The sequence below is a fragment of the Actinotalea solisilvae genome (assembly GCF_016464425.1).
Lineage (GTDB): Bacteria > Actinomycetota > Actinomycetes > Actinomycetales > Cellulomonadaceae > Actinotalea > Actinotalea solisilvae.
The window spans coordinates 1-55,146 of record NZ_JADDKQ010000022.1 but is presented as its reverse complement, the minus strand read 5'-3'; the positions used below and the strand labels follow the sequence as shown (position 1 = coordinate 55,146).

The following is a 55,146-nucleotide window of genomic DNA, read 5'->3' as shown; positions in this document are numbered from 1 at the left end:
CGGCTTCGCGGGCGTCGTGACGCTCGAGGACCTGGCCGAGGAGCTCGTGGGCGAGATCACCGACGAGCACGACCCGGCCGTGCCGACCTACGTCCCGGTCGAGGACGACGGCACCTGGGTCATGGCCGGCGACGTGCACATCGACGAGGTCGAGCGCGCGATCGGCCACGACCTGCCGCGCGGGGACCACGAGACGATCGCGGGCCTCGTCATCGCCGAGCACGGCGCGCTGCCCGACGTCGGCACGAGCGTGCTCGTCGAGCTGCCGCCCGACCCGGGCGACCTCGCCCACGCCGACGAGCCCGAGACCGTGTGGATGCGCGTCGAGGTGCTGTCGATCGACCGGCACGTGCCGGCGACGGTCCGCGTGACGGTGCCCGCCGAGGAGGCGCCCGGCATCGCCGACGCGGACGCCGACGCCGACGGCGAGGGGAGCGCCCGATGAGCAACCCCCTGGTCTTCACGCTGGTCACGGCCGGTCTCATCGCACTCAGCGCGTTCTTCGTCGCGGTCGAGTTCGCGCTCCTCGCGGCCAAGCGGCACCGCCTCGAGGACGCCGCCGCGACGAGCCGGTCCGCGCGCGCCGCGCTGCGCAGCTCGGGCGAGCTCACCGTCCTGCTCGCCGGGTCCCAGCTCGGCATCACGGCGTGCACGCTCGCGCTCGGCGCGCTCACCAAGCCCGCGCTGCACCACTGGCTGACCCCGCTGCTCGAGCAGTGGGGCGTCGCGACCGTCGTCGCCGACGTCGCGGGCTTCGTGCTCGCGCTGGTCATCGTCACGTTCCTGCACCTCGTGGTGGGCGAGATGGCGCCCAAGTCGTGGGCCATCGCGCACCCCGAGACGTCCGCGACCGTGCTGGCCCTGCCGATGCGCGCGTTCATGCTGGTCACGCGGCCGCTGCTCGTGGCGCTCAACGGGATGGCGAACTGGTGCCTGCGCCGGGTCGGCGTCGAGCCGACCGACGAGCTCGCGTCCGGGCAGAACCCGGACGACCTGCGCCACCTCGTCGAGCACTCGGCGAACGTCGGCGCGCTCGACGCGTCGTTCTCGACGCAGATCGCGGGCGCGCTCGAGCTCGAGACGCTCGTCGTGCGCGACCTCGTCCGCACGGGCTCGCGCCCGACGGCGGTCCCGGCCGACGCCGACGTCGAGCAGGTGCGCGAGGCGACGCGGCGCACCGGTCACCTGCGCGTGCTCGTCGGGCCGGCCGACGCCCTGCAGGGCGTGGTCCACGTGCGCGACACGCTCACCGAGCCCGACGACCGCCCCGCGGCCGACCTCATGCGCCCGGTGTTCGTGCTCGAGGCGGACACTCCGGTCCACAGCGCGCTCACGTCGATGCGCGAGTCCCGCAACCACCTCGCGGTCGTCCAGGACGACGGCGCCTTCGCGGGCGTCGTCACGCTCGCGGACGTCCTCGCCCGCCTGTTCCCCGGCGCGCCCGGTCACGACGCCGCCCGCACGTCGGTGGGGACGCCGGGCTGAGCGCTACGGCGCGGACGGTGCCACCGGGTCGGGCTCGTTCCCCGTAATGGCCACGTCCGCGCCGAACCGCTCCGCGAGCTCGCGCTGGATCGCCACGTGCCGCTCGAGGAACGCGCGCTCGTCGAGGCGCTTGCGGCGCAGCCAGCCGGTGACCTCGTCGTTGCACTTGCTGGCGTTGCACGGCCCGCACGCGGGCGCGATGTTGCCGAGGGTGTAGCGGCCCCCGCGCGAGATCGGCAGCACGCAGTCGCGCTGGAGCGCGCGGTCGGCCGCGCCGCAGTACGCGCAGCCGCCCCACGCCGCGACGAGCGCCGCCCACTGCTCGGGGCGCAGGTCGTGCTCGACCGCCGCCATGCGCCGCTGCCGGCGGCGCGCCACGCGTGCTCGGCGGGTGCGTGCGACGGCCATGCGCCCACCGTAGGCGCCGTCGTCCCTAGGCTGGCCGCATGGCCGACACGTGCGTGGCGCGCGTCCCGGTCTTCGCGGCCCTCTCGCCTCGGGACCAGGAGCGCGTGGCGGCGCTCGCGCGGCCCGTGCGCCTCGCCGCGGGCCGCAGCGCCTACGCGTCCGACGACGCGCCTGCCCAGCTCATGGTCGTCCACACGGGCCGGCTGCGGCTCGCGCGGCTCGCGCCCGACGGCGCCGAGCAGCTCCTGCGGGTGCTCGGCCCCGGCGAGTTCACGGGCGAGGTCGCCGTCTTCTCCGGCGAGCGACGGGACGACCGCGCCACAGCGGTCGACGACTGCACCCTGTGCGTCTTCCGCCACGACGACCTCGCGCGGCTCGTGCGCGAGCACCCCGAGCTGGGCCTGCGGCTGCTCGCGGCGGTGAGCCGGCGGCTCGCGGCCACGGAGGACCGGCTGCACGCCGTGACGTCGAGGGACGTCGGGTCGCGCCTGGCCGACTACCTGCTCGGCCTCCCCAGCGCGTGGGCCGACGGCGTCGCGACCGTGCGCCTGCCGCTCGCCAAGAAGGACGTCGCGTCCCTGCTGGACACCTCGCCCGAGAGCCTCAGCCGCGCGCTCGCGTCGCTCGCCGCGCGCGGCCTCGTCGCCGTCGGGGCGGGCCGCGCCGTCGCGATCACCGACCCTGACGGGCTGCAACGGCTGGCCGACGGAGCCTGACCCGCCTCGGCCGCGTCCGCGGCACCCGCGCGACGACGACGCCGCGCACGGCCGCGTCGGGCACGAAGGGGTCGTCCCACACGCGCGAGTCGTCGGAGACCGCCGGGTCGTCGCCCGCGACGAACACGTGGCCGGGCGGGACGTGCCAGGTCGTCCGGCCCGCGCCGCGCGGGGGTGGGCCGCCGTCGAGCGGCCGGCCGCCGACCGCCAGGCGCCCGGCCTCGAGCTCGACGACGTCGCCCGGCACGCCGACGAGCCGCTTCACCAGGCGCGTCCCCGCGTGCTCGAGCACGACGACATCGCCCCGGTGGGCGTGCGTCGCGCGGCGGCCCGAGCGTGCGGCCCGGGCCACCACGAGGAGGTCGCCGTGCCGGAGCGTCGGCGCCATCGACGCGCCGACGACGCGGGCGAGACGGAGCACGGTCGCGTCCTCAGTGCGCGTGCGCGTGTGCGTGCTCGCGCGCGGACCCGTCGTCGTGGTGGCCGTGGTCCTCCCCCTCGGCGTGCTGGACGAACGCGACGTACGCGGCCACCGCGCGCCGGCCGGCGTCGACGTCGGCGGCGTCGTGGTCGCGCGCCGCCCGGGCCGCGCCGAAGAGCGCGTGCACGGGCGCGCGCCGCTCGGGCGGCAGGAGCGCGAGGAGGTCGTCGTCGGACCCGGACTCCAGCGCGGCGTCGGCGGCCGCGACGACCGGGTCGACGTGCGCGCCGGCGGGCTGAATCCCCGTGAAACCGACGCCCTCGCCCTGCCGGTGCAGGCGTACGAGGGTCTCGAGGAAGAGCCGGTCGGCGACGACGGCGGCGTCGGGCCCGAGCACGCGGACGCGCAGGGCGCGGTCGAAGACGTCGCGCAGCTCGGCCTCGCCCCCGGCGGGGATCCAGGCGAGCGCGGGCGTGACGTCGCCCGTCTCGAGGGCGCGGCGTCCGGCGGTGACCGCCGGACCGTCGGCCGTGTCGCAGTGGGCGCGGACCGGGACGGGCCGCAGCGCGGCGGCGACGGTGGTGAGGAGGCGGGTGAGGAGCATCGGAGCGTCCTTCCTGTGCGGGTGCCTCCGACGCTAGGCAGCGCGCGCGGCGACGTCCTTGACGCAGGTCAAGAGCACGACGGCGCGAGGAGGCGGCTCCCGGCGGTGGACCCGAGGTCCTTCGGCCCTGACCCGTCCGGCGAGGTGCGACCTAGCGTGGCGAGCACCTGAAGGGAGCGATCGATGCGTCGGCGAACCGTGCTCGGAGTGCTGCTGCTGGCCCTCGTCACCGTGCTGGGGGTGGTCGCGCAGCCCGCTGTCGCGGCACCCGGCTGGGCGAGCCGCTCGCCCGCGGGGCTGACGATCATGCCCCACGCCCGGCTCGTCGACGGCGGCGCCGCGGTGTCGGTGTCCCTGCGGATCCGGTGCGTGCCGAACGGCACGGACGGCATCCAGTGGGAGGGCTTCGTCAACGTGGAGCAGGGCGACGTGTTCGGCTGGAAGGAGCTCGGGCTCCGGTGCGACGGCCGCTGGCACACGCAGCACGTCGTCGTGCCGGTGAGCGCCGAGCCCGGCACCGAGACCTACGTCGCCGGCCCGGCGACCGTCACGGCCATGCTCGACGACGAGAACACCCTCACCCAGTGGGCCATGGAGGTCCGCACGGTGACCGTGCGCGACGGCTGGGGCTGCCCGCACCGCTGAGCGCCCTCGCGGTTCTGGAACGAATCCGGCGCTCCCACCGCCGGATCCGTGCCAGAACTCGCTCAGGTGGTCGCGCGGTGCACGAGGTCCACGAGCTCCGCGACGTCGGCGTCGCCGTCGAGCGCTGCGGTGAGGCCCTCCGCCTCGGCGCGCAGGTCCGCGTCGCTCACGCGCTCCGACCACGGGCCGCCGACGAGCCGGTCGGTGAGCAGCGCGACGACGAAGTCCTGGCGCAGGCGGGGCGACGCCTCGCGCGGCGACGACGCGGTGTCCGACGCCGCCAGGGTTCCCGTGCGCTCGACCGCCCGGCCGGACTCGTCGAGGTAGCGGACCGTCGCGGTGACGAACGGCTCGCGGGCCTTGGCGTCGCGCAGGGCGACCTCGTAGAGCGCGGTCGTCGTGTGACCCGCGAAGACCTCGCCGGCGTCGACGGCGTCGTTGCGGAAGTCCTCGTCGGCGATCGCCCGGTTCTCGTAGCCGATCAGCCGGTACCCCGAGACCTGGGCGGGGTCGAACTCGACCTGGGCGCGGGCGTCCGTCGCGGCGACGACGAGCGAGCCGGTCAGGCCCGACGCGAACACGCGCTCGGCCTCCGCCGCCGTGTCGATGTAGACGTGCCAGCCGTCGCCCTGGTCGGCGAGCTGCTCGAGCAGGTAGTCGTTGTAGGTGGTGATGCCGACGCCGACCGACACGAGGTTGATCCCGGACTTCGCCTCGGTGCTGATCCGTTGGAGGATCCCCTCGGGGTCGGTCTCGCCGACGTTCGCGACGCCGTCGCTGATGAGGACGACGCGCGTCATCCGACCCTCGGTGCGCATCTGGAGCGCGAGGTCGTAGCCGAGCGCGAGCCCGGCGGCGGCGTTGGTGGAGTCCTGCGGGTAGAGCGCCTCGATCGCGTCGAGGACGGTGCCGCGCTCGGACACCGACGTCGGCTCGAGCGCCACGGACGCCTCGGTGGAGTAGCAGACCATCGCGACCCGGTCCGAGGCGCGTAGCGAGCCGACGAGCGTCCGCAGCGCGGTCTTGGTCGTCTCGATCTTGCCGTCGTCGCCCATCGAGCCGGAGCAGTCGACGACGAGCGCGATGTCGGCGTCCGGCCGCGACTCGGTCGAGGTCGGCGCGCTCGCGATGCCCACGCGCACCAGGCGGTGCTCGGGCTCGAACGGGAGGGCGGCGGCGTCGATCGTCACGCCGAGCCCGTCCTCGGGGGCGGGGTAGTCCTGTGCGAAGTAGTTGACGAACTCCTCGGTGCGGACCTCGCTCGGGTCGACGCCGTACCCCTGCGTCATGGCGTCGCGGAAGCGCGTGTAGGAGCCGGTGTCGATGTCGAGCGCGAAGGTCGACAGCGGGTCCCCGGCGGGGTCCGTCATCCCGGACCGGGCGGCGCCCGACGACGGCTCGGGCTCGGGGTAGGTCTCCTCGGCCGTGCTCGGCCCGGGCGCGACGTAGCCGCCGTCCTCCGTGGCGCCGTCGGCCGTGCCGCTGCCGCTGGCCGCGCACCCGGCGAGCGTGATCGCGGCGACGAGCGCCGCGGCCGTGAGACCGGTCGTCCTGACCTGCTGAGTCCTCATCGCAACCCCATCCGTGTCGTCGCTGACGTTGCGGGGACGCTAGGACGGCGAGGTGCCCGCGCGGGGCCGGAAAGCCGGTTCGTGATCAAGACGATGAGCTGTTGTGACCGATGTGGCCGCCCTGTTGTCACTCCGTGGCCTGCCCGTGACCTGCGGTTCCACCGATCGGGTGAGGCATGCTGGGGCCTCGAGGAGGTGCCGCGTGGGGCGTGCGACGGAGGAGATCAACCGGGCGATGCTGCGCGTGCGCGACGCGATCGACGGCGGCTACCGCGACGAGCTGGACCTGGCGACGCTCGCCGCCGTCGCGCACGTGACGCCCGACCACCTCGTGCGCTCGTTCCGCCGCGTGTTCGGCGAGACGCCGCACCGCTACCTCCAGCGCCGGCGCGTGGAGCGCGCGATGTTCCTGCTGCGGTCGACGTCGTGGCCGGTCACCCGCATCTGCCTGGAGGTGGGGTTCACGAGCCTCGGCACGTTCGGCCGGACGTTCACCGCCGTCGTCGGCGAGTCCCCGACGGTGTACCGGGGCCGGGGTGACCTGCCCGCGGTGCCGGGCTGCGTGACGCTCGCGTGGATGCGACCGGCGGTGTTCCGCGACCCGGAGCAGACCATGCCGGTTTCGGAGAGGCGCACGGATCCGGCGCCCGCCTAGCGTCGAGCCATGACCCTCACCGCGAACAACCTCTCGTCCATCTACGTGCTCGACCAGGACCAGGCGCTCGACTTCTACGTCGGCGTGCTCGGCCTCGAGGTCTCGGCCGACATGATGTTCGGTTCCATGCGCTGGCTGACCGTGCGCGTCCCGGGCGACCGCAAGGAGATCCTCCTGGAGAAGCCCGGCCCGCCGGCCCACGACCCTGCCACCGCGGACGAGGTCCGCGCTCTGGTCACCAAGGGCGCCGGGGGTGGTTGGCTCGCCTTCACGACCGACGACGTCGACGGCGTCCACGAGCGTCTCGTGTCCGCCGGGGTGCAGATCACGCAGCCGCCGACGGACATGGGCTACGGCCGCGACATGGGCCTGCGCGACCCGTTCGGCAACAACATCAGGATCGGCACGCTGCGCGGCTGACGAGGTGCGCGCTGCGGCGTCGGACTGCGGTGGTGCTGGGGGCGGGTGACGGGAATCGAACCCGCGCTATCAGCTTGGGAAGCTGAGAGCGTCGGATCGTCAGCCCTGCTACGAGGACGAACCTGCAGGCCAGGGGCTTCGAATGCTTCCGGAAGCGGAATAGAGGTGCACGCTGCTGATCGTGCTAGTGGCACGTTGTGGCACGCCACTAGCGCTGACCCCGCGCGTTTCACGGGTTAAGACCACCCGGAGAGGCACTCATCGCCGAGGCGTCGTTTCGACCGCCGCGCCAACGTGATGCCGGGACGATCCGTGCCGCAATCTTGCGATTGCCCGCCAAGCTCGCATCCCGGCGAGCCGTGCTGCTTGACGCTCCAGGAGGTCACCACAGCGCCGCGCGACTGGGCGCATCGGCGCAGCACAGGCGCCGAGAGCTCGGCCGCTGCACCGTGGATGGGAGGGCTGGCCCTATTCGGGTCAGCCCTCCCTCTGTTAGTTCTTGATGAATTTATTCGCGAAGATGTAGAGGACGGGCTCCCCGATGCCGATCAGGGAGAGGCCTATGGCCGCTCCGCCGATGGTCCAGAAGTAGCCGCCCGCGAGAAGAATCACGACCGCGAGAATGAGCGGCACGACGCGCGCGGCCGCTGCGACCCGCACTTCGTTGGAGGCGCCCTTCCACTCGACTTCGAACGGCTGTCGGGTCTGCGGGTCCTGGTCCGGTCCGCCGTACTCCTCGTGGATTCCAGGAGCGACGCTGGCGTTCGTTGCGACGTGCATGTGAGTGGTCCTTTCAGGTGATTGGGGTCATGGCAGTGCCTCTCAAATAGGGAAAGCCGGACAAGGGCGAAGCCACGTGCGCCGGCGCTAAGTTGGCCCGAGGGCCGGCGGTGCGCGCGCGCTCCGGGCTGTGTCACGTCGTGGGCGCGACGCCCGCATCGAGGTGGTCATGGAGCCGAGAGTAGTCCAGGTGACATGCCCCTGTCAGCATCGGTGACACACCGTGTCGGTGTTGGTATAGTCTCGGTAGCACCGGGTGTCCGGGTGAGCGTTCAAGCTGGCTGGTCGAGGTGACTCGGCGGCACCGGACGCCACGTGCCGATGAGCTTCGGGTACCCAACTGAGCACGGAAGGAGAGACATGGCTGAGCGCTCGCCACTAGCGCTTGCTTCGCGTCACGGCGGCGACGGCGCGGCCGAGGCGCCGCGGCGTCTGGTCGTTGAGCTGAACCGCAGGGCAGCCACTGACCTGGCATGGCTGGTGGAGTCTGAAGAAGTCAATAAGACGACGGTGGTCAACAGGGCGCTGCAGGTCTACCGACTCCTCGTTGAGGCCCAAAGGAACGGCGGATCGGTCACGCTCCTTGACCCAGCGCACGGCGAAGCGACCCTGCGGATCATCACTTAGTCGCGTGCGTCATCACTTAGTCGCGTGCGGCAACTCGGGCGCGGCTTGTCGGCGCCTCGGCGCCTCGGTCAGGCGGTTCGTGTCTCGCCTCAGTGCGTCGTCGGCAGTGTGTTGGCAGTGCGACGCCGCCCTCGAGCTGGCGTGCCCCGCTCGCTCCATCAGTTCCGGAAGAGCCCACTCCCGCGCGGCAGCGGACTGTGCGTCAAGACGCACAGTCCGCTCTCGGCCGCCCGCTCGTGCGAGCGGTAGTGGCGCGCCGATCCACTGCTCCTGCGGCTGCATGTACAAAGCCCGCGCGCTGTAGGCCAGGACCTCGCGGGGAGGCGATGCATTCGCCGCCGGTAGTCGCCAACCCCCCTTGCTCGCCGCGGCGGAGGTCGTGCCACAGCCCGCGAGCCATCCGGGACGTCTTGTGGGCGAGCGCCCGATCGGCCTCCGTCTTGGTCCGAAACGTCCCGAGCGACCGCCCGTCGTCCGGCTTCGTGCAGCGGCCCGCCAGGGACCCGAGGAGGGCCGGCGGATTGCGCCGCTGACGCGGCGATGGGGGTGTGTCGAGCGGGTCTTCGCGGGCGTCCTGAAGAGGTAGGACGTAGACGCCACAAGCGCCTGACCTCCTACGACGGAGCGGGTGACGGGAATCGAACCCGCGCTATCAGCTTGGGAAGCTGAAGTTCTGCCACTGAACTACACCCGCGAGCGCCCGGCTGCCGGGCGCGCGGACCGATCATACCCGGCGCCGCGGGCCGCACCCGCCGGGTCCGCGCTGCCCGCTGTGAACAGATTTTGTCCACAGGGTTGGGCACAGATTCCCGCGTGAGCGCGCCTAGCTGTGGACAGCGCTGTGCACGGAGGGCGTGCCGAAACTCGGCCGCCGGAGTCCCTTGTGAGCGCTCGCAGGACGGGTCTACAACTGCTCCAACGGCAGTGCGGGACCGGCGCCGGACCAGGGAGACCTGGACCGGACGGGTGTCGCACCGCCGGCCGACCGGAGAACGACGGACCGTCCCGCCTGGGTGACCTGGCGGGCTGTGGATGGCGACGCAGGCGTCCGACGGGCCCGGGAGGCAGGTCGTCACCGACCGACGTGCGGCTCGCCGCACGGACGGTCGGCCGCATCGCCGCAGCGGAGGTCGTGCCCCCCGGTCCGCCGGGGTCGCGGCTGACGGTCACGCAGGGCCCCTCGGACGCTTACTCCGGGGGGCCTTCGCGTTGTCCGGGCGAGACGGCCCTGCCCGCGCCGCCCCGCGGTGCGCCGTCGTCAGGCGACGAGGTCCTGGTACTCCGGGTGCCGGCGGATGTACGCGGCGACGAAGGGGCACTGCGGGTCCACGCTCGCGCCGCGCGACCGGACGTCGTCGAGCGCCCAGCGCACGAGCGTCGAGCCGATGCCGTGGCCCTCGGCGTCCGGGTCGACCTCGGTGTGCGTGAACGTCACGCGGTCGCCGTGCTCGCGCACGTAGGACGCGCCGACCTCCTCGCCGCGCAGCGTCGCGACGTACCGTGAACCGTCACGTCGTACCTGCACCGGCACCTCCACCTCGCCGTCGCTCGGAAGGTCGGGGGCGGCGCCGGTGTTCTCCATGGCGTCACCGTACGACGAGCCCCGGCGCCCGGCGCGGCGGCGGCGGCCGGCCCGCGAGCACCCGAAGGAGCGCACGTGACGAACCTCGAGCAGGCGCCCAGCGAGCTCGTCTGCACGTCGGCCACGACGGGCGTCGAGGTGCTCACCCCGCGCGACGTCCCGCTCGGCGGCGTCCGCTCCATGACCGTGCGCCGCACCCTCCCCCAGCGCGCGCGCTCCTTCGTCGGGGCCTTCTGCTTCGCCGACCACTACGGGCCTGACGACGTCGCCCTCACCGGCGGCATGGACGTCCCGCCCCACCCGCACACCGGGCTCCAGACCGTGAGCTGGCTGTTCAGCGGCGAGATCGAGCACCGCGACAGCCTCGGCACGCACGCGATGGTCCGCCCGGGCGAGATGAACCTCATGACCGCCGGCCGCGGCATCGCGCACTCGGAGACCTCGACGGCCGCGACGACCGTGCTCCACGGCGTCCAGCTGTGGACCCTGCTCCCCGCGCACGCCCGCGCCACCGCCCCGGCCTTCGACCACTACGTGCCGCCCGTCGTCGCGCCCGACGGCGCCCCGGGCGCCGAGCTGCGCGTCTTCCTCGGCACCCTCGCGGGCACGACGTCGCCCGTGCGCACCTTCTCGCCGCTCGTCGGGGCGGAGGTGCGCGTCCCGGCCGGCGGCGAGCTCGAGCTCGACCTCGACCCGGCCTTCGAGCACGGGCTGCTCGTGGACACGGGCACGCTCGAGGTGGCCGGGCGCGTCGTCGTGCCCGCCGAGCTCGCGTACCTGCCCTCGGCGGGTGAGGACGGACCGTCGCGCGTGCGTCTGCGCGCGCAGCCCGGCGAGGACCTGCGCCTCCTGCTGCTCGGCGGCGAGCCGCTCGGCGAGCGCGTCGTCATGTGGTGGAACTTCATCGGCACGGACCACGACGAGGTCGCCGCGGCGCGTGCGCAGTGGCAGGCCGAGATCGCAGGCGCCCCGGACGAGCGGTTCGGCGTCGTGCCGGGGTACCCGGGCGCCGCGCTGCCCGCGCCCGTGCTGCCGGGGACGCGCCTGCTGCCGCGAGGGTGACGGCGGCCGACGGCGCCTGAACGGCCGGGCCCGGCGCCGACCCCCACCCGCTAGCGTGTGGCCGTGCTGCTCAGCGACCGCGACATCCGCACCGAGCTCGACTCCGGCCGGATCCTGCTCGACCCGTACGAGCCCTCGATGCTCCAGCCGTCGAGCATCGACGTGCGGCTCGACAAGTTCTTCCGCCTGTTCGACAACCACAAGTACCCGTTCATCGACCCGGCGCAGGACCAGCCCGACCTCACGCGCCTGGTCGAGGTCGAGCGCGACGAGCCGTTCATCCTGCACCCCGGCGAGTTCGTGCTCGGGTCCACCTACGAGGCCGTCACGCTGCCCGACGACGTCGCCGCGCGCCTCGAGGGCAAGTCCTCGCTCGGCCGCCTCGGCCTGCTCACGCACTCGACGGCCGGTTTCATCGACCCCGGCTTCACGGGGCACGTGACGCTCGAGCTGTCCAACGTCGCGACGCTGCCGATCAAGCTCTGGCCCGGCATGAAGATCGGCCAGATGTGCTTCTTCCGGCTGTCGTCGGCCGCGGAGCAGCCCTACGGCTCGAGCGCGTACGGCTCGCGCTACCAGGGCCAGCGCGGCCCGACGGCCTCGCGCTCCTTCCAGAACTTCCATCGCACGCAGGTCTGAGCCCGTCCGGGCCGGGCAACACGCAGGACCCACGCCCGCAACAGACGCGACCTAGAGTGCCCCGCATGCCGTTCCCCGCCCTGGACCCGACCGCCGCCGACGTCGTCGCCCATCACCTGCTGGTGCTGCCGGGCGACGTCGGGCCGGACGAGGTCGAGGCGCTGGTCGTGAGCCGGTTCCCGCGCGCGGCCTGGGAGCGCGAGCCGAGCGCGGCGCCGCCCCGGCCCACGGGCGGGGCGCGCGGCCTGCGGGTCACGACGGCGCCGCCCGGGGCGCTGCGGCTCTCGCGCCACTCGGTGCTCGAGGGGCCGTACACGGTGGACAAGGTCGCGGCCGCGGCGCTCGGGCTGCCCGCCGCGGCCGGGGTCGCGTACGTCGTCGTAGCGCCAGTCGAGCGCGGCGACCGGCCGTTCCCGTACGGCGGCGACCGGGACGGGATGCGACGCGCGTTCCCCGAGGGCCTCCCGGTGCGCGACGAGGAGCGCACGGTCGCGTGGCTGCTGGCCGCCGCCCGGCGCCTGGGCGGGGCGGTGCGGACGAGCGCGCGGGGCGGGAGCCCGTCCGCCCTGCTGGTGCCCGACCCGGCGGCCGCCGTCGACCTCACGGTCTGGACCGACATCTGGCTCGAGCCCGAGGCCGCGCTCACGGTGATGCGCCAGGCGCTGCCGCGCGCCTACCTCAACCTCCCGACGCCGCAGTGGGCGGGACCGCGCCGGCACGCCGAGCCCGTGCCCGGCACCGACCGGCTCACGCCCGAGATGCGGCGCGGCCTGCACGCCGCGGCCGACGACCACGACATCAGCGCGCTCACCGACCCGCCGCCCATGACCGGCTACGGCGCGCTCGCCGACCTCGACCTCGACGGCATGATCGCGCTCGAGGTGGCGGGCGAGACGCGCGTGCCGCCCGTGATCGCGCAGGTCCCGTGGGCCGCCCAGGGCGCCGTCGCGTACCGCGTCCGCTGGGAGCCGACCGACCTCGCCGACCGCGAGCAGGAGCGCCCGTCGCTCCAGCACAAGGTCGCGCGCGGGCGGGCGACGCCGCTGGTCATCGCCCTGACCCGCGCGGTCCACAAGGCGGTCGGCGGGGAGATCACCGACCAGATGGACTTCATCGTCGACCCGGCGGACCTCTAGCCGCGCCGTCCCCCGGCGGCCTCACCTGCCGCCGTCGAGCACCACGAGCTGCTGCGTCGCGCGGGTCATCGCCACGTAGCGGTCGACCGCGCGCTCGATCGCACCCTCGCCCGCGGCGCCGTCATCCCAGGTCGCCGGGTCCGCGAGCACGACCAGGTCGAACTCGAGGCCCTTCGTCGTCTCGGGCGCGAGCGACCGCACGCGCTCGGTCGCGACGAACGTCGGGTCGCCGACGACGCACGCCGTGCCGCCGTGCTCGGCGAGCCACCGCCCGAGGACCGCGTCGAGCTCGGACGCGGGCGCGTGGAGCACGGGTGCGCCGCCGCGCCGCACCGACGTCGGCACGTTCGCGTCGGGCAGCGCCGCGCGGATGACCGGCTCGGCGGCGGCCATGACCTCCTCGGGCGTGCGGTAGTTGATGCTCAGCGAGGCGAGGCGCACGTCGCGCAGACCGACCCGCTCGAGGCGCTCCGCCCACGACTCGGTGAACCCGTGGCGCGCCTGCGCCCGGTCGCCGACCACGGTGAGGCTCCGCGACGGGCACCGCGCGAGCAGCATCTGCCACTCCGCGTCCGTGAGCTCCTGCGCCTCGTCGACGACGACGTGCGCGAAGGGTCCTGCGAGCACGTCCGGGTCCGCCGTGGGCAGGGCTCCAGGGTCGACGAGGGCGCGACGCAGGTCCTCGCCGCGCAGCATGGACATGACCAGCAGCTCGGAGTCGTCGGCCGCGACCAGGTCGGCGACGACGTCGGCCATGCGCGCGCGCTCGACGGCGGCCGTCGCCTCGGCGCGGCGGCGACGTCGCGATGCCTCCGGGTCGCCCAGCCGGCGCCGGGCGGCGTCGAGCAGCGGGAGGTCCGCCCGCGTCCACGCGTGCGGGTCGGAGCGCTGGAGCGCGCGCACCTCGTCCCGCGTGAGCCACGGCGCGCACAGCCGGAGGTAGGCGGGCACGGTCCACAGGTCGCCGACGACGTCGGTCGCCTCGAGCAGCGGCCAGGCGCGGGCCACGGCGCGCGCGAGGTCGCGGCGCAGCGCCCGGCGCAGCTGCTCGGCCGGGACCTCCTCGTCGTCGGAGGCGTCGACGAGCAGGTCGAGCAGCGCCTCGAGGATGACGTCCTGCGCCTCGTTGTGAGGCGTGCCCGGGTCCGGCGCGGCGAAGGCCTCGGCCCACGCGGCGCTCGTGACCTCGACGTCTCCCCACGGCGTTGTCAGCGCGAGCGGCGCCGTCGGCGGGTTCTCGTGGAAGCGGACGGCCGGCTCGAGCGCACCGACCATCGCGAGGTCGGACTTCAGGCGGGCGACCTCGGGATCGGCCTCGGGCGGCGCCGCCGCGCCCTCGGGCACGAGGTCGGCCAGGGTGCACGTGCGCACGCCCTCCTCGCCCAGGCCGGGCAGCACGTCGGCGACGTACGCCAGGTAGGGCCGGCTCGGCCCGACGACGAGCACGCCGCCGCGCCGGTGCCCGACCCGCGGGTCCGCGTGCAGGAGGTATGCCGCGCGGTGCAGCGCGACGACAGTCTTGCCGGTGCCCGGGCCGCCGTCGACCACGAGCGTCCCGTGCGAGCCGGCCCGGATGATCGCGTCCTGGTCGGCCTGGATGGTGCCGAGCACGTCGCGCATGCGGCCCGACCGGTGCGCGGCGAGGCTCGCGACGAACGCCGACTGGTCGTCGAGGGCGACGCGCCCGTCCAGGCCCTCCGGCGTGAACACCTCGTCCCAGTAGTCGCTCACGCGGCCTGCGGTCCAGCGGTACCGCCGTCGGCTGCGCAGGCCCCTGGGGTCCGCGTGGGTCGCGCCGAAGAACGGCTCGGCCGCGGGCGTGCGCCAGTCGACGAGGAGCCGCGCCCCGTCCGCGTCGGTCAGGCCGACGCGGCCCACGTACACGGGCTCGCCGTCGGCAGGGACCATGCGGCCCAGGCAGAGGTCGAGGCCGAAGCGGCGCAGCATCCGCAGTCGCGCGCTCAGGCGGTGCACCCCCTGGTCGCGCTCGAGCGCCGCGGTGCCCGAGCGGCCCGGCTCGCGGCGGCGCGCGTCGAGGCGGTCGGCGAGCTCGGCGACCTGCTGGTCCAGGCTCGCGGCGATCGCGGCGAAGTGCCGCTCGTCCAGCTCGACGAGCGCGGGGTCGCGCTTGGCTGCGAGGTGGTCCGGGAGGTCGAAGGCGCTGGTGGCGAGGGGGTTCACGGCGTCCGCCCGTCTGCGTGAGGTGGCTGAGGGCGGCGATTCTTCGCCGTGAGGGGGGCCTTGCCGCAAGCCCCCGGGTGCTCTATACGTTGAGAGTGGCGAGAGGTCGCCGACCCGCCGCCGGCGCCCCGCTCAGGGCTGGGGCGGCCGGACCGCGTCGAGCAGCAGGCGCGCGACGTCGAGCACCTCGGGCTTGGCGGCCGCAGCGCCGCCCTCGCCCGGCGCGGCCTCCGACGCCGCGGCGACGCCGTCGGTGAGCATGATCGTGCAGAAGGGGCACGCGGTGGCGATCGCGGACGCGCCCGTCGCGAGCGCCTCGGCCGCGCGGTCGGTGCCGATGCGGGTCCCGGTCGTCTCCTCCATCCACACGCGCGCGCCGCCGCCGCCGCAGCAGAAGGACCGCTCGCGCGTGCGCGGCATCTCGGCCAGCCGCACCCCGGGCAGCGCGCCGAGCAGCTCGCGCGGCGGCGTGTAGATGTCGTTGTGCCGGCCGAGGAAGCAGGGGTCGTGGTAGGTCACGACGTCTTCGGTGCTCCCCGCCGCAGCCGCCGCACCTGCCGCATCCTCCGTACCGGCGTCGCCGTCGGCGGGTCGCGCGACCGGCGTCAGGCGACCCTCGCCCACGAGCCGGTCGAGCAGCTCGGTGTGATGGACGACGTCGTACCGGCCGCCGACCTGCGGGTACTCGCGCGCGATCGTGTTGAAGCAGTGCGCGCACGTCACGACGATGCGCTGCGCCTTCGCCTCGGTGAGCGCCGCGACGTTCGCCTGCGCGAGCATCTGGAAGAGGAACTCGTTGCCCGCGCGGCGCGCCGGGTCACCCGTGCAGGACTCGCCGTCGCCCAGCACGGCGAAGCTCACGCCCGCGAGGTCGAGCAGCTCGGCGACCGCGCGCGTGGTCTTCTTCGCCCGGTCCTCGTACGCGCCGGCGCAGCCGACCCAGAACAGGTAGTCGACCTCGGACGCGTCCTCGACGTCGCGCCCGACGACCGGCACCGCGAACGGCAGGCCCTTCGCCCAGTCGAGCCGCTGGCGCGCGGGCAGGCCCCACGGGTTCGACTGCCGCTCGAGCTTGGTGAACATCGGGCCGAGCTCGTCGGGGAACGCCGACTCCATGAGCACCTGGTTGCGCCGCAGGTCGACGACGTGGTCGACGTGCTCGATGTCGACCGGGCACTGCTGCACGCACGCGCCGCACATCGTGCAGTCCCACAGCGCCTGCGGGTCGACGACGTCGCCCACGAGGGAGAGGACGTCGAGGTCGGCGTGGGCGTCGGGGGCGGGCGTCGGCGCGGCGCCCAGTGCCCACGGCACGGGCACGTGGCCTGTGGTCGCGGTGTGCCCGGCGGGCTCGGTCGACGCGTTGGCGGCGACCTGGAGCCACGGCGCCGTCGCGTAGGCGTGGTCGCGCAGCGCCGTGACGACGAGCTTGGGCGAGAGCGGTTTGCCCGTGTTCCACGCGGGGCACTGCTCCTGGCAGCGCCCGCACTCGGTGCACGTCGAGAAGTCGAGCAGGCCCTTCCACGTGAAGTCCTCGATGCGCCCGACGCCGAGCCGCGCGTCCTCGGGCAGCTCGTCGACCTTGTCGAAGTCGACCGCCTCGCCGCCGACGCGCACCGGCGGCAGCGGGCCGAGCGCGGGCCGACCGTCGACCTCGCGCCGCGCCCACACGTTGACCACCGCGAGGAACCGGTGCCACGAGACACCCATCGCCGGCCGACGCCCGACGACGACCATCCACAGCATCGAGGTGAGGATCTTCAGCAGCGCGACGACGACGATGGCGGTGCCGAGCGTGGCGGGGTCCAGCCCGGTGAACCACTGCCCGAACCACGCGGTCAGCGGGAAGTGGATGGTGGGCGGGACGATCGTGACCAACGCGAGCTCGGCCTCGGACGGCAGCGGCTCGTACGCGAACCAGCCGAACGTCGCCTGCTGCACCGCCAGCGCGTACTCGAGCCCGCGCAGCAGCAGCACGCACACGACGACGGCGCCGATGATCGCCTCGACGAAGTACGCCTGGCCGACGTTCGAGCCGAAGAACCGCGACGCGCGGCGCCCGGGCGGCGCCTCGTCGCCCACGGGCGTCGCGACCGCCGCGGACGGCCGGCCCGCGGCGGACCGCCCGCGTCGCGGGTGCTCGCGCTGCCGCACGACGACGAGCACCACGATGCCGAGCAGGCCGAGCCAGGCGAACACCTCGACGAGCCACTCGAACGGCAGGAGGTGCCCGACGACCGGCAGCACGAACGTCGGGTCGACGATCTGGCCGTACGCCGAGACCAGCGTGAGGAAGAGCACCGGGAAGCTGACCATGACGGCCCAGTGCGCGACGCGGACGAACGGGCGGTGCTGGAACCGCCCGTGGCCGAGCACCTCGCGCACCACGAGCCAGGTCCGGCGGCCCGGGTGGTCGGTGCGCCCGGCGGCGGGCCCGCCGCGGCGGACCGTCCGGACGATCGCGCGCAGGCCGAGCGTGAAGACCCACACCCCGACGACCGTCGCGACGAGGGCGAGCAGCAGCGCGACGATCTGGAGCGGGCTCACGGCGCCACGCTAGCCGCTCGGCCGACGCCCGCCCGGGACCGCCGCCGGGTCCCCGCGGGGCGTCCGTCAGGTGCGCAGCAGCAGCCCGCGCACGTAGGCGGCCTGACCCGCGTGCTGGAGGTCGTCCTCGATGACGCTCACCAGCCGGACGGCGAGCGTCACGGGCGGGTCCCACGACGCGTCGACGACGCGCGCGAGGTCGTCGGCCCCGACCCCGGCGACCAGCGCCACCGTCCGCGCGTGGACGGCGTCGTGGTAGCCGAGCAGGAGGTCGGCGGGCGCGCGCACCGCGAGGACGTCCTCGGGGCGCGCGCCGTAGCCCGTCGCGTCGCGCGGCAGGGGCAGGTCGAGGCGCTCGGCCCAGCCCTCGTCGGACCACACCTGGGTGCCGCCGAAGGCGTCCGCGACGTGGTCGTCCTGCACGCGCGTGAGGTGCCACACGAGCCAGGCGACGGTGTTGGCGCCGGGCGCGGGCGGCCGGGCGAGGTCGTCGGTCGAGAGGTCCGCCACCGCGGCGTGCACCGCGTCCCGGACGCGCCCGAACGCGTCCGTGAGCACCTCGGCCGTGGTCACCGTCGTCGTCGTCATGCCGTCGTCCCTCCGTCGTCGGTCACCCGTCGACGCTAGGCCGGGTCCTGGCGCCCCGCGCGCCGGCCGAGGTCCTCGGTCCGCCGTTCGTTTGCCAAGCGTTTGCCCAGCGCGGGGGGACGCCTGAGGCGGCCGGTAGACTGGGCCGCGTCCCGGGGTGCACCGCGCCCCGGGGGCAGGCGGGGCTCCCCGTCACCATCGACCGACACGACCGGCCCCGGCGGGCCTGCCCTCGCGCACCCGCTGCGGGCCTCCTGAACGACCGACCGACCACCCGCCCTGACAGGACGGAGCCGGACGTGCTGCTGCTGCTCGCGGTCCACCTGCTCGTGGCCCTCGGCGCGCCCGCACTGGCCCGGGTGCTCGGCCGACGGGTCTTCCTCGTGCTCGCCCTCGCGCCCGCGTCGGCCGCCGTGTGGGCGCTGAGCCACACGCGGGCCGTCATGGCCGGCGACGGCCCGGTCGAGGTGGTCGAGTGGGTGCCCCAGCTCGGCATGGAGCTGGCGTTCCGGCTCGACACGCTCTCGTGGCTCATGGTGCTGCTGGTCGGCGGGGTCGGCGCGCTCGTGCTCGTCTACTGCTCGGCCTACTTCTCCTCGTCGGCCTCGGGGCTGGGCCGCTTCGGCGCGGTGCTCGTCGCCTTCGCCGGCTCGATGCTCGGCGTCGTCACCACCGACGACATGTTGCTCCTCTACGTGTTCTGGGAGCTCACGACCGTCTTCTCGTACCTGCTCATCGGCCACTACGCGGACCGCAAGGCGTCGCGCCGCGCCGCGATGCAGGCGATCATCGTCACGACCGCGGGCGGCCTCGCGATGCTGGTGGGGATGGTCCTCGTCGGCGAGACCGCAGGGACGTACCGGATCTCCGAGGTCCTCGCCTCCCCGCCCGCCGGCACCGCGGTGACGGTCGCCGTCGTGCTGCTGCTGCTCGGCGCCGTGAGCAAGTCCGCGCTGGTCCCCCTGCACTTCTGGCTGCCGTCGGCGATGGCGGCGCCGACGCCGGTCTCCGCCTACCTCCACGCCGCCGCGATGGTGAAGGCCGGCGTGTACCTCGTCGCGCGCTTCGCCCCCGGCTTCGCCGAGCTCACCGCGTGGCAGGTCGTCGTCCTCGGCCTCGGCAGCTGGACGCTCGTGCACGGCGGCTACCGCGCGCTGCGGCAGTACGACCTCAAGCTCGTGCTCGCCTTCGGCACGGTGAGCCAGCTCGGCCTGCTGATCATGCTCGTCGGGTCGGGGTCCCGGGCCGCTGCTCTCGCCGGCATCGCGATGCTCGGCGCCCACGCGATGTTCAAGGCCTCGCTGTTCCTCACGGTCGGCGTCGTCGACGCCGCGACGGGGACGCGCGACCTGCGCCGCCTCTCGGGCGTCGGCCGCGAGCTGCCGATCACCGCCGCGACCGGCGCGCTCGCGACGGCGTCGATGATCGGCCTCCCGCCGTTCGCCGGCTACGTCGCCAAGGAGGCGGCGCTCGAGGCGCTGCTGCACGACGTCGGCACGGTGCCGGGCGCCCTCGTCGTCGCGGCCATGGTGCTCGGCTCGGCGCTCACGGTCGCCTACGGCCTGCGGTTCTGGTGGGGCGCGTTCGCGCGCAAGCGGCCCGACCGGCCGTCGACGCCGGTGCGCGAGGCGCCCGCCGTCGTGCCCGCGGGCGGCGAGCCGGCGCCGGCCGGCGCGCTCGCCGTCGAGGATCCCGTCACGGTGAGCCGGCCCTCGCTCGTCCTCGTCGTCCCCGCGGCCGTGCTCGCGATGCTCGGTCTCGCGGCGGCGCTCGTCCCGTCCTTCGGCGAGGAGCTGCTCAGCCCGTACGCGGACACGCTCCCCGGCGACCCGGGCCACCTCGTCCTGTGGGCCGGCCCCACGCCCGCGCTCGGGCTGACGGTGGTCATCCTCGCGCTCGGCGGCGCCCTCTTCCTCCGGCGCGCGGCGGTCGAGCGTGCCCAGGCGCGCGTGTCGGTCCCGCTCGAGGCGGACACCGTCTACCGGCGCACCATGCGGCGCCTGGACGACCTCGCCGCCGACGTCACCGCCGTCACGCAGCGAGGCTCGCTGCCCCTGTACCTCGGTACGATCCTCGTCGTCTTCGTCGTGCTCGGCACCGGCGCGCTGCTCACGGGCCCGGTGCTCGACGACCCGGCCGTGCGTGCGTGGGACACGCCCGTCCAGCTCGTCGCGGGCGCCCTCACCGCGGTCTCGGCCGTCCTCGCCGCTCGCGCCCGGCGCCGGCTCAAGGCGGTCGTCCTCGCGGGCGTCAGCGGGTACGGCGTCGGCGCGCTCTTCGTGCTCCACGGCGCGCCGGACCTCGCGCTCACCCAGGTGCTCGTTGAGACCATCACGCTCGTCGTCTTCGTCCTCGTGCTGCGGCGCCTGCCCGCGTACTTCTCCGTGCGCCCGCTCGCGGCGAGCCGCTGGGTCCGGCTCGCGATCGGCGCGGCCGTCGGACTCACCGTGGGGGCCCTCGCCCTCGTCGTCCCCAACGCGCGCGTGCACGTGCCCGTCTCGGTCGACTACCCCGAGGAGGCCTACGTCTACGGCGGCGGCAAGAACATCGTCAACGTCACGCTCGTCGACATCCGCGCGTGGGACACCATGGGCGAGATCTCGGTGCTGCTCGTGGCGGCGACCGGCGTCGCGTCGCTCATCTTCCTCAGCCGGCGCAGCGGCGACGTGCTGCGCACGCGCGACGTCGAGGGCGACCGCCTCGTCTGGGACCGGGGCGGCGACCCCATGGCCGCGCTGCGCCGACGCGGGTTCGCGCACGCGGAGGCCTCGGCGCGCGTGGACGACGACGCCGACGCCGAGGCCGCGGACGGCGGTACGACGGCCCGGCGCCGGCGCGGCCCCGTGGCTCCCGCGCTCGGGGACAACCGTCAGCGCGAGTGGCTGCGCGGCGGCCGCACCCTCGCGCCGCAGCGCCGCTCGGTGATCCTCGAGATCACCACGCGCATGCTCTTCCACTCGATGATCGTCTTCGCGGTCTTCCTGCTGTTCTCGGGCCACAACGCGCCGGGCGGCGGCTTCGCCGCGGGCCTCGTCGTGGGCATCGCGCTCATCGTGCGCTACCTCGCCGGCGGCCGGTACGAGCTCGGCGAGGCCGCCCCCGTCCACCCCGGCCTGCTGCTCGGCTCGGGCCTCTTCCTCTCGGCGGGCGTCGGGCTCGTCGCGATCCTCGCGGGCGGCTCCGTGCTGCAGAGCGTGATCATCGAGTTCACGCTCCCCGTGCTGGGCGCGGTCAAGCTCGTCACGTCCCTCTTCTTCGACGTCGGCGTCTTCCTCGTCGTCATCGGCCTCGTGCTCGACATCCTGCGCAGCCTCGGCGCCGAGATCGACCGGCAGAGCGAGGAGGCCGGCACGGCCGACGTGAGCGACGAGCTCCCCGTCGCGCCGCAGACCCACGGCCTCGCGGCCGAGACCACGACGCTGGCCACCCAGCACGTCCCGACCGGCGGAGGTGGCGCGTGATCGACACCAGTCCCAGCCTCGCGCTCGTCGCGACGATCGTCGTGCTCGTCACGGTCGGCGTGTACCTGCTCCTCGAGCGCAGCCTGTCGCGCGTGCTGCTCGGCGTCATCGTGCTCGGGAACGCGGTGAACCTGCTCTTCCTCGTCGCGGGCGGCCGCGCGGGCGGCGCCCCGATCATCGGCCTGACGCCCGAGGACCGGATGACCGACCCGCTGCCCGAGGCGATGGTGCTCACCGCGATCGTCATCACGCTCGGCATGACGGCGTTCCTGCTCGCGATGGCGTACCGGTCGTGGCAGCTCAACCGCCACGACGAGGTGCAGGACGACCTCGAGGACCGCCGCACGGCGCGCCGCGCCGCCGCCGACCAGGCCGCGTTCGAGGACGCCGACGCCGAGGTCACGACGACCCTCGACGAGGACGCGGCGCTGGTCCGCGACGAGACGGGGCCGGTCGACCAGGGTGCGCTGCACCAGACGCTCGACGAGGCGGCCGCGGCCCGCGGCTCGCACGGCTCGCCGGGGGGTGGGGCGCGGTGAACACGACCGACCTCACCTGGGTGGTCCCGCTGCCCGTCGTCGTGCCGCTGTTCGCGGCCGGCCTGGCGCTCGCGCTGTGGCGCCACGGGCGCGCGCAGGGCGTCATCAGCGTCGTCGCGCTGAGCGCCGTGCTCGTCTCCTCGGTCGTCCTGCTCGGCGCCGTCGACGACGGACCGCTCGTGCTCGACGTCGGCGGCTGGGCGGCGCCCGTGGGGATCGACCTCGTCGCGGACCGGCTCTCGGCGCTCATGCTCACGGTCTCCTCGGCCGTGACCCTCTGCGTCCTGCTCTACTCGCTCGCGCAGGGCGTCGAGGACGGGGACGCCGAGACCCCGATCGCGATCTTCCACCCCACCTACCTGGTGCTCACCGCGGGCGTCGCGAACGCCTTCCTCTCGGGCGACCTCTTCAACCTCTACGTCGGCTTCGAGATCCTGCTGGCGGCGTCGTACGTGCTGATCACGCTCGGCGGCACGGGCGAGCGCATCCGCGCGGGCACCATCTACGTCGTCGTGTCGCTGGCGTCGTCCGTGATCTTCCTGCTCGCGATCGCGCTCGTGTACGCGGCCACGGGCACGGTCAACCTCGCGCAGCTCGCCGAGCGCCTGCCCGAGGTCGACCCGGCGGTCCAGCTCGCGCTCCAGCTGCTGCTCCTGCTCGCCTTCGGCATCAAGGCCGCCGTGTTCCCGCTGTCGGCGTGGCTGCCCGACTCCTACCCGACGGCGCCCGCGCCCGTGACCGCGGTGTTCGCGGGCCTGCTCACCAAGGTCGGCGTGTACGCGGTGATCCGCACGCAGACCCTGCTCTTCCCCGACGGGCGCGCCGACACCCTGCTGCTGTGGGTCGCGCTCGCGACGATGGTGGTCGGCATCCTCGGCGCCGTCGCGCAGAACGACATCAAGCGACTCGTCTCGTTCACGCTGGTCAGCCACATCGGCTACATGATCTTCGGGATCGCGCTGTCGACCGACCAGGGCCTGGCGTCGGCGATCTTCTACGTCGCGCACCACATCACGGTGCAGACGACGCTCTTCCTCGTCGTGGGCCTCGTCGAGCGGCGCGGCGGCTCGACCTCGCTCGACGACCTCGGCGGGCTCGCGAAGATCGCGCCCCTGCTCGCCGTCCTCTTCTTCGTGCCCGCCATGAACCTCGCGGGCATCCCGCCGTTCTCCGGCTTCCTCGGCAAGGCGGGGCTGCTCCAGGCCGGCGTCGACGTCGGCACCCCGCTCGCGTACGCGCTCGTGGGGGCCGCGGCGCTGACGTCGCTGCTCACGCTCTACGCGATCGTCAAGGCGTGGAACAAGGCGTTCTGGCAGACGGCGCCCGTGACGCCGCCCGCGACGCGCCTGCCCGCCGGCATGGTCGGCCCGGCCGCGGCGCTCGTCGTCGTGGGCGTGGGCCTCACCGTGGTCGCCGGGCCGCTGTTCGCGTACACCGAGCGGGCCGCCGCGACCCTGCGGGACCCGGCGCAGTACGTCCAGGCGGTCCTGCCCGACGGCGCGCGCGGCGAGGGCCAGTCCGCCGACGTCGCCGAGGAGGCCGGGGCCGGTGCCGAGGCCGAGGACGCGACCGAGGGGGACGACCGGTGAGCCTGCACCCGCGCCGGCGCAGCACCGGCGTGCCGTTCGTCGCCGTGGCGTGGCTCACGGCCGTGTGGGTGCTCCTGTGGGGCGACCTCAGCTGGGCCAACGTGCTGTCCGGCGCCCTCGTCGCCGTCGTCGCGCTGCGCCTGCTCCGGATGCCGCGCGTCGAGTTCCACGGGCACGTGCACGTGCCGGCGCTGCTCTACCTCGTGCACCGCTTCGTGGTCGACCTCGTGGTCGCGAGCGCGCAGGTCGCGTGGCTCGCGCTCGACCCGCGGCGCACCCCGCGCAGCGCGGTCATCGCGGTCCAGCTCCGCAGCCACTCGGACCTGTACCTGACCCTCACGGCGCAGCTGTGCTCGCTGGTGCCCGGGTCCGTCGTCGTCGAGGCGCACCGCATCTCGGGGATGCTCTACGTGCACGTGCTCGACGTCGACTCGGTGGGCGGCGTCGACGGCGCGCGGCAGCACGTGCTCGACACCGAGTCCCGGGTGCTGCGCGCCCTCGCGTCCGACGAGGAGCTCGACCAGGTCGACCTGCCGCGCCGGCCGCAGCCCCGGGCCGTCCAGGCCGCCACCACGGGAGGTGAGCGATGACCGTCGTCGTCCTCGTGTGCGGCGCGCTGCTCGGCGCCGCCGCGGTGCTCGCGCTCGTCCGCGCCGAGAAGGGCCCGAGCATGCTCGACCGCGCCATCGCGCTCGACATCCTCACGGGGGCCCTCGTCGGCGCCATCGCCCTCGAGGCCGCGTGGTCGCGACGCATCGACACGGTGCCGATCCTCGTCGTGCTCGCGCTCGTGGGCTTCGTGGCGTCCGTGACCGTCGCGCGGTTCGCCGCCGTCGAGCCCGAGGGCGAGGGCCGCATCCTCACGCGCGACGAGCTCGCGGCGCTCGAGAACGAGCGGATCGAGGCCGACGACGCCCAGCGCCGATCGGTCGACGAGGAGCACCACGGCGGGCTCGCGCACGGGGAGGTCTCGTGAGCGCCTCCACGTGGACGACCGTGCTCGACGTGCTCGCGGCGCTGTGCCTGCTCGGCGGCTCGCTGCTCGCCTTCTCGGCCGGCGTCGGCCTCCTGCGGTTCCCGGACCTGCTCGCGCGCATGCACACGGCCGCCAAGCCGCAGGTGCTCGGCCTCGTCCTGCTCATGCTGGGTCTCGGGCTGCGGCTGCGCGACGGGCACGTGCTCTGGATGCTCGTGCTCGTGGTGCTGTTCCAGATGCTCACGTCACCCGTCGCGGCGCACATGGTCTCGCGCGCCGGCTACCGGACGGGCAAGGTCCGCAACGAGCTGCTCGTCGTCGACGAGCTGACGCGGGACATGGAGGCCGCCGACCGCGCCGAGCGCGAGTGAGTCGCGGCGCGACGGCGGCCGTGGCCGTGCGTGCGGGGGTCTACTTGATGAGCTTGGCGGTGCCGCGGGCGGCGAACACGCGCGCGAGCGCGACGATGGCGCCCGTGATCGCGGCGGCCGCGAGCACCTCGCCGAAGCGGGCGTCGCCCGGGTCCTCCGCCTTCGGCGGCTTGTGACCGAGGACCTTGCTCCACCCACGGTCGATGACCTGGTTGGCGAGCCACGCCGCGCCCAGGGCGATCGCCAGCCCCGCGCCCTTGGCGACGAGGGTCTCCTTCTCGGACTCGCGCACGCTTCCTCCTGTGATGATCGATCCTGCGGCCACGCTAGTGCCGCGGCGGCGCGACCGCGACGTGCGGCGGTGCGCCGGCGCGGGCGTCAGACGGCGGTGTGGGCGACGTCGCCGTCACCCTGCTCCGCGCGCCTCTCGCGGGCGCGGTCGAGCCGGGCCATGACCGGCGTCGCCGCGACGCCGTGGACCACGATCGAGCCGAGGACGACGAGGCCGACGACGGCCCAGAGGCGCTCGGCGTCCGGGAAGTCGCCGTGCTCCAGCGCGTACGCCACGTAGAAGAGCGACCCGACGCCCCGGACGCCGAAGAAGGCGATGACGCCCCGCTCGCGCCGCCCGGTCCGGCCGCGGGCCAGCCCGACGAGCCCGGTCAGGGGCCGGACCACGAGCAGGAACACCAGGGCGAACGCGACCTCGACCCAGCCGACGTCGTCGAAGAGGCCGCGCGCGACCGCCCCGCCGAGCAGCACGACGACGGCGACGGTGAGCAGGCGCTCGACCTGCTCGACGAACGAGTGCAGCACGCCGTGGTACTCGTCGTGCCGCTCGACGGCGCGCAGCGCGACGGCGCACACGAACACCGCGACGAAGCCGTAGCCCTCCGCGAGCTCCACGGCTCCGTAGGCGAGGAAGGTCGCCGCGAGCGCGACGAAGCCCTGGGCGTGCTCGCTGAGGTGCCGACGGCGCGCGAAGCCGGAGAAGAAGAGCCGACCGAGCGCCCAGCCCACGGCCGCGCCCACGAGCACGCCGACGGCGATCCGCCACAGGACGTCCACCAGCACCCAGCCGCCCAGCCAGCCGCCGAGCGCCGGGCCGGCGACGCTGATCGCGATAGCGGCGTAGGTGAAGGGGAAGGCGAGCCCGTCGTTGAGGCCGGCCTCCGCCGTGAGGGCGAAGCGCGCCTCGTCGTCGTCCTGGCCCGGCTCCGCGGTCGGCTCGCTGACCTGCACCTCGGACGCCAGCACCGGGTCGGTCGGGGCGACCGCGGCCGCGAGCAGGACCGCCGAGGCGACCCCGAGCCCGAGCATCGACCAGCCGAGCAGGCCGACCGCGAGGATCGAGAGCGGCATCGTGATGCCGAGCAGCCGCCACGTGGTGCCCCAGCGCCGCCAGCCCAGGGGCCGGTTGATCGCCAGCCCCGCACCCATGAGCGAGACGACGACGCACACCTCGGTGAGATGGAGCGCGACGGGGTGGTGCGCGACAGGGTCCGGGTCCGGCAGGGCGGGCAGCAGCGTGAACGCGAGGATGCTGAAGCCGAGGAACACGGCCGGCATCGAGACCGGCGCGCGGTGGAGTGCGCGCGGCAGGACGGCGGCGGCCAGGGTGGCCACGCCGATCGCCGCGAAGACGGCGCCACCACCGTCGAAGGCGATCACGGCGTCACGCTAGGTCACCGCGGCGTTCCCGGCCCGGCGAGCGCCGGATCAGGTCGGCTCGACCCAGAGGTAGACGTCCTGGCCGGCCCCGTGCGCGGCCGCGACGAGGCCCGTGATCTCACGGACGAGCGGCAGCAGGTCCTCGCCCTCGGCGCTCATCTCCTCCGACGCGGCCCACGCCTCGGCGACCTCGCCCGGCGCGTCCGGGTCCTCGGGCTCGTCGAGCTGCGCGAGCACCTCGCACAGGAAGGGCGGGAGGCGGAAGAGGAGCTCGTGGTCGAGGTCGACCTCGGCGACCTCGAGGTCGCCGCTGCCGAAGCGCACCGCCTTCGCCGCGATCTCGCCGAGCACCTCGAGGTCGACGGGAGTCAGGGCGACGTCGAGCGCCGACGTCGCGTCGTCGGGCTCGTCGCCCGCGTCGAGGGCGTCCGCGCGGGCGAGCGCCTCCGCGTGGGTCCCGGCGAAGAGCTGTGCGACGAGCGACATGGTCGTCCTCCGTGGGTGGCGGGGCCCGGTGCCGTGAGCGTATCCAGCCGCGCGCGACCTGTCCCGGCCGCCGACGGCGGTAGGCTCGCCCCGAACGACAGGGGAGCGTCGCCGGGAGACCGGGCACGGACGCTGAGAGTGCGGGTGACCGCAGACCCTCGAACCTGATCCGGGTGATGCCGGCGTAGGGAGTCGGGACGTCTTCGACGTCGGCCGCGTCGTCCACGGGTGCGCTCGCGCCCGCGGCGGCGGGGTGGCGTCCCCCTCCTGCCACCAGAGGAGGAGCCATGGCGAGAACCCTCGCCGACCACCAGCGCACGGGCCGTCGCCGGCTCGCGCCCGTCGCCGTGCTCGCGCTGCTGCCGCTCGCCGCGTGCTCGGCCATCGGCGCCGACGACGACGCCGAGCCCGGCCGCTCACCCGACGCCGGGGCGTCGCCGGGCGGCACCGTCGTCCTCGTCACGCACGACTCGTTCGCGCTGAGCGACGAGACGATCGCGGCGTTCGAGGAGGAGACGGGCCTCACGCTCGAGACCCGCGCGCCCGGCGACGGCGGCGCGCTCGTCAACCAGCTGATCCTCACGAAGGACGCCCCGCTGGGCGACGTCGTCTACGGGATCGACAGCACCTTCGCGAGCCGCGCGGTCGCCGAGGGCGTCCTCGAGCCGTACGAGAGCCCGGCCGAGCCCGCCGACGCCGCGCAGTACGCCGTCGACGACGACCACCACCTCACCGCGGTCGACGTGGGCGACGTGTGCATCAACGTCGACCACGAGTGGTTCGCGGAGCAGGGGCTGGCCGAGCCGACGACGCTCGAGCAGCTGGCGGATCCCGCCTACCGGGACCTGCTGGTCGTGACGAACCCCGCGACGTCGTCGCCCGGGCTCGCCTTCCTCCTCGCGACCGTCGCGCGCTTCGGCGAGGACGGCTGGGCCGACTACTGGACGGCCCTGCGCGCCAACGGGGTCAAGGTCGTCTCGGGCTGGTCGGACGCGTACTACGTCGACTTCTCCGGCCCCTCGAGCGAGGGCGACCGCCCGCTCGCGCTGAGCTACGCGTCGTCGCCGCCGTACGAGGTGGCCGAGGGCGCGGAGACGGCCCCGACGGGCGCGCTGCTGGACACGTGCTTCCGCCAGGTCGAGTACGCGGGCGTGCTCGCGGGCGCGGCGAACCCCGAGGGCGCGCAGCAGGTCGTCGACTGGCTGCTCAGCCCGGAGGTCCAGGCGGACATCCCCGAGAGCATGTACGTCTACCCCGTCGACGGCGGCGTCGAGCTGCCGGAGTCGTGGGCGGCGTTCGCACCGCGCCCCGACGAGCCGCTCACGCTCGAGCCGGACATGATCAGCGAGAACCGGGACGCGTGGATCGCGAGGTGGACCGACGTCGTCCTGGGCTGAGACCACCACGCGGGGCCGGGCAGGGGGAGGACCCGCGATGGGGGCGGCGCGCCGGTGGCTGGCCTGGGGGCTGGCCGCCGGCGTCCCGCTGCTCTTCCTCGCGCTGTTCTTCGCCTACCCCGTCGCGGCGCTGCTCCGGCTGGGGTTCGTCGGCGAGGGCGGCCTCGACCTCTCGGGCTTCGGGGAGGTGCTCGGGCGCCCGCGGACGTGGCGGATCGTCGGGCTGACCCTCGCGCAGTCGGTCGTGGGGACCGCGCTCGCGCTCGTGCTGGGGCTTCCCGTCGCGCACCTGCTCCACCGGCGCGACTTCCCGGGCCGCCGCGCGCTGCGCGCGTTCGTCGTCGTGCCCTTCGTGCTGCCGACCGTCGTCGTGGGCGTCGCGTTCCGCTCGGTGCTCGCGCCGCACGGGCCGCTCGGGTTCCTCGGGATCGACGGCACGTTCTCGGCCGTCGTCGCGGCGCTGGTGTTCTTCAACCTCGCGGTCGTCGTCCGCACCGTGGGGGGCTTCTGGGCGGGCCTGGACCCGCGCGCCGAGCAGGCCGCGCGCGCCCTCGGCGCGTCGCCGTGGCGCGCGTTCGTCCACGTCACGCTGCCCGCGCTGACGCCCGCGCTCGCGTCCGCGGCCGCCATCGTCTTCCTCTTCTGCGCGACGGCGTTCGGCGTCGTCCTCGTGCTCGGCGGCGCGCGCTACGGCACGGTCGAGACCGAGATCTGGGTGCAGACCACCCAGTTCCTCGACCTGCGCGCCGCCGCGGTGCTCTCGGTGCTCCAGCTCGTGGTCGTCGCCGGCTGCCTGCTGCTCGCCGGCCGTGCGCGCTCGTCGCGCGAGCGGGCGCTGCAGCTCACGGCCGACCCGCGCGTCGCGCTGCCGCGCCCCGCGCTGCGCGGCCCGGGACGCAGCGCGGGCGACGTCGTCGCGGTCGCGGTCACCGCCCTCGTCGTGGGGGTGCTGCTCGTCCTCCCGCTCGCGACCGTCGTCGTGCGGTCGCTGCGCACCGCCGACGGGTGGGGGCTCGGCAACTACGTCGCGCTCGGCACCACCGGCGGGCGGAACGCGCTGAGCGTCACGGTGTGGGAGGCCGCGCTGACGTCGGTGCGGATCGCGCTGGACGCGACGGTGATCGCTGTCGTCGTCGGCGGGCTCGTCGCCCTCGTCGCGTCGCGGCGACCGCGCGGCGCCGGCACCCGCCGGGCCGTCCGGCTGCTCGACGCGCTGTTCATGCTGCCCCTCGGGGTCTCGGCCGTGACCGTCGGGTTCGGGTTCCTCGTGGCGCTCGACCGGCCGTGGGGGCTCGACCTCGACCTGCGCGGCTCGGCGGTGCTCATCCCGGTGGCCCAGGCGGTCGTCGCGACGCCGCTCGTGGTGCGTACGGTGCTGCCCGTGCTCCGCGCGATCGACACCCGCCTCCACGAGGCCGCCGGCGTGCTCGGCGCGGCGCCCGCGGGCGTGCTGCGTCACGTCGACTGGCCCATCGCGGCGCGCTCGCTCGGCGTCGCGGTCGGGTTCGCGTTCGCCGTGAGTCTCGGCGAGTTCGGCGCCACGTCCTTCCTCGCGCGGCCCGAGCGGCCCACGCTGCCCGTCGTGATCTTCCGGCTGCTCGGGCGACCGGGCGCCGACAACCTCGGCATGGCGCTCGCGGCCGCGGTGCTCCTCGGGCTCATGACGGCCGTGGTCATGGGCCTCGCGGAGCGGCTGCGGCCCGGCGGGCAGGGCGAGCTGTGAGCGCGCCGGAGCGGGCGGGCGGGGCGGGCCTGGAGGTGCGCGACGTCGTCGTGCACTACCGGGACGACGACGGCTCGGTCGCGACCGCCGTCGACCACCTCGACCTCGACGTCGCGCCCGGGGAGGTCGTCGCGCTGCTCGGGCCGTCGGGCAGCGGCAAGTCGAGCCTGCTGCGCGCGGTCGCCGGGCTCGAGCCGGTGTCGTCCGGCACGGTCCGCTGGGGCGGCGAGGACCTCGCGGGCGTGCCCGTGCACCGACGCGGGTTCGGGCTCATGTTCCAGGACGGGCAGCTGTTCCCGCACCGCGACGTCGCGCGGAACGTGGCGTTCGGGCTCGAGATGGCGGGGGTGCCGCGCCCCGAGCGACGCGCGCGGGTCGCGGAGCTGCTCGAGCTCGTCGGCCTCGTCGGCTTCGACCGGCGCGAGGTCGCGACGCTGTCGGGCGGCGAGCGGCAGCGGGTCGCGCTCGCGCGGTCGCTCGCGCCGCGCCCCCGGCTGCTGCTGCTCGACGAGCCGCTCTCGGCGCTCGACCGGTCGCTGCGCGAGCGGCTCGCGACCGAGGTCCGCGCGGCCCTCACGGCCACCGGCACGACGGCGGTCTTCGTGACGCACGACCACGACGAGGCCTTCGCGGTCGCCGACCGGATCGCGGTCATGGACGCGGGCCGGCTCCTCCAGGTGGCCGCACCGGTCGTCCTGTGGCACCGCCCGGCGAGCCGGCGGGTCGCCGAGTTCCTCGGGTACGAGGCCTTCGTCGGGGTCGACTCGGCCGTGGGCGGCGCGCTGCGCGCGGCCGGGGTCGGGGGCGGCGTCGTCGGGGGTGACCCCGCGGCGGACGCGCCCGGGGGTGCGGCGGACGGGCCAGGTGGTCCGGCGGACGGGCCCGGGGGCCGGGCGGGCGAGGGCGCGGGGACGTTCGCGCTCGGCCCGGGCTCGCTCGAGCGCGCCGACGACGGACCGCTGCACGGCCGGGTGGTGAGCGCCGGCTTCGGCCGCGGCGTCACCGAGGTCGTCGTCGACGTCGAGGGGGCGGGACGCGTGACGGTCGTCGAGCCGAGCTCGCTCGCGGCCGCGGCGTCGGCGCTCCCGGCGCCGGGCACCCGGGTGCGGCTGCGCCCGGTCCCCGCCGCGGTCGTCGTCGTGCCGTAGCCTCCGCCCCCCTCCGCGAGTCCGTCCTCCCGGGGCGGGGGCGTCCTGTCGCGAGGACGCCGTCGCCGCTGCTGGACGTGCGGGCGGGCGGTCGCGTCAGGCGACGCGGACGGCGAGGTAGCGGCGGGTGATCGCGCGCTGGACGGCGACCGTCACCGGCCCGCCCAGGCGGGAGTACCAGCGCACCGACCGCCAGAACGCGCGGATCTCGAGGCGGACGACGTCGTCGCCGTCGATGGTCACGACGAACGCCTCCTCGCCCTGCTCGGGGTGACCCGCGAGCGTGCCGTACGCGAAGCCGCGGCGGTCGGGCTCGTCGACGACGGCGACGACGCGGTCGAGCGCACGCACCCGCAGCGGTCCGAGCGGCAGCGCGACCTCGACGTCGACCCCGACGGCGGCGCGAGGTGCGCGCGCGTCGACGAGCAGGCCCGCGCGCCGGTGCATCTCGAACCGCAGGACGGCGTCGGCGTGCCGCTCGAGTACCGCGCGGCCGTGTCCGACGACGGCGCTCGCGCGCGTGTGGTGGTAGCCGGCCGGGAGCGGCCCGGCGAGCGAGGCGCCCACCTCGGCGTAGGTCAGCGGCAGCGCGGCGAGGTCGCGCGGCGGGCGGGTCACCCGGCGATCGTCCCGCGCGCCGGAGCCGCCCGCGCGGCGGGCAGGCCGCCGTGCCGCGGAGGGTTCGGGTCGGCATGTGTGCCGAACCTTCCGCGCCGGACGCCGGCCCCTGACCGGGACGGCTCCTCGGGGCGCCGCGACCGGCGGTCAGGGGAGGCGGCGCTGCCACATCGCGCAGACGCCGCGCGGGCGGAACCCCAGCGCCACGTTGATCGCGAGCATGACGGCGTTCTCCTCGGCGTTCCAGGTGTGGACCCGGCGTGCGGTGGGTCGGTGCTCGGCGAGCTCGCGCAGGAGCGCCGTCTTGACCAGCATCCCGAGGCGCCGGCCGCGGTGCTCGCGCAGCACCAGGGTGTCCTCCTGGTGCACGACCTCCGGCTGGTCGAGCGGGAGCTTGACCAGCGTGAACGCCGCGAGGGTGGCCGTCGCGACGTGCTCGGCGACCACCGTGAGCACGCCGTGCCGTGCCGCGGCGGCGTCGTCCTCGAACGACCGCACGCGCGCGGCGTCCCACGGGTCCTCGTCCACCTCCAGGCCCGCGACGGGGACGTCCGTGCTCATCCGCGTGAAGAGCGTCCCGACCTGGTCGAGCCACCGGTCCGGCGTGCGGTCGACGAAGGTGTGGAGCCGGTAGCCGGTGCCCGCGCGCGCGGCGGCGTCGGCGTGCAGCCGCCCGAGCAGCCCGGGGTCGAGCGGGAGCTCGAGGACGCTGTAGCGCTCGGCCTGCTCGAGCGCGTACCCGCGCCGCAGCGCGAAGGCGGCCGACGCGTCGTCGGCGGCGATGCGACCGCTGCCCGTCGGCGGCTCGAGGGCGGTGCCGCCGGGCGGCGGCTCGCCGCGGTGGTCGCTCGACACGATGACCGCCGTGCGGCCGTCGCGCGCCGCGAGCTCCTCCGCCGCCGCGACCAGCGCGGCGCCCGCGCCCTGCCGCCGCCGCTCGGGCCGGACGAGGGTCTCGAGGTAGGCGGTCCGCGTGTCCCGGGGCAGCACGACCCCGGCCGTCCCGACGACGTCGTCCGGCGACGTCGGGTCGACGCCCTCGGGCACGACGACGAGCTGGTGGCGCGCCGCGTACCGCTGGTTGCGCAGGTAGGTGAGGCAGTGCTGCGGGGTGTAGGCGAGGTCGTCGTGTCCCCAGGTGGCACGCTCGGCCGCGCTCGAGATCTCGGCGACGGCGTGGATGCCCCAGGCGTCGTCGGCGTCGAGCGACGCGGGCACCGGGACGCGGTGCACCGCCCAGCCGGTCACGGCGCGGTCCCGCCGTCCGGCGAGGACGGGGCGCGCAGGCCGACGCAGTCGAGGCCCCAGAACACGTCGGGGACGACGACGGTGCCGGTCATCCACGGCTCGTGCGCGGCGAGCGCGACAGCCTGGAACGCGGCGGGCGGGATCCGCAGCGACGGGCGGCGCAGCCCCAGCGACGCGCCGGCCACGAAGCCGCGCGGCCCGTAGTAGCCGGGGTCGCCCTCGAGCACGACGAGCGGTACGCCGCGCGCGTCGGCCGTGCGCACGCGGGCGACGTGCGCGCCGTCCGGCCCGAACGCCGCCGTCGTGGTGGCGCGGACGGCGTCGGCGTCGTCCGGCCGCTCGGTCCTCGTGCGGTGACCCATGGGTGACAGCCTCCCCCGCGCGAGGGCGCGCGCCCACTGCTTTCCGCGCCCGACGGCGCCCGAGGGCCGGCGAGGCGGCCGTCGCGGCGGACCGGCGTCGGGTGCGCGCCGTGCGGCGTGGTGCCATGCTCGGACGCGGCGCCCCCGCGCCCGACGCTCCGCCTCTCCGCCGACCCACCCGCACCTGCCCGGAGGTCCGATGGCAACCGAACGCGTGCTCGTCGACACGCACGTCGCGGCGTCGCCCGACGACGTCTGGGCGTCCCTGCGCGACCCCGCGCTCGTCGCCCGGTGGTTCGGCTGGGACTACGACGGCCTCGAGGCCGAGATCACCCAGATCTTCGGCGAGGGCGCCACGGCGGACGACGCCGCCCGCACGCTCACGTGGGAGGACGGCGACCGGTTCGAGGTCGCGCCCGAGGACGAGGGCACGCGGCTGCGCGTGACGCGCTCGCACCACGGCGTCACCGGCGAGTTCGACGGCGCGTTCGACCCGGTCGACGAGGGCTGGATCACGTTCGCGCAGCAGCTCCGGTTCGCGCTCGAGCGCCACCCCGGCCAGGACCGGCGCACCGTCTCCGCGCACGGACTCGACCTCGGCCCGCACGACTCCCCGCTGCTCAGCCGCCTCGGTCTGCGCCTGCTCGGGGACGACCCCGTGGGCGGCGCGTACGAGGTGCGCCGCGAGGACGGCACCACGTTCTCGGGCGAGGTCTTCTTCCAGACGGATCTCCAGATCGGCCTCACCGTCGCCGAGGAGGACGACGCGCTGCTCGTGGTCGCGCGCACGCCGCCCGCGTCGGCGCCCCCGGACGGCGAGGTCATGCTCGTGCTCAGCCTCTACGGCGCCGACGCCGAGCGGGCGGCGGACGCCGAGCGCCGGTGGACGTCGTGGTGGACGGGCCCCGACACGGACGGCGCCGCCGGCGAGGCGTAGCGGCGGAGCGGCCCCGGGACCGCGCGCACCGGTCCGCCCGCGGGCCCGCGCCCGGTCAGGGGCCCGCGAGGATGCGTCCGCGCATCTGCTCCGCGGGCAACGGCTGCCCGGCGCTCCAGCCGTAGCGCCACGGGAGGACGTTCTCCTGCCACCACGTGCCGCCCGCGTCCGCGTGCGGACCAGCGGCGTCGGCGGTGCGCCCGGGCTCGCTCTCGCCGGGCACGACGAGGTCGAACGGTCCGGCGCCCGGGTCCCGCTGCGCGGCGACGGCGGCGTGGACGTCGCGCGTGTCCTGGACGGTCCAGGGGCCGTCGGCGCGCATGGGGACGACGCCGTCCCAGCGCGCCGCCCGGCGGAACGGCCGGGTGCCCGGCCAGGTCCCCGCGACCCACACGGGGATGCGCGGCCGCTGCACGGGCGGCGGGTGGAGGCGCGCGCTGAACGGCTGGTCCGCCGTGCCCGCGACGCGGTAGTGCTCCCCGCGGTGCTCGACCGGTTCCCCCGACCACAGCCGCGCGAGCAGGTCCAGGTGCTCGTCGAGCATGCGGCCGCGCGTCGGCAGGTCCGGCTCCTCGCCGAGGAAGTCCCACTCGTAGGGGAAGCCGCCCATGCCGACGCCGAGCACCGCGCGCCCGCCGCTGAGCCGGTCGAGCGTCACCGTCTCGCGCGCGAGCTTCACCGGTCGGCGCCGGGGCAGCGGCGTGACGAGCGTCCCGAGCCGGATCCGGGACGTCCGGTCCGCCGCGACCGCGAGCGCCATCCACGGGTCGACGACGTCGACGGGGCCCGGGTCCCAGGCGAGCAGGTGGTCCCAGAGGAAGAACCCGTCCCAGCCCGCCTCCTCGGCGTCGACCGCCCAACGCGCGAGCAGGTCGACGTCGACCCCGGGGCCGAAGTTGGGGACCGTCACGCAGAAGCGCATGGTCCACGGTCGCACCGGCCACCGACACGCGCAGGGCGGGGGCCGCGCGGCGCCGGCCCGGGCGGCCGACGAGGACACCCGGCGTTCGGGTGACTGTGCCGAACCCCTCACGGGAGCGGGCCGCCGGTCAGTAGAGTGCGCCCGACGGCGCCGTGGCGAGAGCCCGGAGCCGGCCCGAGCACCGCTGTCCTGCGGCGGCGCGGCCCCGCACGCGATGACGTGGAGGATCCGATGGGATTCATCAAGGCCTTCTCCGGAGCCCTCGGCGGCATGCTCGCCGACCAGTGGAAGGACTTCCTGGCGCCCCCGCCGGGCCTCGCGCCGACGGCCGCGATCTTCCCGGCGGTGCCCCAGGGCCAGAACGCCGGCCGCGGGTCGAACACGCAGGGCTCGGCGCACATCATCACCAACGGCAGCCGCATCCTCGTCCCCGAGGGCTACGGCCTGCTCACGTTCCAGGACGGCCAGCTCACCGGCTTCGTCGCCGAGCCGGGGGGCTTCATCTTCACGTCGCAGGACCCGAACTCGCGCTCGATCTTCGCGGGCGACGGGCTCAGCCCGACCGTGATGGCGTCCTGGGAGCGGTTCAAGTTCGGCGGCCAGCCGGGCTCGCAGCAGCTCGCGTTCTACGTCAACCTCAAGGAGATCCCGAACAACCGCTTCGGCACGCAGTCGGAGATCTACTGGGACGACGCGTACCTCGGCGCCCAGGTCGGCGCCGTGACGCGCGGGTCCTACTCGCTGCGCATCGTCGACCCGATCCTGCTGGTCAAGCAGTTCGTCCCGCTGACGTACCTCAGCGCGACGCCGCGGGTCTTCGACTTCACCGACCTCGACAACGACGCGGCCAGCCAGCTCTTCAACGAGGTGGTCGGCTCGCTCGCGGCCGCGTTCTCGAACTACACGAACGACCCGAGCAAGGGGAACCGCATCGCGCGGATCCAGGGCGACTCGATCGGCTTCGCGCAGTCCCTCGCGTTCGCCGTCGAGGAGAACTACCAGTGGACGACGGCGCGCGGCCTCACCATCGTCAAGGTCGTCCTCCAGGCGATCGAGTACGACGAGGACACGCGCGCGCTGCTCAGCGACGTCAAGAAGGCGGACGCGCTCGGCGGTTCCCGGGGCAACTCCTTCATGCAGCAGGCGGCCGCGCGCGGCTTCCAGGCGGCCGGCGAGAACGGTGGCGGCGGCGCGGGCATGGCCGTGCTCGGGATGGGCGTCGGCGCGACGGGCGCCGCGGCGTCCGGCCTGCAGCAGCCGAGCACGCCCCCGGCCTTCCAGCAGGCGCAGCAGGCTCAGCAGCAGACGCCGTCGGACACGCCTCCGCCGCCCCCGCCGCCGCCCGCGGCGCCGGCCGAGGACCCGGTGGCCAAGCTCACGCAGCTCAAGGCGATGCTCGACCAGGACCTCATCACGCAGGCGGACTACGACGCCGCCAAGGCCAAGGTCCTCGGCCTCTAGGACCTGGACATGGACCACCTCGACCGGGCGGGAGGGACGGCGCCGCCGACCCCTCCGCCGCCCCCGCCACCGCCGCCGCCTCCGGGCGGCGCCGCGTACCCTCCGCCGCCCCCGCCGACGTCGGGCGCGCCCGTCGCGCTGCCGGGGTTCCCGCCGCCACCGCCGCCACCGCCCGGCCCGCAGGTCGTGCGAACCGACGCGGGCGCGAAGGACGGCCTCACGCGGTGCGAGCGCTGCGGGTCGACCGAGATCGGGCTCAACCCGGCGACGGGCAACCTGCGCTGCGCGTACTGCCGGCACGAGTGGCGGAGCGTGAGCGCGCTCGAGCAGTTCGGCCTCGACGGGGAGATCGGCGCGCTCACGGGGGTCGTCATCGGCTCCGGGTCGGCGGACATCATCCCGTCGACGGCCGAGGTCCTCACGTTCCGGTGCACGGCATGCGGGGCGGAGGTGGTGGTCGACACGAACGAGAGCACCCAGGCGCGCTGCCACTGGTGCCGCAACACGCTCTCGATGAACCAGCAGATCCCCAACGGCGCGGTGCCCGACATGGTGCTGCCGTTCAAGCTGCCCAAGGCCGAGGCGGTCGAGCGGATCGGGGCCTTCGTGCGCAAGCGGCAGTTCTTCGCGCACCCGCGGTTCAAGCGCGAGTTCGACCCGACCAACGTCATGGGCGTCTACCTGCCCTACATGGTCGTGGACATCAACGCGCACGCGTCGATGCAGGGCCAGGGCGAGCACGAGACGCGGTCGTACACGGTCAAGCAGGGCGACCGGCAGGTGCGCCGCTACGACGCCGACCTCTACGACGTCGCGCGCGAGTTCGACATCCACATCGACGACCTCACGGTCGAGTCCTCGCGCGAGCGGCTCGACCGGCGCACGTCGGTCAACTCGAACAACATCATCAACACGATCCTGCCGTTCGACGTCGAGAACGGCGTCCGCTACGACTCCAACTACCTGCGCGGCTTCGCGTCGGAGAAGCGCGACACGAACGTCGGGGACCTCACGCCGCTCGCGACGGTCCAGGCGCAGGACATCGCGCGCCACCAGGCCAACGAGACGCTCGCGTTCTACGACCGCGGCGTGCGCTGGGACCACGAGCGCGTCGACGTCGTCGGGCAGCGGTGGGTGTCGGCGTACCTGCCCGTGTGGCTGTACAGCTACCACCAGACGAAGTCCGGCGGCCGGTCGTTCCTGCACTACGTCGCGGTCAACGCGCGCACCGGCGAGACCATGGGCAGCGTCCCGATCAACCAGCCCAAGCTCCTGGCCGTCGCCGCGGTGGTGCAGGTCGTCGGCACGGTCCTGTTCGGCGTCGTCATGCTGCTCGGCGGCTGAGGGAGGGGTCGAGATGCACCTGCACGCGCTCACCGTCGTCACCGAGGTCCTGGCGTCCGGCTCGTCCGGCGACGACGGGACCAACATCGCGTGGCTGCTGCTCCTCGCGGGCCCGCTGTTCTACGGCGTCATGTACCTGCGCTACCGCAACGCCGACAAGCGTCACAAGCACGAGAGCGAGACCCGTGCCTCGATGCACGACGTGCGGGCGGCGGACCACTACAACCGCTCGCTCCAGGGCCTCTCGGACTCGCGCATGAAGGGCGCCAACAACCGCGCCGTGCGCGGCGCGCAGACCACCGGCGGGGTCGCCGGGATGATCGGCGGGATCATCCAGGACTGAGGCCCGGCGGAGTGCCGAAGGTAGGTCAGGGCAGCTCTCGCCGCGCCGGAGCAGGACGGTCGGGCGGCGCCGCGGCTCGGTTCCGTCCGGGACCCGTCCGCCGAGTGATCAGGCGCTGCGCCGCGATGCCCGCGGCGGCGACGGCCAGGGCCACGAGCAGCCGCGGCACGACCAGGTCGGGCGCGGACGCCGCCGCTCGGAAGACACCCAGCCCGTAGTCGACCATCTCCGTCGGGTACGGCAGCAGCACCCGTGAGCCCACTGCCGCGGTCACCGCGGTGAGGGCAGCAGGAACGAGCCAGAGCAGGGTCAGAGCGGCGACGGCGGCGACCACCCGCGCGCGCGTGCCGAGCCCTCCCCAGCCGATCGTCGCGCCGACGAGCGTCGCGGGGAGCCAGGGGAGGAGGGTGACCAGGACCGACGTCATGAGCCCACCGGGGGGCGTTCCGAGCGGCACCAGGAGGGCCGACAGCCAGGGCATGACGAGGAGTGCCGCGATGCTCAGCCCGATCACCGCTCCGGCGCGAGGCGGCGCGGAGACGAGCCAGAGCACCCCCAGCCCGGTGAGGAGTGCCATGCCCACCACGCCGACCAGTGCCGCGACGTAGAGCGTCGAGGCGGTGCGCTCCGTCAGCCCGGCGGCGACGGTCATGACGGCCTGCACCGCGGCGACGAGATGAACGCCCAGCACGCCGCCACCGACGGCGAGCGCCGCCCGGCGAGGACGACGCCGCCCGATCACCCTCAGCGTGATGCCCCCCACGCCGTACGCCAGCACGAGCAGGCTGAGGATCTCCACGACGAGGTACTGGTTCAGCGGCAGCAGCGCGATCGGCATGTCCTCGGGGCGGGTCTCGACCGCCCACAGGTTCTGCAGCGGGAGGTGCATGCCGGTGACCAGCCAGGGCAGCAGCGCGAGCAGCGCGAACCCTGCGCCGATGCCGAGGCAGGCGAGGTGGCTCAGGCGTGAGACGGGCGGCGCGGGTGCGGGTGCGGTGTCCTCCGTGATCACGGGGGGACCCTAGCCGCCCGGGGGGGCGTCGCGTCGTGAGACGGAACGCCGCTCGTGGACCGACAGGCGTGCCCGAGGCGTCGTCGTGCCCGGTCAGGCGCGGCGGTCGGCGTCGTCCTCGGCGAGCGCGGCTGCCGCGCGGGCCTCGAGGTGGCGGCGCTCGGTGTCGCTGCGGACGAGCTCGAGCGCGCGGCCGAACGCCTGCGCCGCCTCCGGGCGCCGCCCGAGCCGCAGCAGCAGCTCGCCACGCACGGCCGGCAGGCGGTGGTGGTGCGGGAGCGCCTCGTCCAGCCCGTCGAGCAGCGCGAGGCCGGCCGCGGGGCCCGCGGCCTCGGCGACGGCGACCGCGCGCGCGAGCCGCACGACGGGCGAGCCGGTGTGCGCCTCGAGCGCCGCGTAGTGGGCCGCGACGACGGTCCAGCGGGTGTCCGCGGGTGTCGCCGCTGTCGCGTGCTCGGCCGCGACGAGCGCCTGGAGCCGGTACTCCTCGGCGAGGCCGGACGCGGGCGGCAGGCTGCCCAGGACGTCGAGGCCCGCAGCGATCTCGTCCCGGCGCCAGAGCGACCTGTCCTGCTCCGGGAGCAGCACGAGGCCGCCCTCGGCGTCGAGCCGCGCGTCGCGCCGCGAGTGCTGGAGCAGCAGCAGCGCGAGCAGCGCGCGCACGACGGCGCGTCCGGGCAGCTGCGCGTCGAGCAGCCGGACGAGCCGGATCGCCTCGTCGCCGAGGTCGACGCGCAGCCCGCGGTCCCGCGGGCCGGGGTGGTAGCCCGCGGTGAAGACGAGGTAGAGCACGGTCGCGACGACGTCGAGCCGCTCGTCGAGCCGCTCGGGCGGGGGCGTGACGAACGGGATGCCCGCGGTCGCGAGGCGCTTCTTGGCGCGGGTGAGGCGGGCGGCCGCCGTCGTCTCCTGGAGCAGGAGCAGCGCCGCGAGGTCCGGCACGTCGAGGCCGACGACGAAGCGGAGGGTGAGGGCGACGCGGGCGTCGGGCGCGAGCGCCGGGTGACAGCACGTGAAGATGAGGCGGAGCCGCTCGTCGGCCAGGTGCGCGCCCGGGTCCGTGGTCGCGGCCGCCTGCGCGCGCAGGTCGGCGTCGACCACCATGACCGGCACCTTGCGACGGTGCACGGCCTCGGTGCGCAGCACGTCGAGGGCGCGCCGGCGCGCGGCGGTGAGCAGCCAAGCACCCGGCGAGGCGGGCACGCCCGACCGCGGCCACGTGCGCGCGGCCGCGGCGAACGCGTCCGCGACGGCGTCCTCGGCGAGGTCCGGCCGCGCGGTCTGCCCGACCATGAGCGCGACGAGCCGGCCCCAGTGCTCGCGCCAGGCGAGCTCCAGGGCCGGCGTCGCGTCGTGGGTCACGCGTCGGTCATGTCCGCGACGGGGCGGATCTCGATCGTGTACTCGGGCAGCAGCCGGACCCACTCCGTCACCGCGTCGAGGTCCGGCGCCTCGACGAGGTAGAACCCGCCGAGCTGCTCGGTCGTCTCGGCGAACGGGCCCTCGGTCACGTCGACGTGCTCGCCCCGGCGCCGCACCCTCGTCGCCGACGCGACGCCGACGAGCGCCTCGCCGCCGAGGATTGCGCCGCCGCCCGCGGGCACGGCGGCCGAGAAGGCGTCGTGCTGCGTGAAGTACTCGGCCTGCTCCGCGGGGCTCGCGTCCCGCCACACGGTCTCGTCCTGGTAGAGGAGGACGACGAACCTCACGACGCCGCCTCGGCGCCGGCGAGGGCGGCGTCGGGCTGCTCGCTCGACGGCACGACGGGCCGGATCTCGACCGCGCCGGTGCCGACCAGCATCGCGGCGAGCTCCGCGAGGTCGCGCACGTCCGCGGTGCGGACCTGGTAGAAGCCCCCGAGCTGCTCGACCGTCTCGGTGAACGGCCCCTCGGTGACCTGGACGGCGTCGCCGCTCCGCCGGACGACGAGCGACGTCTCGCTGAGGCGCAGCTCGGCGCCGCCGACGATCTCGTGGCCGCGCTCGGCGCACAGCCGCGAGAACTCTCCGTGCTCGCGGTACGCCTCGGCGATCGCCGCCTCGTCCGCGTCCCGCCAGCCGGCCTCGTCGCCGTGCAGCAGCAGCACGTACTCCTGGGTGGTGGTCATGGGTCCTCCCGGTCTCCGACGACGCCCCTGCGGCCCCGTCGGAAGCATGACGCGCGAGGGGTGCGGAAATCGACAGCCCAGGAGGACGGGTTCGCGGTCAGCCGGCGGGCAGCGGGGCGCGGACCGCGGCCGACGTCGCAGCGGTGCGCTGCGCCGGCACGCCGGGCGCGAGCGGCCCGAGGTCCTCGAGCGGTCCGGGCCGGCCGAAGAACCAGCCCTGCGCCTCGTCGACGCCGAGGGCGCGCAGCTCCGCGACGTCGGCCGCGGTCTCGACGCCCTCCGCGACGACCCCGGTTCCGTGGCCGTGCGCGAACGTCACGAGCGCCGCGACGAGCGTGCGCAGGACGGGGTCCGCGGACAGGCCGTCGACGATGCTCCGGTCGAGCTTGATGACGTCCGGCGCGCACAGGACGATGTGCCGCAGCGAGGAGAAGCCCGCGCCGACGTCGTCGATCGCGAGCCGCATGCCCGCGGCGCGCGGTCCGGCGAGCGCCGCCCGGAGCGCCTCGTAGTCCTCGACGGGGTCGTGCTCGGAGAGCTCGAGGACGACCCGGTCGAGCGGGAGGCGCGCGAGCAGGCGGGCGCACGCCGGCGTGAGCAGCGTCTGGGGCGAGACGTTGAGCGCGAGGTGCCCGTCGAGGCGGTCGAGGTGGTCGACGGCGCGCTCGAGTGCGAGGAGCTCGAGGCGGTCGCCGAGGCCGACGTCGTGCGCCTCGGCGAAGACGACGTCGGGCGTAGTGCCCCAGGCCGCGGGGAAGCGGCTCAGTGCCTCCGCGCCCGTGCGCAGGCCGGACGCGAGGTCGACGATCGGCTGGAGGACGACGGTCGGGCCGCCCGCCGCCATCATCGGCAGCAGGCGCGTCTCGATGGCCTCGCGCCGCTCGCGCTCGACGACGCCGGGCTCGATGATCATCGCCGCGGCCGAGGCCAGGACCTTGAGCAGGGCGGCGTCGCGGGCCGAGAGGTCGCGGTCGGGCGTGAGGCCCGCGGCGCAGAAGGTGCCGTAGAGGCGGCCGTCGCTGAGCGTCACGGGTGCGGAGAGGTAGCTGCGCACGTGCGCGAAGCGGGCGGCCGGGAGGCGCCGCGCCTCGGGGTGGTCGCGGACGTCGGGGATGACGTCGGGCAGGCGGCCGTCGAGGATCGCCTGGCAGAAGCTCGTCGACTGCTTGACGGTCGAGCCCTCGCGGAAGAGGAGCGGGAGCGACGTGTCGACCACCTCGAGGTGCTGGGTGGTGCCGTCGAGGCGCGAGAGGAACGAGACGCTCAGGCCGAGGGCCTCCCGCGCGGTGTGCAGCAGCTCGGCCACCTGGGCCTCCGCCTCCGACCGCTGCCGTGCCACGGCGCACTCCGTCCCGGGCGGCCCCACACCTGCCCTCGGAGCCCTATCGGCCGGCGGGCGGTGCCGGTGAGCCGTCCGGGGACCCGGGTGCCGGGTCGGGCCTCCTCGGACCGGTGCTCGTGCTGGTGCCGGGTCAGGCGCCCTCGGGGCGCCGCTTCTGCGGGTACGGCGTGCGGCCCTCGACCAGCGCGGCGACGAACTCGCGGATCTTGCGCTCGCGCGTCTCGGCGCGCTTGACGTCCCTGACGCGGTAGATGATCGCGAACCGGTTCGCGGACGTGAGCACGTCCCACCACGCCTGCGCGCGCGGCTCCGCGGCGACCGCTGCCGCGAGGTCCGCCGGCACCTCGACGGTGGCCGGGCCCGCGTACGCGGCCTCCCAGCGCCCGTCCGCCTGCGCTGCGCGGACCTGCTCGCGGCCTGCCTCCGTCATGCGGCCCTCGGCCTCCAGCTCACCCACGCGCCGGACGTTGAGCGCCGACCAGCGCGAGCGTGCGCGGCGCGGCGTCATGCGCTGGAACGAGGTCTCGGCGTCGCGCGAGCGCCCCTGCCCGTCGATCCACCCGAAGCACAGCGCCTCGAGCACCGCCTGCTCGTAGGTGAGCGTCGTGACGGTGCCGCCCTTCTTCGTCAGGACGAGCCAGACGCCGTCGGGGTCCGCGTGGTTCTCCTCCAGCCAGGCGCGCCAGGCGGCGGCGTCGGGCACGACCAGCTCGGGCAGCTCGGTGGGCATGGGGCCATCGTGCCGGACGCCACCGACACGACGGCGGCGTGCGCCGGGTCGACCTCGAGGATCCTCGCGAGGAGCGCCGGGGATGTCGCCCGGAGTCCACGGACCTGGGCAGGCCGTGGCCCCCGCCCGCCGGGCGGGTCGATACTGGCGCGGCGTCCCGTGGTGCCCGTGCCGTCCGTGTCAGGGCCACGCCGCCCGGAAGGAGTCGTCCGCGATGAGCTCAGCGTCGAGCACGGGAGCGTCGAGCGCGCACGGGCTGGGCACGGACTGGCGCGTGGTCGACGGCGTCGCGACCGCGTGGTTCGAGGCGTCGTCGCTCGCCGCGGGCGCGGCTCTGGCCGGGCGGGCCCTCGAGCTGGCACCCGACGCCGTGGTCGACGTGCGCGCGACCGGGGTGCGCGTGCGGCTCGACGCCGTCGAGCACGCGGAGGCGGTGTCGGCGGCGGCGCGGGAGACCGGCCTGCGCCCGGACCCCGCCGTGCTGCAGGCGCTGGGCGTCGTCCTCGAGTCCCCGGACCCGTCGACGGTGACGCCGTTCTGGCAGCGCGCGCTCGACTACGCGTCCGGGGAGGAGGGCGTGCTGACCGACCCGCTGGGGCGGGACCCGTCGCTGCGGGTCCGCCGGTCCGGCGAGTCGCGGCCGCTGCGCCAGCGGATCCATCTCGACGTGGTGCGTCCGGCGTCGGCCGTCGAGCAGGCGGACCTGGGCGAGCCGTCCGGGCCGTACGGGGTCCGGCTCGCCGACGCGGACGGCAACGAGGTCGACCTCGTCCCGGGTGACGCGATCGGCGAGGACGCCGGGACGTCCGACTGGCACGCGGTGTTCGGCGCGATGGCCTGCTACCGCGTCGCCTCGCCGGAGCAGCAGCGGGACCTCGCCCTGGCCGCGGCCGTCCTCGCCGACGACGCCGGCTTCCCGCTGCTCGTCGACCTGCGCCCCGGGCTCGTGGTGCTCGACAGCGGCAAGGACCAGGGGGAGGCCGACGCCCACGGTCTCGACGTCGACTTCCCCGCGCTCGCCGCGCGGGTCCAGGCAGCCGCGCGCGAGCTCGGCGCCACCGCGGACCCGGCGCTGCCGCGCCTCGTGCAGCTCTTCCTCGACGCCGCCGACGTCGCGGCGGTGCGCGCGTTCTGGGCCGCGGCGCTCGGGTACGTCCACGACCGCCGTGAGGCGCTGACCGACCTCGTCGACCCGCGGCGGCTCGGGCCCGTGCTCGCGTTCCAGGAGATCGACACGTCCGAGACCGAGCGGCTCCGCCAGCGGAACCGGTTCGAGATCGAGCTCGCCGTGCCGGGCGACGTCGCGCAGGCGCGGGTGGACGCCGCCGTCGCGGCCGGTGGCCGGGTGCTCGACGCGGGCGACGGCCGCTGGTGCGTCGCCGATCCCGAGGGGAACGAGCTGGTGGTGGTCGCGGGAGCCTGACGTCGCTGCTCCCACCGTGCCCGACACCTGCTGTGCCGGATGACCTGCTGTGCCGGATGACCTGCTGTGCCCGACGACCTGCTGTGCCCGACGAAGGAGACCCGTGGTCAAGCGCCTCATCGACACCACCGCCCGCGAGCTGGCCGGCTACGGCCGCGCGGACGTCCTCGCCTCGATCCGGGGCAGCGAGGGCCGCGTGCTCGCCGCGGAGATGATCGCGCCCGCGATGGCCGCGGTGCACGACGTCAGCAACCCTGAGCTCGCCGCGGCCATGGGCGCGGACCTGCTCGTCGTCAACCTGCTCGACGTGCAGTCGCCGGCGGTCTTCGCGATCGACGCGGCCCCGGGCGACGTCGTGCGCGAGATCAAGCGACTCACCGGCCGGCTCGTGGCGGTCAACCTCGAGCCGGTCGACCCGCAGGCCGACCGCGCCACGGACGACGACTTCGGCCCCGGCGAGAAGGGCGGCCGCCTCGCGACGCCGGAGAACGTCGCGGCCGCCGTCGCCCTCGGCGTCGACGCGATCGTGCTCACCGGCAACCCCGGCATGGGCGTCACCAACGACTCGCTCGCGCGCGCCGTGCGGAGCGTCCGCGACGCGGTGGGCGACGCCGTCGTGCTCATGGCCGGGCGCATGCACGCGGCGGGCAGCGTGTCGCAGGCCGGCTCGCGACTGGTCGACGACGCGTCGCTCGAGGGCTTCGTCGCGGCGGGCGCCGACGTCGTCCTGCTGCCCGCGCCCGGGACGGTGCCGGGCTGCCACGAGGCGCTCGTGCGCGGCTGGGTCGACACGGTCCACGCCGCGGGCGCGCTGACGATGACGACGGTCGGCACGTCGCAGGAGGGCGCCGACGTCGACACGATCCGGCGGATCGCGCTCATGGCCAAGATGACCGGCACCGACGTGCACCACCTGGGCGACTGCGGCCTCTTCGGCATCGCGCTCCCCGAGAACCTGATGGCGTACAGCATCGCGATCCGCGGCCGGCGTCACACGTACCGCCGGATGGCGATGTCGCTCGCACGCTGACCCGGGCCGGTCCAGGCCAGCGCGCTGCGTTCAGGCGCAGGTGTCCGCGGCCGGCTCACCCGCGCGCCGGGCGAGCGTCCACGCCACCAGGTCGTCGGTGAGCGGAGACGTGGCGGCCACGAGCGAGAGGTGGTCGAGGCCCTCGTACTCGCGGTAGTCGACGGCCTGGCCCGCGGCGCAGCGGGTCGCGACGAACGCGCGCTGCTGGGCGGGGAGCACGAGCGGGTCCGTCGAGCCCTGGGCGAGGAGCACGGGCACCGGTACGTCGCCGTCGGGGCTGTTCGCCGCGAGCAGCGCGCCCACCTCGCCGTCGAGCACGTCGGGCCGCATGACCTCGTCGGTCATCTGCGACGCCGTCGCGAGCGCGGCGACGACGTCGCGGCCCGTGAAGCACAGGTCCTCGATGCGTCGCACGAGCGGCAGGTAGCCGGGCGTGACGACCTCGCGCAGCTCGACGCCGTCGACGTGCTCCGCCCACGACGCCGCGATGTAGGCCGAGACGAGCTTGCCGATGGCCTCGGCGCGCACGCCCTCCGCGAGGGCCGGCAGGTCGCTCGCGGGTGCGAGCGCTGCGACACCGAGCAGCGGCACGTCGGGCGCGTAGTCCCCCGCGAGCATCCCGGTCCACAGCGCGGCGTGGCCGCCCTGCGAGTGGCCCCAGACGACGACGTCGTGCGTGAGGTCGAGCTCCAGCGAGCGCGCCGCGCGCACGGCGTCGAGGACCGCGTGCGCGGTGTCGGGCCCGACGAGGTAGGGGTGCGGGCCGGCGGTGCCGAGGCCCACGTAGTCGGACAGCACGCCGACCCAGCCCGCGGCGACCATGCGCTCGAGGGCGGCCCCGGCGCCGTCCGCGAACGGCTGCGCCGCGAGGGACGGCGCGCACCGCGGGGTCACGCCCGTGGTGCCGTGCGCGACGGCGAGCACGGGCGCCGGTGCCTCGCCCGCGTCGAGCGGCGCCAGCACGGTGCCGCTCGAGACGGCGGCGCGGCCGTCGCCGTCCGTGGTCGTGTAGAGGATGCGCCACGCGCGCGCGCCGTCCGGCACGCCGGTCGTCAGGGGCTCGCTCCGGATCAGCACGCCGGGCTCGTCGGGCACCGCGAGCGGCGGGGAGTAGAACGCGTCGGGCGCCACCCGGACGTCGCCGCGGTGCACGACGACGGTCCCGACGACGAGCGCGACCGAGACGACGAGCGCGCCGGCCGCGGCGGCCCGCTGCAGCGCCCGCCGCGGTGGGCGGGCGGTCCGCGGCGCACGGCCGAGCACGGCGCGCGCGACCGTGACCAGCCCGGTGAGGACCAGCCAGGCGCCGAGGGCCACGCCGATCGCCCACAGCGACAGGCGGGGCCACACGAGGACCACGCCGGCGAGCGCGACCGACGCGACGGCGAGCGCGATGGCCGTCGGCCGGTCGTCGCGGCGCGAGCCCGTCAGCTCGGCGACCGCCGTGGCGACGAGCCCGATCGCGACGAGCAGGACGAGCACGCGCACGGTCGCCGACGACAGGACGACCGCGAGGACGCCGGCGACGACGAGGACGAGGCCCGTGGCCACGTCGACCCGGCGGTCACGCTGCGGCTCGGGGGCGCGGAGCAGGCGTGCGGTCCCGGCGGCCACCAGGCCGGCCGCGACGAGGAGCACGACGGACGCGACGGACGCGGACGCGCGCGCCAGCAGGGCCGCGCCGAGGCCCGTCATCGCCAGACCGACGACGGGTGCCGCGCGGGGAGGCAGGGCGGAGCCCCGCGACCGCGGAGGCGTCGGCCTCGTCCCCATGGCGCGAGCCTAGGGAGAGGCGCCGCCGCGCGGGAGGGGTCGCCCTCCCGCGCGGCGGCGTGCCTCGGTAGCGTGCTGTCCATGCCCATCAGGCTCGACAACGTCGCCATCGCCGTCCGGGACCTCGAGGCGGCGATCGCGTTCTTCACCGACCTCGGCCTGACCGAGCTGGGCCGGGGCGAGGTCAGCGGGGAGTGGGCGGACACGGCCGTGGGCCTCGACGGCAACCACGTCCGGCTCGCGATGCTGCAGACCCCGGACGGCCACGGCCGGCTCGAGCTCTTCGAGTACGTCCACCCCGTCGCGATCGAGACCGAGCCGACCCAGCCCCACGAGATCGGCATGCACCGGGTGGCGTTCGCGGTCGACGACCTCGACGAGGCGCTCGCGATCGCCGCCCGGCACGGGTGCCACCCCCTGCGGGGCGTCGCCCGCTACGAGGACGCCTACCTGCTCACCTACGTCCGCGGTCCCAGCGGCATCCTCGTCATGCTCGCGCAGGAGCTGCAGCCGGGCTGAGCCGGCCCTCTCAGGATCAGGGCCGCGTCGACGTGGACGTGATCTGGATCTCCATCCCGTACGCCGACGTGGCGCAGCCCCAGTCGGCGTTGTAGACCTCGTCTGCGCAGCCGGTCACTCGGAGCCTGGTCGAGTCGAACGTGCTGAGGTTGAGCGCCCCGGATGGCAGCGCGTCACTGGTCAGCGCTGTCGGCGGGCCGGCTGACCACCAGTCGAAGTCGAGGACGGGCACGCCGTTGCTCGCCGAGGGGAACATCACGTTCCACTGGAAGGAGTCGCCCCAGGGCGCGTCGGTCGTCGCGATCGTGAACGGCTCCGTCCACGGGTCGCTGGGGTACGTCGTGGCGTACGTGAGGGACCCGACGGCCAGGCTGACGCCGTAGGGAGCTGCGGTGTACCGGTAGACGCCGGACGTGGCGTCGGTGGGGTCCCAGTGGGTGTCCGGCGTGCTGGCGCGGAAGGTGTACGACCCTGTGACGGGTGTGCCGACCTGGATGTCGTCGGGCAGTACCGGGTCGGTGGGCCCGGGGACCGGATTGCCTTCCTCGTCTTCGGCGACCCAACGGCTCGCCTCGGTGACCGTGCCCTGGAAGTCGACGGTGACGTCACCGGTGGGCGGTGGGGGTGGCGGGTCGACGACGGGCTCCTGGACGCGAAAGCTGACGGTGGCGGGCACCCACACCTTCCACGTGCGCCCTTCGACGGCGACGTGGAGGTCGAACGTGCCCTCGGTCGTCGGCGTGCCGGCGATGCGCCCGGTGACCGGGTCGAGCTGGAGGCCGGGTGGCAGCTCACCGGAGTCGATCCGCCACAGCGGCTCGAACCCTGACACGTACATGGTCGCGTGGAGTGTCACGTCGACCGGCTCGCCAGGACGGACCGTGTAGGCGGCGTCCTGGGGGTACGCGGCGCCGAGGGCGAGCTGCGCGAGGCGCTGGCCGAGGTCGGCACCCTTGCCCCACTGGTAGGCGTTGACGTGGATGTCGATGGCCGTCAGTGGACGCGCGGAGCCGCGAGCGGTGTCGCAGACGAGGTCTCCCCGGTCGCACAGGCTCAGGACCCGTCCGCGCAGCTGGGTGGAGATGTTCGGCGGGTTGCGCAGGAGCATGGTCGTGCGAGCTCCGCTGCTGGGCGTCGCGGTGCCGTACTCGTGCGCGATCCAGCCGGGTGGGCGCTCGCGGTCTCCGCTCGCGACCAGGCCGGCTCCGGCGACGCGAGTAAGGATCGCTGCTGATGCTTCGGGCGAGCTCAGGTACTCCTGGACGACCATCGCGCCCTGGGAGTAGCCAGCCAGGACGAGCGTCTGGCTGGGGCATCGGGCGGCCGCGTTGTCGATGTAGACGTCGAGCAGCTGGACGCCGGTGGTGATGCTGCGGATGTACTCGTCGATGCCGCCGGCGGCCGCGAGCGTCTCGACGGGGGCGGCGGTGTAGTCGAGGGCGTGGTAGTCGACGGTGGGTCGGTGGCCGGCGGCGCTCATCGACATCGCGAAGCCGTAGAGGACGTCGTCGACCTGGGCGCCGTACCCGACGCTCTGACCCGAGCCGCGGACGCCGATGAATCGAACCTGAGCGCACGTGGCGTCGTCGGCTGCGGTGGCGGGTGGTGCGATAGCGGCCACCACGGCCAGTGCGGCTGCCGCAGTGAGGGCAGCGGTGCGGCGGTGGAGGAGGGCCTGGCGCGTTCCTGGACGCATGCGCGTGCTCCCGACTCGGGGCGGGTGGTGCGCCGAGCATGACGGCTCGCCGGTCCGGCCGATAGTCGCAATCGGGTGGTTTGTCCGATCTCGTGGGTCCTGTGCGGCCACCGGGCGGTGCTGCGACCGCGGCGTCAGGCGCGGCCGGGGTCCGGGTGCACGCGCCCCGCCACCGGGGAGGGTGACGGGGCGACGGTGGGTGGTCAGCGATGGGCGCGAGTCCCCGCATGACCACGAGGGGCAGGGGCGCGGCCCTCAGGCGTTCTCGCGCCGGAACGTCGACGTGCCCCACCACACGGCGAGCACGAACATGCCCACCGACCAGAGGATGCCCCAGGTCATCGCCGACGCCCCGAAGTCCCCGGCGAAGGAGGCGCGGACGGCGTCGACGACGTGCCGGATGGGCATGAAGTCGCTGACGTCCTGGAGCCACGTCGGCCCGATCGTCATCGGCAGGAGGATCCCCGACAGCAGGAGCACGGGCATCATCACCATGTTGATGACCGGCGCCATGACGTCCTCCGACTTGGTCGTGAGCGCGAGCGCGTTGGACGCCGCCGCGCACGCGCCGCCCAGCAGCAGCGTGATGGCGACGCCGAGCACGATCCCCGTGCCGGAGGCGCGCATGCCCATGAGGTAGCCGAGGCCGACGAGGATGAGCGCCTGCACGAGCAGCTGCAGGAGGTCGCGGTAGAGGCGCCCGACGAGCAGGGCCGTGCGGCTGGCCGGGGTGACGCGCTCGGCCTCGATGACGCCCTCGCGCCACTCGCCGATGAGGCTGAACCCGGCGAAGAAGGCCCCGAAGATGCCGAGCTGCACGAGCATGCCGGGCACGAAGAACGTGTACGCGTTCGTGGCGCCGAACTGGCCGATGAGCGGCTCGAGCAGGGGGCCGAACAGCAGCAGGTAGAGCACCGGCTGGAGCATCCCGATGATGACCCAGGCGGGGTTGCGCAGGTTCATGCGCAGCTGGCGGCGGAACACGATGAAGCTCTCGCGGAAGAACGACGACGGCGTCCCGCCGCGCACGGCGGCCTCCGCGGTCGCGGCGCCGCGCCGGGGTGCGGTGGTGGTGGTCATCGGACGGCCTCTCCGGTGGTCGGGGTCGAGGGGGTGGCGGCGCCCACGACGGCGGGTTCGCGGTCGCCGTCGTCGGTGCGTCCGGTGGGGTCGGTGGCGGACTCGGCGTCGCGCAGGCTGCGGCCCGTGAGGGTGAGGAAGACGTCGTCGAGCGTCGGCCGGAGGACGCCGATCGACTCGAGCTCGATGCCCGCGCCGTCGAGGTCGCGCAGCAGGCCCTGGAGCGAGCGTCCGGCGTGGGGGACGCGCGCCCGGACGTGGGGCCCGTCGACCTCGACGACGTCGCGGCCCGCGACGAGCGTCCCGAGGCGCTCGGCCGCCCGGGACGCGAGCGACGCGTCCGCGAGCTCGAGGTCCACGAGGTCGCCTGCGACCTGCGACTTGAGGTTGTCCGCGGTGTCGGACGCGACGACCCGGCCGCGGTCGATGATGACGATGCGGTCGGACAGCGCGTCGGCCTCGTCGAGGTAGTGCGTCGTGAGCAGCACGGTCACGCCGAGCCGGTCGCGCAGCCCACGGATGTGCTCCCAGAGGTTCGCGCGCGCCTGCGGGTCGAGACCGGTCGTCGGCTCGTCGAGGAACACGAGGTGGGGCTCGTGGATGAGGCCCATGACGATGTCGAGCCGGCGCTTCTGGCCGCCCGACATGTTCTTGGGCATGCGCGTCCACAGCCCCGGCAGGTCCATCTGCTCGAACAGCTCCTTGCCGCGCTGCTCGACGACGCCGCGGGGCAGGCCGTAGAGCATGCCGTGGTCGACCACCTCGTCCCCGGCACGGGCGCCGCTGAACGCCCCGCCGGCCTGCGAGACGTAGCCGATGCTCCGGCGCACCTGCACCGACTGGTGGACGACGTCGTACCCCGCGACGCGCGCGGTGCCCGCCGTGGGGCGCAGCAGCGTCGTGAGCATGCGCAGGGTCGTCGTCTTGCCCGCGCCGTTGGGGCCGAGGAAGCCCACGACCTCGCCCTCGGCGACGTCCAGGTCGACGCCGTCGACGGCGCGGACCTCGGCCTTCTGCCTCCCTTGTCTGGTCTGGAACGTCTGGACCAGCCCGCGTGCCTCGATCATCGGCCCCTCCGCGATCTATTCAAACTTGAACACCGGCCATGCTGGGTGACGCGCCGCTCGCCTGTCAACGCCGTTGCGGACGGCGGTCGGCCCGCCGTCGTGGATTGACCCGGCTGTCGCCGGGAACTCATCGGGAGGATGCCGCAGGGGTCCGACACTCCCTGACCCCTGCGAGGGGCGACGCCGTCAGACGGCGCGCGAGCGGAGCATCGCCGCGTAGCGGTCGCGGTCGTGCGCCATCTGCCAGCCCGGGTCGTCGGCCGGCGGGGACCACGTCGCCGGCTCGCCCGCGAAGCTGAGCTCGCCACGGCGCACCGCGATCGCGAGGTCCCGGACCCACGTGCGCTCGAGCTCCGCGATGCCGAGCTGGAGCTCGAGCACGCGCGCGACGTGCGGGGGTGAGGCGCCCGCCGCCGTCGCGGCGTGGGCGGCGCGGAGCGCCTCGAGGTGCGCACCCAGCGCGGCGGCGCGCGTCTCGAGGTGCCCGGCGACGACGTCGCGCGCGAACAGCGAGCACATGCTCATCGCGGTGTGGACGGGCAGGGGATCGAGGGGGTCGACGGTCGTCATCGCGTGCTCGAACAGCCGGTCGAGCTCGTCCCGCCCCGACGGCGTCGTCGCGTAGACCGCGACCGTGCGGCCGCCGTCCTCGACGTCCTGGCGCACGAGGTGACCCTGCTTCGTGAGCGTGGCGAGGCTCGAGTAGATCGACCCGGGCAGCACGTGCGCCCAGTCGTCGACGCCCCACGAGAGGAGCTCGCGACGGATCTGGTACCCGTTCACGGGCTCGAACAGGCGCACGGCACCGAGCACCAGGAGCCGGGTCTCCGTCGCCGCCATGCCCGGAGTCTAGGTCGCGTCTCACGAGGGGACCGTCGGGGCGCTCCGGGGCCGCCCGGGCGCGGCCTGGCAGTCTGAGTGCGTGACCACGTGGGCGCCCGACATCGACCCCGCCCGTCGGGCCGTGCCTGGGGTGCGCCGCCGGGGCGCGCTCAGCCGGCGCCGCACCGTCGCGGGGTGGCTGCTCGCGACGCTGGGCCCGGCAGCCCTGACGGCGGCCCTGCTCCGGGAGCGCGACGTCCTCGGGCTCCCCACCGACCTCATGATGTTCTTCACGCTCGTCGTGGTGACGGCGCTGGTCGGTGGCCTCGCGCCGTCGCTGGTCTGCGCGGTCCTCGCGGCGTCGCTGCTCAACTACTTCTTCACGGAGCCGACGGGCGGCCTGACGATCGACGACCCGGAGAACGCCCTCGCGCTCATGGTGTTCGCGCTGGTGGCGGGCGCCGTCGCGTCGGTGGTCGGCCTGGCGGAGCGCCGACGCGCCGACGCGCGGGAAGCCCGTGCCGAGGCGACCGCGCTGGCCGACCTGTCGCGCGCCGTCCTCGCCGGGCGCGACTCGCCCGAGGGCGTGGCCGAGGAGCTGGCCCGCCGCTTCGGCTCCGCTCGGGCGCTCGTCCTCACCCGGTCCGCGGAACCGGGCGGCTGGGCGACCGCGGCGTCCTACCCGCCCGGGGCGCCGGCGGGCTCGGACGTCGCCGGTGCGCGTGACGTCCCGCAGCGTGCGGCGGGCGACGTCCTGCTCGCGCTGCCCGGGCACCGCCTCACGGCCGCGGAGGAACGCGTGCTCACGGCGTTCGCGGAGCAGGCCGCCGTCGTGCTCGACCGTGCCCGCCTGCGTCGCGAGGCCGAGCGGGCGCGCGAGCTCGAGCACCTCGACGCCGCGCGCACGGCCATCCTCGCGGCCGTCTCGCACGACCTGCGCACGCCGCTCGCCGCCGTGCGGGCCGCGGTCGACGGGCTGGGGGCGCACGGCCCCGTGCTCGACGCCGACGACCGCGCCGTGCTGGTCGAGGCGATCGACACCGGCACGGCCCGCCTCGAGCGGCTGATCGACGACCTGCTCGACCTCTCGCGGCTCCGCATGGGCGCCGTGCGCCCTCACGTCGAGGCGGTGAGCCTCGAGGAGGTCATCCCCCGGGCGCTCGAAGGGGTCGACCCGCGGCGCGTCGTCCTCGACCTGCCCGACGACCTGCCGCTCGTGCTCACCGACCCGGCCTGCTCGAGCGCGTCGTCGCCAACCTCGCGTCCAACGCGGCGCAGCACGCCCCCGCCGCCTTCCCGGCGCGGGTCACCGCGGCCGTGCGCGGCGGGTCGATGGTGGTCGCCGTGGTGGACCGTGGACCCGGCCTCCGGGGCGACGAGGTCGAGCGCGCGTTCGCGGCGTTCGAGCGCCTGGGCTCGACCCAGGGCCCGCCCCGCGCGGGTCTCGGGCTGGGGCTCGCGGTCGTCCGCGGGCTCGCCGACACGCTCGGTGCGCACGTCGCGGTGCTCCCGACGCCGGGCGGCGGGCTCACCGTCGAGGTCACGGTGCCGGTGGCGGAGCCGACGCTGACGGAACGCGCGTGAGCGGGCACGCGGACCCGGCCCCCGTCGCGCTCGTCGTCGACGACGACGCCGCCCTCCGGCGCGTCCTGGCGATCCACCTTCGCGCGCACGGCTGGGTACCCCTGCTCGCGCGCGACGGCGACGAGGCGGTCGAGCTGGCGCTGGGCGCCGGTCCGGACGTGGTCCTCCTCGACCTGGGCCTGCCCGACCTCGACGGGCTCGAGGTGATCCGACGCATCCGCGCGAGCTCCACCCTGCCGATCGTGGTGCTCTCGGCGCGTCAGGCAGGGGCCGACAAGGTCGACGCGCTCGACCTCGG

Annotated in this window: 55 protein-coding genes, 1 tRNA gene, 1 pseudogene and 1 riboswitch (1 of these 58 only partly in view); of the genes and pseudogenes, 29 read left to right on the top strand and 28 right to left on the bottom strand. The window is 75.0% G+C overall.

Features of this window, described 5'->3' with window-relative positions; translation table 11 throughout:
- On the top strand, window positions 1–445 hold the end of the coding sequence (locus JIG38_RS16770) for a hemolysin family protein (protein WP_199423064.1). The gene continues 959 nt to the left of window position 1, outside the view; the window shows 445 of its 1,404 coding nt (coding positions 960–1,404); its start codon lies off the left edge, out of view; it ends in the stop codon at window positions 443–445.
- Entirely contained in the window at window positions 442–1,485 is a 1,044-nt protein-coding gene (locus JIG38_RS16765) for a hemolysin family protein (RefSeq protein WP_199423065.1), read from the top strand. Before JIG38_RS16770 ends, JIG38_RS16765 begins: the two co-directional genes overlap by 4 nt.
- A 3-nt stretch (window positions 1,486–1,488) precedes the next feature.
- On the opposite strand, the gene JIG38_RS16760 is transcribed toward JIG38_RS16765, so the two are convergent.
- Window positions 1,489–1,893 carry an HNH endonuclease gene (locus JIG38_RS16760; RefSeq protein WP_199423066.1) on the bottom strand — a complete coding sequence of 135 codons (405 nt, stop codon included), beginning with the start codon at window positions 1,891–1,893 and terminating at the stop codon, window positions 1,489–1,491.
- A gap of 38 nt (window positions 1,894–1,931) precedes the next feature.
- Here JIG38_RS16760 and JIG38_RS16755 point away from each other — a divergent pair, with 38 nt between their 5' ends.
- Window positions 1,932–2,609, top strand: a complete 678-nt coding sequence (locus JIG38_RS16755; protein ID WP_199423067.1) for a Crp/Fnr family transcriptional regulator — start codon at window positions 1,932–1,934, stop codon at window positions 2,607–2,609.
- Here the strand turns inward: JIG38_RS16755 and lepB are convergent.
- Together lepB and JIG38_RS16745 are read right to left on the bottom strand one after the other, a co-directional pair.
- Window positions 2,566–3,030: a signal peptidase I gene (gene lepB / locus JIG38_RS16750; RefSeq protein WP_199423068.1), complete on the bottom strand. Its 465-nt coding sequence runs from the start codon at window positions 3,028–3,030 to the stop codon at window positions 2,566–2,568. The two genes, JIG38_RS16755 and lepB, sit on opposite strands and share 44 nt — an antisense overlap.
- A gap of 10 nt (window positions 3,031–3,040) precedes the next feature.
- Window positions 3,041–3,634, bottom strand: a complete 594-nt coding sequence (locus tag JIG38_RS16745; RefSeq protein ID WP_199423069.1) for a DUF6448 family protein — start codon at window positions 3,632–3,634, stop codon at window positions 3,041–3,043.
- A gap of 183 nt (window positions 3,635–3,817) precedes the next feature.
- Between JIG38_RS16745 and JIG38_RS16740 the strand changes: the two genes are divergently transcribed.
- A complete protein-coding gene (locus tag JIG38_RS16740; RefSeq protein ID WP_199423070.1) occupies window positions 3,818–4,279 on the top strand; it encodes a hypothetical protein in 462 nt (153 codons plus the stop codon).
- A 62-nt stretch (window positions 4,280–4,341) separates the two neighbouring features.
- Here the strand turns inward: JIG38_RS16740 and JIG38_RS16735 are convergent, their stop codons facing one another.
- The gene (locus tag JIG38_RS16735; protein ID WP_199423071.1) at window positions 4,342–5,850 is read right to left on the bottom strand and encodes a vWA domain-containing protein; all 1,509 of its coding nucleotides are present in this window, start codon (window positions 5,848–5,850) and stop codon (window positions 4,342–4,344) included.
- Window positions 5,851–6,052: 202 nt separating this feature from the next.
- Here JIG38_RS16735 and JIG38_RS16730 point away from each other — a divergent pair, with 202 nt between their 5' ends.
- Together JIG38_RS16730 and JIG38_RS16725 are read left to right on the top strand one after the other, a co-directional pair.
- Window positions 6,053–6,505, top strand: coding sequence for a helix-turn-helix transcriptional regulator (locus JIG38_RS16730; RefSeq protein WP_199423072.1), 453 nt, complete (start codon window positions 6,053–6,055; stop codon window positions 6,503–6,505).
- A gap of 9 nt (window positions 6,506–6,514) precedes the next feature.
- A complete protein-coding gene (locus JIG38_RS16725) occupies window positions 6,515–6,925 on the top strand; it encodes a VOC family protein (RefSeq protein WP_199423073.1) in 411 nt (136 codons plus the stop codon).
- Window positions 6,926–7,417: 492 nt separating this feature from the next.
- Here JIG38_RS16725 and JIG38_RS16720 read toward each other — a convergent pair whose 3' ends face one another.
- A complete protein-coding gene (locus JIG38_RS16720) occupies window positions 7,418–7,705 on the bottom strand; it encodes a hypothetical protein (RefSeq protein WP_199423074.1) in 288 nt (95 codons plus the stop codon).
- A 360-nt stretch (window positions 7,706–8,065) separates the two neighbouring features.
- On the opposite strand from JIG38_RS16720, the gene JIG38_RS16715 reads away from it, so the two are divergent.
- Complete coding sequence (locus JIG38_RS16715) at window positions 8,066–8,332, top strand: hypothetical protein (protein ID WP_199423075.1); 267 nt, start codon at window positions 8,066–8,068, stop codon at window positions 8,330–8,332.
- 623 nt (window positions 8,333–8,955) lie between these two features.
- Here the strand turns inward: JIG38_RS16715 and JIG38_RS16710 are convergent.
- Window positions 8,956–9,026, bottom strand: a tRNA-Gly gene (locus JIG38_RS16710).
- A gap of 564 nt (window positions 9,027–9,590) precedes the next feature.
- Window positions 9,591–9,914 (bottom strand): GNAT family N-acetyltransferase, encoded by a 324-nt coding sequence (locus tag JIG38_RS16705; protein ID WP_199423076.1) that lies wholly within the window; start codon window positions 9,912–9,914, stop codon window positions 9,591–9,593.
- Window positions 9,915–9,989: 75 nt separating this feature from the next.
- On the opposite strand from JIG38_RS16705, the gene JIG38_RS16700 reads away from it, so the two are divergent.
- The 3 genes from JIG38_RS16700 (at window position 9,990) to JIG38_RS16690 (ending at window position 12,751) form a co-directional block, all read left to right on the top strand.
- On the top strand, window positions 9,990–10,976 hold the full coding sequence (locus tag JIG38_RS16700; RefSeq protein WP_199423077.1) for a pirin family protein: 987 nt from the start codon (window positions 9,990–9,992) through the stop codon (window positions 10,974–10,976).
- Window positions 10,977–11,039: 63 nt separating this feature from the next.
- Entirely contained in the window at window positions 11,040–11,615 is a 576-nt protein-coding gene (gene dcd, locus JIG38_RS16695) for a dCTP deaminase (RefSeq protein WP_199423078.1), read from the top strand.
- A 65-nt stretch (window positions 11,616–11,680) separates the two neighbouring features.
- Window positions 11,681–12,751: a hypothetical protein gene (locus JIG38_RS16690; RefSeq protein ID WP_199423079.1), complete on the top strand. Its 1,071-nt coding sequence runs from the start codon at window positions 11,681–11,683 to the stop codon at window positions 12,749–12,751.
- A gap of 21 nt (window positions 12,752–12,772) precedes the next feature.
- Here the strand turns inward: JIG38_RS16690 and helR are convergent, their stop codons facing one another.
- The 3 genes from helR to JIG38_RS16675 form a co-directional block, all read right to left on the bottom strand.
- Window positions 12,773–14,932 carry an RNA polymerase recycling motor ATPase HelR gene (helR, locus tag JIG38_RS16685; RefSeq protein WP_199423080.1) on the bottom strand — a complete coding sequence of 720 codons (2,160 nt, stop codon included), beginning with the start codon at window positions 14,930–14,932 and terminating at the stop codon, window positions 12,773–12,775.
- 132 nt (window positions 14,933–15,064) lie between these two features.
- Window positions 15,065–17,479 carry a (Fe-S)-binding protein gene (locus tag JIG38_RS16680; protein WP_199423081.1) on the bottom strand — a complete coding sequence of 805 codons (2,415 nt, stop codon included), beginning with the start codon at window positions 17,477–17,479 and terminating at the stop codon, window positions 15,065–15,067.
- A gap of 66 nt (window positions 17,480–17,545) precedes the next feature.
- Window positions 17,546–18,067: a mycothiol transferase gene (locus JIG38_RS16675; RefSeq protein WP_199423082.1), complete on the bottom strand. Its 522-nt coding sequence runs from the start codon at window positions 18,065–18,067 to the stop codon at window positions 17,546–17,548.
- A gap of 299 nt (window positions 18,068–18,366) precedes the next feature.
- Between JIG38_RS16675 and JIG38_RS16670 the strand changes: the two genes are divergently transcribed.
- Genes JIG38_RS16670 through mnhG form a run of 6 tightly spaced genes read left to right on the top strand, consistent with a single transcriptional unit; the run spans window position 18,367 to window position 25,003 of the window.
- On the top strand, window positions 18,367–21,528 hold the full coding sequence (locus tag JIG38_RS16670) for a Na+/H+ antiporter subunit A (protein ID WP_199423083.1): 3,162 nt from the start codon (window positions 18,367–18,369) through the stop codon (window positions 21,526–21,528).
- On the top strand, window positions 21,525–22,067 hold the full coding sequence (locus tag JIG38_RS16665; protein WP_199423084.1) for a Na(+)/H(+) antiporter subunit C: 543 nt from the start codon (window positions 21,525–21,527) through the stop codon (window positions 22,065–22,067). The genes JIG38_RS16670 and JIG38_RS16665 overlap by 4 nt, the downstream gene beginning before the upstream one ends.
- Complete coding sequence (locus JIG38_RS16660) at window positions 22,064–23,656, top strand: Na+/H+ antiporter subunit D (protein WP_199423085.1); 1,593 nt, start codon at window positions 22,064–22,066, stop codon at window positions 23,654–23,656. Before JIG38_RS16665 ends, JIG38_RS16660 begins: the two co-directional genes overlap by 4 nt.
- Window positions 23,653–24,246, top strand: coding sequence for a Na+/H+ antiporter subunit E (locus JIG38_RS16655; protein WP_199423086.1), 594 nt, complete (start codon window positions 23,653–23,655; stop codon window positions 24,244–24,246). Before JIG38_RS16660 ends, JIG38_RS16655 begins: the two co-directional genes overlap by 4 nt.
- A complete protein-coding gene (locus tag JIG38_RS16650; protein ID WP_199423087.1) occupies window positions 24,243–24,632 on the top strand; it encodes an MrpF/PhaF family protein in 390 nt (129 codons plus the stop codon). The genes JIG38_RS16655 and JIG38_RS16650 overlap by 4 nt, the downstream gene beginning before the upstream one ends.
- Window positions 24,629–25,003, top strand: coding sequence for a monovalent cation/H(+) antiporter subunit G (gene mnhG, locus JIG38_RS16645; protein WP_199423088.1), 375 nt, complete (start codon window positions 24,629–24,631; stop codon window positions 25,001–25,003). The genes JIG38_RS16650 and mnhG overlap by 4 nt, the downstream gene beginning before the upstream one ends.
- Before the next feature lie 40 nt (window positions 25,004–25,043).
- Here the strand turns inward: mnhG and JIG38_RS16640 are convergent, their stop codons facing one another.
- The 3 genes from JIG38_RS16640 to JIG38_RS16630 all read right to left on the bottom strand — a co-directional run bounded on the left by JIG38_RS16640 (window position 25,044) and on the right by JIG38_RS16630 (window position 27,160).
- On the bottom strand, window positions 25,044–25,295 hold the full coding sequence (locus tag JIG38_RS16640; protein WP_199423089.1) for a DUF4235 domain-containing protein: 252 nt from the start codon (window positions 25,293–25,295) through the stop codon (window positions 25,044–25,046).
- An 86-nt stretch (window positions 25,296–25,381) separates the two neighbouring features.
- Entirely contained in the window at window positions 25,382–26,674 is a 1,293-nt protein-coding gene (locus tag JIG38_RS16635) for a cation:proton antiporter (protein WP_199423090.1), read from the bottom strand.
- Window positions 26,675–26,722: 48 nt separating this feature from the next.
- Entirely contained in the window at window positions 26,723–27,160 is a 438-nt protein-coding gene (locus JIG38_RS16630) for a hypothetical protein (protein ID WP_199423091.1), read from the bottom strand.
- A gap of 89 nt (window positions 27,161–27,249) precedes the next feature.
- Window positions 27,250–27,368: riboswitch (TPP riboswitch) on the top strand.
- Between the two features lie 79 nt (window positions 27,369–27,447).
- Between JIG38_RS16630 and JIG38_RS16625 the strand changes: the two genes are divergently transcribed.
- The 3 genes from JIG38_RS16625 to JIG38_RS16615 are packed head-to-tail and all read left to right on the top strand — an operon-like array spanning window position 27,448 to window position 31,428.
- The gene (locus JIG38_RS16625) at window positions 27,448–28,557 is read left to right on the top strand and encodes a thiamine ABC transporter substrate-binding protein (RefSeq protein ID WP_199423092.1); all 1,110 of its coding nucleotides are present in this window, start codon (window positions 27,448–27,450) and stop codon (window positions 28,555–28,557) included.
- A 37-nt stretch (window positions 28,558–28,594) separates the two neighbouring features.
- A complete protein-coding gene (locus tag JIG38_RS16620) occupies window positions 28,595–30,280 on the top strand; it encodes an ABC transporter permease (RefSeq protein WP_199423093.1) in 1,686 nt (561 codons plus the stop codon).
- On the top strand, window positions 30,277–31,428 hold the full coding sequence (locus JIG38_RS16615) for an ABC transporter ATP-binding protein (RefSeq protein ID WP_199423094.1): 1,152 nt from the start codon (window positions 30,277–30,279) through the stop codon (window positions 31,426–31,428). Before JIG38_RS16620 ends, JIG38_RS16615 begins: the two co-directional genes overlap by 4 nt.
- 96 nt (window positions 31,429–31,524) lie before the next feature.
- On the opposite strand, the gene JIG38_RS16610 is transcribed toward JIG38_RS16615, so the two are convergent.
- From JIG38_RS16610 to JIG38_RS16600, 3 genes are all read right to left on the bottom strand, one after another.
- Entirely contained in the window at window positions 31,525–32,046 is a 522-nt protein-coding gene (locus tag JIG38_RS16610) for a DUF1990 domain-containing protein (RefSeq protein ID WP_307844658.1), read from the bottom strand.
- A 147-nt stretch (window positions 32,047–32,193) separates the two neighbouring features.
- Window positions 32,194–33,294, bottom strand: a complete 1,101-nt coding sequence (locus JIG38_RS16605) for a GNAT family N-acetyltransferase (RefSeq protein ID WP_199423095.1) — start codon at window positions 33,292–33,294, stop codon at window positions 32,194–32,196.
- Window positions 33,291–33,656, bottom strand: a complete 366-nt coding sequence (locus JIG38_RS16600) for a GNAT family N-acetyltransferase (RefSeq protein WP_199423096.1) — start codon at window positions 33,654–33,656, stop codon at window positions 33,291–33,293. Before JIG38_RS16600 ends, JIG38_RS16605 begins: the two co-directional genes overlap by 4 nt.
- A 199-nt stretch (window positions 33,657–33,855) precedes the next feature.
- On the opposite strand from JIG38_RS16600, the gene JIG38_RS16595 reads away from it, so the two are divergent.
- Entirely contained in the window at window positions 33,856–34,593 is a 738-nt protein-coding gene (locus tag JIG38_RS16595) for an SRPBCC family protein (RefSeq protein ID WP_199423097.1), read from the top strand.
- Window positions 34,594–34,648: 55 nt separating this feature from the next.
- On the opposite strand, the gene JIG38_RS16590 is transcribed toward JIG38_RS16595, so the two are convergent.
- Entirely contained in the window at window positions 34,649–35,515 is an 867-nt protein-coding gene (locus tag JIG38_RS16590) for an LLM class flavin-dependent oxidoreductase (protein WP_199423098.1), read from the bottom strand.
- 231 nt (window positions 35,516–35,746) lie between these two features.
- Here JIG38_RS16590 and JIG38_RS16585 point away from each other — a divergent pair, with 231 nt between their 5' ends.
- The 3 genes from JIG38_RS16585 to JIG38_RS16575 all read left to right on the top strand — a co-directional run bounded on the left by JIG38_RS16585 (window position 35,747) and on the right by JIG38_RS16575 (window position 38,663).
- Window positions 35,747–36,976, top strand: a complete 1,230-nt coding sequence (locus tag JIG38_RS16585; RefSeq protein WP_199423099.1) for an SPFH domain-containing protein — start codon at window positions 35,747–35,749, stop codon at window positions 36,974–36,976.
- A gap of 186 nt (window positions 36,977–37,162) precedes the next feature.
- Window positions 37,163–38,320 carry a TFIIB-type zinc ribbon-containing protein gene (locus JIG38_RS16580; RefSeq protein ID WP_307844660.1) on the top strand — a complete coding sequence of 386 codons (1,158 nt, stop codon included), beginning with the start codon at window positions 37,163–37,165 and terminating at the stop codon, window positions 38,318–38,320.
- 13 nt (window positions 38,321–38,333) lie between these two features.
- The gene (locus tag JIG38_RS16575) at window positions 38,334–38,663 is read left to right on the top strand and encodes a hypothetical protein (protein WP_199423100.1); all 330 of its coding nucleotides are present in this window, start codon (window positions 38,334–38,336) and stop codon (window positions 38,661–38,663) included.
- A gap of 25 nt (window positions 38,664–38,688) precedes the next feature.
- Here the strand turns inward: JIG38_RS16575 and JIG38_RS16570 are convergent, their stop codons facing one another.
- The 6 genes from JIG38_RS16570 to JIG38_RS16545 all read right to left on the bottom strand — a co-directional run bounded on the left by JIG38_RS16570 (window position 38,689) and on the right by JIG38_RS16545 (window position 43,854).
- Entirely contained in the window at window positions 38,689–39,675 is a 987-nt protein-coding gene (locus JIG38_RS16570; protein WP_199423101.1) for a hypothetical protein, read from the bottom strand.
- 93 nt (window positions 39,676–39,768) lie between these two features.
- On the bottom strand, window positions 39,769–41,037 hold the full coding sequence (locus tag JIG38_RS16565) for an RNA polymerase sigma factor (protein ID WP_307844662.1): 1,269 nt from the start codon (window positions 41,035–41,037) through the stop codon (window positions 39,769–39,771).
- A complete protein-coding gene (locus JIG38_RS16560) occupies window positions 41,034–41,384 on the bottom strand; it encodes a YciI family protein (RefSeq protein ID WP_199423102.1) in 351 nt (116 codons plus the stop codon). The genes JIG38_RS16565 and JIG38_RS16560 overlap by 4 nt, the downstream gene beginning before the upstream one ends.
- Complete coding sequence (locus JIG38_RS16555) at window positions 41,381–41,782, bottom strand: YciI family protein (protein WP_199423103.1); 402 nt, start codon at window positions 41,780–41,782, stop codon at window positions 41,381–41,383. The genes JIG38_RS16560 and JIG38_RS16555 overlap by 4 nt, the downstream gene beginning before the upstream one ends.
- Window positions 41,783–41,879: 97 nt before the next feature.
- A complete protein-coding gene (locus tag JIG38_RS21130; protein ID WP_199423104.1) occupies window positions 41,880–43,121 on the bottom strand; it encodes a sensor domain-containing phosphodiesterase in 1,242 nt (413 codons plus the stop codon).
- A gap of 133 nt (window positions 43,122–43,254) precedes the next feature.
- Entirely contained in the window at window positions 43,255–43,854 is a 600-nt protein-coding gene (locus JIG38_RS16545; RefSeq protein WP_199423105.1) for a YdeI/OmpD-associated family protein, read from the bottom strand.
- Between the two features lie 214 nt (window positions 43,855–44,068).
- On the opposite strand from JIG38_RS16545, the gene JIG38_RS16540 reads away from it, so the two are divergent.
- Together JIG38_RS16540 and JIG38_RS16535 are read left to right on the top strand one after the other, a co-directional pair.
- A complete protein-coding gene (locus JIG38_RS16540) occupies window positions 44,069–45,277 on the top strand; it encodes a VOC family protein (protein ID WP_233404603.1) in 1,209 nt (402 codons plus the stop codon).
- A 103-nt stretch (window positions 45,278–45,380) separates the two neighbouring features.
- Window positions 45,381–46,307 carry a DUF7916 family protein gene (locus tag JIG38_RS16535; protein WP_199423106.1) on the top strand — a complete coding sequence of 309 codons (927 nt, stop codon included), beginning with the start codon at window positions 45,381–45,383 and terminating at the stop codon, window positions 46,305–46,307.
- A gap of 30 nt (window positions 46,308–46,337) precedes the next feature.
- Here the strand turns inward: JIG38_RS16535 and JIG38_RS16530 are convergent, their stop codons facing one another.
- On the bottom strand, window positions 46,338–48,080 hold the full coding sequence (locus JIG38_RS16530; RefSeq protein WP_199423107.1) for a lipase family protein: 1,743 nt from the start codon (window positions 48,078–48,080) through the stop codon (window positions 46,338–46,340).
- Window positions 48,081–48,161: 81 nt separating this feature from the next.
- On the opposite strand from JIG38_RS16530, the gene JIG38_RS16525 reads away from it, so the two are divergent.
- On the top strand, window positions 48,162–48,599 hold the full coding sequence (locus tag JIG38_RS16525) for a VOC family protein (protein WP_199423108.1): 438 nt from the start codon (window positions 48,162–48,164) through the stop codon (window positions 48,597–48,599).
- Between the two features lie 16 nt (window positions 48,600–48,615).
- On the opposite strand, the gene JIG38_RS16520 is transcribed toward JIG38_RS16525, so the two are convergent.
- From JIG38_RS16520 to JIG38_RS16505, 4 genes are all read right to left on the bottom strand, one after another.
- Complete coding sequence (locus JIG38_RS16520) at window positions 48,616–50,295, bottom strand: cutinase family protein (RefSeq protein WP_199423109.1); 1,680 nt, start codon at window positions 50,293–50,295, stop codon at window positions 48,616–48,618.
- A 255-nt stretch (window positions 50,296–50,550) separates the two neighbouring features.
- A complete protein-coding gene (locus JIG38_RS16515; protein ID WP_199423110.1) occupies window positions 50,551–51,375 on the bottom strand; it encodes an ABC transporter permease in 825 nt (274 codons plus the stop codon).
- Entirely contained in the window at window positions 51,372–52,442 is a 1,071-nt protein-coding gene (locus tag JIG38_RS16510) for an ATP-binding cassette domain-containing protein (RefSeq protein ID WP_199423111.1), read from the bottom strand. Before JIG38_RS16510 ends, JIG38_RS16515 begins: the two co-directional genes overlap by 4 nt.
- Before the next feature lie 186 nt (window positions 52,443–52,628).
- Window positions 52,629–53,282 (bottom strand): PadR family transcriptional regulator, encoded by a 654-nt coding sequence (locus JIG38_RS16505; protein ID WP_199423112.1) that lies wholly within the window; start codon window positions 53,280–53,282, stop codon window positions 52,629–52,631.
- Between the two features lie 82 nt (window positions 53,283–53,364).
- Between JIG38_RS16505 and JIG38_RS16500 the strand changes: the two are divergent.
- From JIG38_RS16500 to JIG38_RS16495, 3 genes and pseudogenes are all read left to right on the top strand, one after another.
- Window positions 53,365–54,351 (top strand): annotated as a pseudogene (locus JIG38_RS16500) (DUF4118 domain-containing protein); the annotation flags it as partial.
- 146 nt (window positions 54,352–54,497) lie between these two features.
- Entirely contained in the window at window positions 54,498–54,848 is a 351-nt protein-coding gene (locus tag JIG38_RS21255; protein WP_372419877.1) for a sensor histidine kinase, read from the top strand.
- Window positions 54,845–55,146, top strand: a 302-nt coding sequence (locus JIG38_RS16495; protein WP_199424916.1) for a response regulator, incomplete at its 3' end; no start/stop codon positions are given. The genes JIG38_RS21255 and JIG38_RS16495, both read left to right, overlap by 4 nt.

Excerpts from the sequence above, each read along its gene's own strand:
- JIG38_RS16765 (WP_199423065.1), top strand. The coding sequence starts at position 442 with ATGAGCAACCCCCTGGTCTTCACGCTGGTCACGGCCGGTCTCATCGCA.
- JIG38_RS16760 (WP_199423066.1), bottom strand. The coding sequence starts at position 1,893 with ATGGCCGTCGCACGCACCCGCCGAGCACGCGTGGCGCGCCGCCGGCAG.
- JIG38_RS16755 (WP_199423067.1), top strand. The coding sequence starts at position 1,932 with ATGGCCGACACGTGCGTGGCGCGCGTCCCGGTCTTCGCGGCCCTCTCG.
- JIG38_RS16745 (WP_199423069.1), bottom strand. The coding sequence starts at position 3,634 with ATGCTCCTCACCCGCCTCCTCACCACCGTCGCCGCCGCGCTGCGGCCC.
- JIG38_RS16740 (WP_199423070.1), top strand. The coding sequence starts at position 3,818 with ATGCGTCGGCGAACCGTGCTCGGAGTGCTGCTGCTGGCCCTCGTCACC.
- JIG38_RS16735 (WP_199423071.1), bottom strand. The coding sequence starts at position 5,850 with ATGAGGACTCAGCAGGTCAGGACGACCGGTCTCACGGCCGCGGCGCTC.
- JIG38_RS16725 (WP_199423073.1), top strand. The coding sequence starts at position 6,515 with ATGACCCTCACCGCGAACAACCTCTCGTCCATCTACGTGCTCGACCAG.
- JIG38_RS16720 (WP_199423074.1), bottom strand. The coding sequence starts at position 7,705 with ATGCACGTCGCAACGAACGCCAGCGTCGCTCCTGGAATCCACGAGGAG.
- JIG38_RS16715 (WP_199423075.1), top strand. The coding sequence starts at position 8,066 with ATGGCTGAGCGCTCGCCACTAGCGCTTGCTTCGCGTCACGGCGGCGAC.
- JIG38_RS16705 (WP_199423076.1), bottom strand. The coding sequence starts at position 9,914 with ATGGAGAACACCGGCGCCGCCCCCGACCTTCCGAGCGACGGCGAGGTG.
- JIG38_RS16690 (WP_199423079.1), top strand. The coding sequence starts at position 11,681 with ATGCCGTTCCCCGCCCTGGACCCGACCGCCGCCGACGTCGTCGCCCAT.
- JIG38_RS16675 (WP_199423082.1), bottom strand. The coding sequence starts at position 18,067 with ATGACGACGACGACGGTGACCACGGCCGAGGTGCTCACGGACGCGTTC.
- JIG38_RS16650 (WP_199423087.1), top strand. The coding sequence starts at position 24,243 with ATGACCGTCGTCGTCCTCGTGTGCGGCGCGCTGCTCGGCGCCGCCGCG.
- JIG38_RS16630 (WP_199423091.1), bottom strand. The coding sequence starts at position 27,160 with ATGTCGCTCGTCGCACAGCTCTTCGCCGGGACCCACGCGGAGGCGCTC.
- JIG38_RS16625 (WP_199423092.1), top strand. The coding sequence starts at position 27,448 with ATGGCGAGAACCCTCGCCGACCACCAGCGCACGGGCCGTCGCCGGCTC.
- JIG38_RS16620 (WP_199423093.1), top strand. The coding sequence starts at position 28,595 with ATGGGGGCGGCGCGCCGGTGGCTGGCCTGGGGGCTGGCCGCCGGCGTC.
- JIG38_RS16600 (WP_199423096.1), bottom strand. The coding sequence starts at position 33,656 with ATGGGTCACCGCACGAGGACCGAGCGGCCGGACGACGCCGACGCCGTC.
- JIG38_RS16595 (WP_199423097.1), top strand. The coding sequence starts at position 33,856 with ATGGCAACCGAACGCGTGCTCGTCGACACGCACGTCGCGGCGTCGCCC.
- JIG38_RS16590 (WP_199423098.1), bottom strand. The coding sequence starts at position 35,515 with ATGCGCTTCTGCGTGACGGTCCCCAACTTCGGCCCCGGGGTCGACGTC.
- JIG38_RS16585 (WP_199423099.1), top strand. The coding sequence starts at position 35,747 with ATGGGATTCATCAAGGCCTTCTCCGGAGCCCTCGGCGGCATGCTCGCC.
- JIG38_RS16575 (WP_199423100.1), top strand. The coding sequence starts at position 38,334 with ATGCACCTGCACGCGCTCACCGTCGTCACCGAGGTCCTGGCGTCCGGC.
- JIG38_RS16555 (WP_199423103.1), bottom strand. The coding sequence starts at position 41,782 with ATGACCACCACCCAGGAGTACGTGCTGCTGCTGCACGGCGACGAGGCC.
- JIG38_RS16545 (WP_199423105.1), bottom strand. The coding sequence starts at position 43,854 with ATGCCCACCGAGCTGCCCGAGCTGGTCGTGCCCGACGCCGCCGCCTGG.
- JIG38_RS16540 (WP_233404603.1), top strand. The coding sequence starts at position 44,069 with ATGAGCTCAGCGTCGAGCACGGGAGCGTCGAGCGCGCACGGGCTGGGC.
- JIG38_RS16530 (WP_199423107.1), bottom strand. The coding sequence starts at position 48,080 with ATGGGGACGAGGCCGACGCCTCCGCGGTCGCGGGGCTCCGCCCTGCCT.
- JIG38_RS16525 (WP_199423108.1), top strand. The coding sequence starts at position 48,162 with ATGCCCATCAGGCTCGACAACGTCGCCATCGCCGTCCGGGACCTCGAG.
- JIG38_RS16520 (WP_199423109.1), bottom strand. The coding sequence starts at position 50,295 with ATGCGTCCAGGAACGCGCCAGGCCCTCCTCCACCGCCGCACCGCTGCC.
- JIG38_RS16515 (WP_199423110.1), bottom strand. The coding sequence starts at position 51,375 with ATGACCACCACCACCGCACCCCGGCGCGGCGCCGCGACCGCGGAGGCC.
- JIG38_RS16510 (WP_199423111.1), bottom strand. The coding sequence starts at position 52,442 with ATGATCGAGGCACGCGGGCTGGTCCAGACGTTCCAGACCAGACAAGGG.
- JIG38_RS16505 (WP_199423112.1), bottom strand. The coding sequence starts at position 53,282 with ATGGCGGCGACGGAGACCCGGCTCCTGGTGCTCGGTGCCGTGCGCCTG.